Source organism: Streptomyces sp. NPDC043996 (genome assembly GCF_056435225.1).
In genome coordinates this window covers 575330-631704 of sequence record NZ_JBWKEY010000002.1, presented here as the reverse complement: position 1 = coordinate 631704, position 56375 = coordinate 575330, and the positions used below count along the sequence as shown (strand labels likewise).

Here is a 56375-nt window from a genome sequence, read left to right as displayed (position 1 = left end):
CCGGTGCCGGAGGCGCGCTGGGGAAGCGCAGCGTCACCACCCCGGTGTCGGCGCCCCGGGTGACGCTCACCCGCTCGGCGAGCGAGCGGCGGCGGTCGCCCACGCCGCTGTCGAGGACGAGCAGCAGCGCGAACGGCGTGGTCCGCGACGGATCGAGCACGCCGTCGGCGCCGGGCGGCCGCACCCAGCGCGAGACGTCGTCGCAGTTGAGGATCTCGGCGGGCACCGCGGTGGCCGACTCCCCGGTCCCGGCCGCGCACATCAGGGCGAACTCGGGCCCCGGGCGCACGGAGACCCCGTACGAGCCGAGGAACTCCGTCAGTTCGGCCCCGAACGTGCCGCCCGCGGCGGCCTCCGGAAGGCTCCGGTCGCGCCGGGGCCTTCTGATCCTGGAGGCCAGGAAGGTGAGGAGGGGGGTGAGGACCGCCGCCGCCACCGACGTCGCGCCGCCCAGCTCCTCCAGGCGCAGCTCCTCGCTCACCCGGGCCAGGGTCCTGCGCACCGACGCCTCCGGCGCGGACCGCCGCCGAGGGGGTGCCGACGCCCGGTTGCGCGCCAGCGCGGGCGCCACGCCGTCGGGGTGCCCGATGAGCGTGGAGCGCAGGGCCCAGCCCTCCGGCGCGCCCCGGGCGGCCGCCCCCACCAGGCGGTCGGCGGCGAGCAGCGCGGGACCCCCTGGCATGCCGTCCGCGACGGCCCGCAGCACGTGCCGGGTCAGGGCGGCGGGACGCTCGCCGGGCGCGTACTCGTACGTCAGCCACGTCACCCCCGCGCGCGGCCGGTGCGCCTCGGCCAGGCGCACGCCCTGCTTCGCCGGGCAGCCGTCCTCCACCACCACCAGGTGCGCCGTGTCCAGGCCGTCCACCAGCTCGTCGGGGCGCACCGGAGCGCCGTCCATGCCGGGCACCCAGATCCCGGTGGCGGCACGGATCGCGGGCCCGTGGCCCACGTACCAGACAAGGAGCGCCTCGTCCGCCATCGCGGCCGTCTCGCGCAGGGCCGCGCGCACCTCGGCCGCGCCCGCGTCGATCAGGCACACGCACCGCTCGGCGGGCAGGTCCCAGCCGTCGGGCGAGGTCAGCAGGATGGACAGCTCCGCGAGGGCCTGCGCGACCTCGTCGTGGGCCCGCGCGTCCTCGGGCGCGGCCCCGATCAGCAGGGCGGCGCTGTGCAGGGGGTCGGGCAGGAACGGGCGCGGCCCGTCGCCCTCGGCGGGGCTCGCGCCGTCCGGCGGCGTCCGGTCGCGGGGCGCGCCGACGCGCAGCGCCGCCACCAGTTCGTCGGTGGCGTAGGCGAACGGCCGCAGCGCTTCGGGGAGTTCCTCCGCGTCCAGGGCGGCGATCGCGTTCAGGCCCTGGCCGGGAAGGCGTACGCGCTCGGCGATGTGGCGGCTCAGGGCGTCCAGGACCAGCCAGGCGTCGTGCCGCCCCGCGGTCCTGGCGAGCGGGGCGCGGGCCCGCTCCTGGAAGCTGATGACCTGCGGTGCGCCGGGCGCGGCGCTGATGTCGAGGACCTGGCTCATCAGCAGTTCGGCGACGTCGGACGCGGTCGCCTCCGGCACCACCTCCTGCCGGATGAGCTGGATCAGCGGCAGGCTGAGGCGCCGGAAGGCGCTGCACAGACCGGCGAGGCGCACGGCGGGCGGCGCCGCCGTGCGGATGAAGGCCTCGGCGGGGCCCGCGCCCTCGTGGCGCGGCCCGCCCGCGGGCGCCGCGGCCTGCTCGTCCCCGGCTTCCGCGAACGGGTCGTCGGGCGCCCCGAACGGCGTCACCAGGACCGCCTCGTAGCCCTCGGGCGAGCCCCGGACCATGCCGCGCGCCCAGCGGTTGAGCGAGTGCGCGGTCAACGAAAGCGTCGGCACCGGCACATGGGTGCCGCCCTCGCCAAGCACGGACCGCAGGTGCGGGGGCACGGTGACGGCGAGGGCCGTGTTGGGCACCCCGGGCAGCCTGCTGCGCACCCGCACCGCGGGCAGGTCCAGGGCCGTGCGGTGCCACAGGCGCGACGGCAGCGGACTGGCCAGGGAGACCGACAGGTGCCCGGCCCAGTCGCGAAGGAGCTGCCACACCTCGCTGCCGTACCAGGCGGGCGCCGCGCAGTCGGAGACCACCAGGGCGAGCCGCCGCCCGTCGGGCGCCGCCACGCTCCGCGAACTCACCACCCGGCCGCGCGCGTCGGTCACGTCCGGGTGCGGCTCCGTCGACAGCTGCCAGCGGTGCACCTGGCGGAAGGCGCCGCTGTTCTCCAGGAGCGTCGCGAACTCCTGCACCGCGCCCTGCCAGACCTCCATGGTCAGATGGGTGTCGACGACGAGCAGCACGTCGAACCACGGCTCCGGCAGCGGGGCGACCACCGGAAGCAGCTCGCCGCCGCGGGAGTACGACTCGATGGTGGCGGCCAGGTCCAGGCCAAGTCGGCGGCCCCGGAGGAAGCGGCGCATGAACGGGCGCAGGGAACGCCCCAGTTCGACGGCCTGGGGCAGCGCCCGGCCCGCCGCGACGGTGACCGGCTCGGCGAGGGAACTCCCGGCGTCCTCGGTGTCCTCCGGGTCGCCGGGCAGGTTCTCGTAGACGCCGTAGGGGCCGCGGCGGGTGTCGCCGGGCCCCTCGCCCGGGCCCGCGTCGGGGTCCGGATCAGGGTGCGGATCGGGGGCGTCCGGCGGCGTGGGCTCCCGGGCGGTCGGCGGCCGCGCCCCCGACGGCGGCTCCTCGTCGGGCGCACCGGGCTCCGGCGGCGGGCGCGGACCGTCGGGCTCGGCGTCCTCGTCGGCACCCGCCCGCCCCGCGGAGGCCGCCGCGAGCCACAGGACGTCCGCGAGGAGCGCCGCGTCGTGGCAGTCGGGCGGCAGGGTGTCGACGAGGGCGGCGAGCACCCCGGCGAGCGGATCACGCACCGGTCAGGTTCCGCAGCAGATAGCTGATCAGGCGCTCGCGCTGCTCCCCGGTGGGCCCCTGGTCGTCGATGACGAGCTTGACCGCGTTCAGGAGCTGGTCGACCGCCAGCGTCTGCCCGTGCGCGACCCGCTCGACGAACGCCTTGACGAGGTCGGCCGCGTCCGCGGGCAGGGACTGCCCCACGTGCGCCTCCACCGCCGCGCGCAGCAGGTCCACCGAGAGCGGCGGCATGTCGTAGCGGATGCAGCGCCGCAGGAAGGGCGCGGGGAACTCCCGCTCGCCGTTGCTCGTCATCACGATGAACGGGAACCGGCTGCACTGCACCCGCCCGCCGTGGACCTCATACGGCGGCCGTTCGGACGCCTTGTCCTCGCCGTCGCCTCGCCAGCGCCGCACCGGCACCCGGGGCTTGCTGTGGCGCACCAGCTCGGGGATTTCGTACACCCCCCGTTCCAGTACGTCGAGCAGGTCGCTCGGCAGGTCGAGGTCGCTCTTGTCTATCTCGTCGATCAGCAGGGCGCGCGGCCGCGGTGAGTCCGGGAGCAGGGCCGTGCCGAGCGGGCCGAGCTGCAGGAAAGCGGCGATGTCGTCCGTGTGCCCGGCGGCGGTGGCCCCGGACTGGGCCAGGCGCAGGGTGTGGATGTGCCCGAGCGCGTCATAGCGGTACAGCGCGTCGGACAGGGTGGAGCGCGAGGTGATGTGCCAGCGCAGCACGGGCCCGAGGAGCAGCTCGTCCGCCACCTGCTCGATGACGGTCGACTTGCCGCTGCCCGCGGCCCCCGTGATCAGCAGCGGGCGGTGCAGGAACACGGCGGCGTTGACCGCGTCCGTCAGGCCCTCGGGCGGCTGGAACGTCCGCGGCGCGGAGCGGCGCGGGAAGACGCGCCACGGCGGCGGGTCGGGCAGCCGCGTGTCGTGCGGCTCGCCGGTGCCCCGGTAGTAGGTGTCCCAGGCCATCACGTACCTCCAGCTGGCAGCGGGGCCCGCTCCTGGAGGGAGTCGCAGAAGTCGAGCCAGGGCAGGTCGTGCCAGGCCGCCCGCAGCGCGGCCAGTTCCGCCAGGTGGACGCCGTCGCCGGTGGGCGGTCCGGCGCCCGCGCCGCCCACCTGCGCGGCCCAGCGCAGCTGCTGCGCGAGCGCGAAGTCGGCGGGCAGGCGCTCCCAGAACCGGGCGAGGCCCTCGGGCGGTTCGGCGACCACGCCGTCCTCGTCGTCGGGCCACAGGAGCACCGGCGTGTAGGGGAGCAGCACCTGGACGAGCTCGGCGAACACGCCGGACCGGTCGCCGATGCCGGCCGCCAGCTGGCACGAGCCCGTCTTGAACGCCCAGCGCACCTGCTCCACCTCGCCGGCGCTGGCGGCGCGCACCCAGTCGACCGGGGCCTTGCCGGTGGTGAGCACGTGGTGCTGCCACGACTCCAGGCGGCGGCGCGCGATCTCGTTCATGCGGCGCAGATAGCGCGGCACGAAGAGCCGGTCGGCCCAGCGCAGCACCACCGACCGCTCGGCGCCGAGCAGGAAGAGCCCCACCTCGGCCTGCTCCGGGCGCCACTTCGGCAGCAGCTCCGCCCGTACCACCATGTCGACGCTGCCGATCCGGACCTCCGGGGGCAGCCGCTCCTCGGCCCACTCCAGGACGTCCCCGAGGACCTGCTCGACACCCGCCTGCGAGGGCGCGCACGCGAACGTCTGGGCGCCCGAGCACTCCTCGCCCCTGCGCAGCCAGGCGGTCAGCGACTCCGGCCAGTCGCAGCGCGCCGCGTGCAGGCTCACCACGAGGCTCGCCTCGCCCTGCTGCCCAAGGCGCCGCGCCCACTCGCGGGCGTCGTTGAGCTCCAGGGTGAGCCCGTGCGCGTCGGCCCACCGCCGGATCTCGTCGTCGGCGGGGTCCAGGTCGCAGACCTGGGCGAGGGCCACCAGGCACCGGGCCACCGCCGCGGTACAGGTGTGGTGGCCGTCCCTGTCGGTCTCGCGCAGCGCCGCGTGCTCCAGGAAGTGGCGCAGGAGTTCGGCCCCCGAAAGGCGGGGCGCGGCCCGCACGGGCTCGCGGCGGTCGCCGCCGGTGTTGAGTTCGGCCATGGCCCGGCGCACGGTGTAGCTCGTCAGGACGCGTCCGGCCCAGGTGACGAGGAACTGTTCCGCCTCCCGCACAAGCAGCAGCGCGTCGGCCACCTCGCGCACCCGCAGCGCGCCGAGGTCCGTGCTGCGGGCGGCCCGGTCGCGCAGGTCCCGCAGCTCCGTGCCGTACTCGTAGGAGGCGCCGCCCCGCGCCTCGCCCTGGGGCCAGGACCGCAGCGCGAGGGCCAGGTCCTGGGTGCCGATCTCGCCGAGGCCCTCGGCGACGCGCACCGCCGTGCGCTGGACGTTGACGGCGAGCCACAGGTCCTGCTCGGCGGTCGGGTCGCCGTCGTAGGCCAGCGCCACGGGGTCCTGGTCCGGCAGCTCCGCGGCGAGGGCGGCGCGGTAGCGGGCCACGGGCACGTACTCGCCCGCGCCGTCGAACCCGGCCCGCAGGTGCGCGCTGATGCGCCGGCTGAAGTCCAGGTCGTAGGCGGGCTCCCGGGCGGGCGCGGCGGCAAGCAGCGCGAGCCGGGTCTGGCCGTCGCGGAAGCCGCCGACGAGGTCCCCGGCCAGCGGCGCGGCGGCGCCGGAGTGGCACGTGTCCAGGAGCGCGATGACCCCGGCGACGCCCCGTCGGTTGACGGCCTTCGCGAGGAGGCCGTTCACGTCCACCGACGTGGTCTCGTCGTCGCGTTCGCTGTCGTGCGCCATGTAGTGCAGGTGCGGGGTGCCGTGGGGGGACTGCCCGTGGCCGAGGAAGGCGAGGACGAGGACCGCGCGCGCGTCACCGGCGCGCACGATCGCGTCACGGACCGCGTCCTCCACCGCCCGGTGCCCGGCACGGCCGGACCGCACGAGCTCCGCACCGGCCACGCCGCTGTCCTGGCAGGCGCCGAGCGCGGGGTCGGTGAGCGCGTCGTGCAGCGCTCGCGCGACCTTCACGAGGTCGGCCAGCTCGTGGTCGGCCTGGGGGCACTGGGTGGCGACGACCAGGACGTGCCGGGCCTGCGGCAGGGCCGCCGCCGACGTCCCGCTCATGACTCCCCGGCAAGGCGGGCGAGGGTCCGCACCACCGGCGCGGCCACCTCGCGGCGCCGCAGATAGCAGCTCGCCCCGTGGGTCCACAGCACGCGGGAGTCCAGCGGCACCGGCTCCGGGCGCACGCCCGCCGCGTTGGGCTCCACCAGGTCGGCGAGGCGGCGCAGCGGCACCACCGGGTCGTCGCCGTCCCAGCAGTCGACCCAGCGCGCGACGGTGGCGGGCACGGCCGGGGGTCTCGGCCGCAGCCGCTGCCAGATCAGCGCGTTCATGGCGATCGGGGAGCCGATGGTGACGAACAGCGCCACCGGCCCCTCGTACGCGGAGAGCGCCTCCAGGGCGACGACCGAGCCCAGCGAGTGCGCGATGACGATCGCGGGCCGCTGGGGGTCGAGCAGGTCGAGCACGCGGGCGCGGATCCGCTCGTCCAGCGGGGCGGTGCGGCCGTCGGGCAGCGGCCCGGGCTCCGCGCGCCGCAAGTACCGCCCCGGCTGCGACAGGACGCCGAGGCAGTGGGCGGCGCTGGCCCGCCGCAGGGCGCGCTGCGCGCCCGGAGCGCGCGCCAGCTTGGCGCACACGGCACTCGCCCTGCGCCCCAGGGCGCCCACGCCCTCGGGCGACTTGGGCCGCCCCGCCGCGTCCAGGGGCACGGGCCGCGCCTGCTCCCGCAGCCGCAGCAGCGTCGCGTCCCCCGCGTGCTCGGGCGAGGCGAGGAGCGCGTCGATCACCTCGGCGGCCACGGCGAGCGTCAGCTCCGCCGTCTCCTCGTCGAGATCCGCCGTGCCCGGCCCCTGGGCGCCGCCGCGGGCGAAGAGGTCGGCGTAGTGGGCGAAGGCCGTGTCGACCGACCAGTCCATGGTCAGGCCCGACACCGCTGCGGCGTGCCCCGCCGCCCGCGCGCCCTCGGCGAGCGCCAGGCGCCACTCCCGCCGCTCCTGCTCGATGTCGCGCGGACCTCCGATGCCGTGCACCAGGACCAGCCGTGGTTTCACCGTCGTCGTCATGAGCGTCGTCCCCCCTGTACGCCTCGCGGGGGGTTCCCCGGCCACCGCCGCGAGGATGTAGGGAACCGTACCAACTGGCCATGGCGCGCGCGGTGTTATGGATCAGGAAGTGCGCGCGGGAGCGCGCGCCCCGTCAGCCGCGCCAGGGCCGGAGCCGGGGCAGGAAGGCCGGGACGCCCGCGCGGTAGCGCGCGTACGCGGCGCCGTGCGCGCGCAGCAGCGCGGGCTCCTCGTACCACCGGGCGAAGGCACCCATGGCCGCGCCCGCGACGAGGCCGTACCCAAGCAGCACCGGCCGGGCGAGCAGCAGCCCCTGTCCGGCGATGGCGGCCACCACCGCGACGTACATGGGGTTGCGCACGTGCCGGTAGAGGCCGCCCACGACCAGGTGCTCGGTCGGGAGCACCGGGGCGGGGGTGCCGAGTCCCTCGGTCACGAACCGCGCGAAGGCGTGCGCGAGGACCGCGCCCGCGACGGCGAGCAGCACGCCCCCGACCACCCGGACGGCCCCCCACCAGTGCCCGGCCTCCCACCGCGTCAGCCACCACGGCACCACCCCGGCCACCACCCCCGGCGCGAGCGCCAGGAACACGGAACTGCCCACCGCCGCCGTCGACTTGCGCATGTCACCAGCATGTACGCCGAGCGGGTGGTGTGCCAGCCCGTCACGCCGAGCACCCTCGCGTCCGGGACCCGGACGGCTAGCTTGCCCGCATGCCTAGCGCTCCGACGCGGCCGAGGCCGCGTGCCATCCCCGGCTGGGCGGTGGCGCTCAGCCTCTTCGGGCTCACCGCGGGTCTCTGCGCGATGATCTGGTACGGCACCGATCCGCCGTTCCTCGACAGGCCTTCGACGCGCTCGGAACTGCTGCTGCAGTTCGCGGCCACGGCGGGCACGGCACGCGAGGTCGTGCGGGGCGCGGGAGGCGGAGCCGGGCTCTTCCAGGACGGCCTCGTGCTCGACTGGCGCCTGTTCGTTCCCGGGTACGCGGCGGCCCTGGCCGGGGCGTTCGGGCTCGGGCACCTCCTGCTCCACCGCGCGTCCGTGCGCCGGTGGGCCCGGCGTGGCCTCGCCCTCACCGCCGTGGTGGTCCTCGCGGACTGCGCGGAGAACGTCTTCCTGTGGCGGGCCCTGAACCGCCTGGACGGCGACCCGGTCGGGGATCTGACGTGGGCGTCCTGCTGCGCCCAGGTGAAGTGGGCGCTCGTCGTCCCGCTGGCGGCGGCGGCCCTGCTGATGGCGCTCACCGTCGGCTTCCGCGCGCTGTGGCCGCCCTCGGTGGCGCGGCGCCCCCAGGCGGACGGCCCCGACACCCCCGCCGTCGTGGCCCACGCCCACCGGCTCGCCAACGGCACACAGGAGTGGAACGACCCGGACGTGATCCTGCCGCCCACCGCGCCGCACGACGGGGAACCCCGCTCCGAGTGGACCGGCCCCGGGCAACCGGGGGAGACCCATGCCCCCCAGGACCCGGAGACCGGCGCCGCGGCCCGCAGGCGCACGCGCGCCTACCAGCCGCCAGGCCGCCCGCCCGCGGAGATCGGCTTCTGCGTCTCCGGCGGCGGCATCCGGTCGGCCTCGGTCACCCTCGGCGCGCTCCAGGCGCTGCGCGAACAGCTGCTCAAGGCGCGGTACTTGGTGTCGGTGTCCGGCGGCGGCTACCTGGCGGGGGCCCTGCAACTGGCCCTGACCGGTGCCCGCGGCGAGGACCAGGACGAGAGCGCCCCGGCCCCGACCGGTCTCGCGCGCCCGGGAGACGTGTTCGAGCCCGGCAGCCCGGAGGAGGACCACGTCCGCAGGCACGCGAAGTACCTGGCGGACGCCCCCAAGGAGAAGGCCGAGGCGGTGGGGGCGGTGCTGCGGGGCCTGACCGTGTCCCTGGGCATGCTGGCGCTGCTCTTCGCCGTGGCGGGCCAGTTCCTGCACGCGTTCTACTCCCGGCTGCCGCTGACCGACCTCGGCAGGCTGCGCGGGGACGACGCCGTGGGCTTCCAACTGTTCCCGTACGCCTGGTATCCCGTCCTCGCCCTGCTGGCCCTGGCCGGGCTCGTGTCCGTGGGGTACGGAATCGCCCGCGCGGGCACCGCCAGGTCACGCCCGGCGTGGCTGCGCGCCGCGGTCGCCGGGGTCGTGGGCATCGCGCTCGCCGTCGCCGTGCTCTCCCTCGCGCTCCCGGCGGTGATCTGGTTCTTCGCTTCGCTGGCCGCCAAGGCGGACGACTGGGGCCTGTGGCAGGACAGCGGGACGGGCATGACCCTGCTCGGCGCCCTGACCGCGGCGGCGACCACGCTGGGCACCTGGTTCACCGCCGTCCACAAGACGGTGAAGAAGGTCAAGCCGGACGGCGAGGGGGCGGGCCTGTTCGCCAAGGGCGGCACGTCCCTGGTCACCCAGGTCGGCGGCGGCTGGGTGAAGGCCGTGGTGTGCTGGCTCGTGCTGCTCCTGGTCGCGTTCTTCGGGCTCGCCCTGATGTCCTGGGCCGCCGTGTACGCGGGCACCTGGCACCCGGCGTGGCGGTGGGGCGCGCCGATCGCCCTGGTCGTGCTCGCCCTCGCGATCGACCAGACCACGTTGAGCCTGCACCCGTTCTACCGGCAGCGCCTCGCCAGCGCCTTCGCCGTGCGCCGCGCGGTGCTGCGGGACGGCTCCGTCGGCGCCCTGCCGTACGACTACCACGCGGAGGCGACTCCGCTGCACCGCTACGCCCAGCGCGTCGAGGGCTTTCCGCAGGTCATCTTCGCCGCCTCCGCGGCCGTCTCGCTGCGCAACCGCACCGCCCCTGGCCGCCCCGCCGTGCCCTTCACCTTCGCCTCGGACTACTGCGGCGGCCCCGACACGGGCTGGGTCCGCACGGACACCCTGCAGCGGACGGCGCCCGCGCTGATCGAGCGCGACCTGACCGTGCAGTCGGCCGTCGCCGTGTCCGGGGCCGCCTTCGCCTCCGCGATGGGCTCCCAGACGACGTTCATGGAGCGCCTGCTCGCCCTGTCCAACGTCCGCCTCGGCACCTGGGTGCCCAACCCCCTGTACGTCGGCGAGCTGGCGAAGTACGGCCCCGACCGCACCCTGCCGAGGCTGCCCCGGGTGCGGCGCCTTCGCTACCAGCTCCAGGAGTTGGTGGGCCGGTACCCGGACACCACGCCCCTGCTGCTGTGCACCGACGGCGGCCACTTCGACAATCTCGGCCTGGTCGAACTCCTGCGGCTGCGCTGCCGTACCGTCTGCGTCATCGACTCCTCCGGGGACACGCCGCCGCTGGCGACCACGCTCGCGCAGGCGGTGACGCTCGCCTACGAGGACCTCGGGGTGAAGATCACCTTCGAGGACGACGGACAGAGCCTGCTGGGCCTCGTGCCGGGCAGCGCGCCCCCGCTCGCGCCCGAGGAGCCGATGGCCGCGCTGAACGCCCGGTTCTCCGCCACCGGGGTCGTGCGCGGCACGATCACCTACCCGGAGCCGGTCAGGTTCTCGGCCACCACCCCGGCCGACACGAAGGGGACCATCGTCTTCGTGAAGGCGAGCCTGACCCCCGACATGCCGTACGAGCTGCTGAGCTACGCCCTCCACGAGAAGGCATTCCCCCGCCAGGCCACCTTCGACCAGTGGTTCGACCACGCCCAGTTCGACGCCTACCGGGAGCTGGGGCACCACCTCGGGAAGAAGGCCGCGGAGCTGATGTGAGCACCGACACGGGCGCGGCCGGCGGCGGGACGTTCGCCGCCGAACCGCTGACCGCCCGCTGCCGCGCCCTCGTCGACCTGGCCCAGCACGCGTGCGTGGGCGTCAGCCCCTTCAACTCCTACTTCAAGCGCGCCCGCGTCGCCGAGCTCTGCCACTGGGCGCTGCCCCGCTTCGAGCGGGTCCACTTCCACCTCCCCGACGTGCCATCGCGGCACACGCTCACCGCCACCGGGATGCCCGCGGACAAGGCCAGGCGGCGGGCGCACGAGAACGGTCTGAAGATGCGCAACCGCATCCGCGAGGGGCTCCTCCGCGCCACCGGGCGCGAGGACGTGGACCCCTTCCTGCTCGACTGGGAGCACCTGAAGGCGAACGCGGCCTTCCGCCGTCTGCACCGGCAGGCCCTGCACTGGTTCCGCGCCGACCCCGCGTTCCGCGCGATGTGCCTGAGCGCCTCGCGCGACGTCCTCGTCCACCGCATGCGGCGGCCGCCGAGCGAGGAGCAGGTCCACGAGGCGGTGCGGTACTTCCTCGCCGACATCCCGCTGCTCATCGACACCCCGCGGATCGCGGGCGTGGAGACCTCGGTGTACGTCTACCACCGCGCGACCCCGTTCGTCGAAGCCCTCTTCGCCCACCGGCTGCCCTGGTCGCCCAGTGCACACCAGGGCTACCTCGTGCTGCGCCCCGTGGACGGCTCCACGTACTGCTCGGCGTAGGCGCCCGTGGGGGCGATGGGCGTGATGACGTCGATGAGGACGCCGTTCGGGTCGGCGACGATGAAGTGGCGCTGGCCGAAGTCCTCGCTGCGCAGGGTGAGTTCGGGGCGCAGGCCGCCGCGGGTGACGAGGCGCTCCCACTCGGCGTCCACGTCCGGGACCTCGAAGTTCAGCAGGAGCCCCCGCGCGGGCACGCGGTATCCCTCGGGGATCGTCGGGTGGGTGTGGTCGAGCAGCGCCAGCTCGTACGGCGAGTCGCCGGGGCGCTTCAGGCTCACGTACCAGTCGGAGGTGAACGTCGTCTCGAAGCCGAGCAGTTGGGTGTAGAAGGTGTGGGACTCGGCCAGCCGTTCCGTGGCGATCACCGGGTAGAAGCCGTTCAGTTCCATGGGTGCCCCCTCATTCGCATACCATCGGTACGCGAAAGAATGTATTCACATACCGTTGGTATGTCAATGAGGGGTAGGTGCGATGACCAGGCAGTCCGGCACGCGGGCGCGGCAGCGGGAACAGACCCGCGCCCGGCTCGTGGAGGAGAGCGGGCGGCTCTTCGCCGCCCGCGGCTACGCGGCGGTGGGCCTCGCGGAGATCGTGCGGGCGGCCGAGGTCACCAAGGGCGCCCTCTACCACCACTTCACCGACAAGGCCGACCTGTTCCGCACCGTGCTCGAAGAGGTGCAGCGGGACGTGGCCCGGCGCGTGGCCGCGGCCGCCGAGGAGCACGACGACCCCTGGACCCGGTTCACGGCGGGCTGCCAGGCCTTCCTCACCGCGACCCACGACCCGGAGATCCAGCGCGTCATGCTGATCGACGGGCCCGCCGTCCTCGGCTGGAGCGCCTGGCGGGCCATGGACGAGACGGCGTCCGCCCGGCACCTCGACGAGGCCTTGGCCGACCTCGTCGAGGGCGGGATCATCGCCCCCCAGCCGGTCGCCCCGCTGTCCCGGCTGCTTTCGGGGGCGATGAACGAGGCGGCCCTGTGGCTCGCCTCGTCGACGGACCCGGATGACGTCGCCCGTACCAGGGAGGCACTCGACCGGCTGCTCGCGGGGCTGCGCGAGGCGTGAGGGCGACGGCCCGGGCATCCGGTCAGCCGGTCACAGGCGGCACGCGGGCTTGGGGTTGTAGAGCCGGTACCACGTGCTGGGGCCGACCTCGTAGTCGACGCCTCCGTCGGTCCCGTTGCACCGCTGGACGTAGGCGACGCCCCGCTTGGTGGCGGGACCGTAATCGCCGTCCACGTTCAGCCATTCGGAGAACTTGCTGTACGTATTGATCAGACACTGCACCTGCTTGACCTTGTTCCCCGTGTCGCCCGGGCGCACGGTCGGGCGGGACGAGTCGGAGATGTAGTTGCAGTGCGGCTCGGCGGCCCTGGCCGGAGCCGCCGGGGCGGCCCCCGCCGAGGGCGCGGCGGCGAGGGTCGCGCCCGCCGCGAGAGCGGTCGCCGCGATCGCGACGGCGGCCTGCCGCCGCAGCGGGAGACGGAGAGAGACACGCATGTCGTTCACCTTCCTGAGATGCGGCCGATGACGGCGGCGCGCGGCACGCGACGGCCGCCCCGGCACGGTGGGGAGACGGGCCCTGAACGGTGACAACGGCTCTTCGGGCATGGCCCGTTCGGCCGGCCCGGGCCTGCCGGGCGCGGCGCTGGGGCGCCGCGGCCGTCGTCCTCCCGTCCCCGGCGGGAAGTGAGTGGTTCCGCCGCGACGAGTGTGGCCCGGTGCCGACGGCGACGGGTACGTTCGTGCGGCACAGCGCAATGACGCAGGCCACGACGCCGGGCCCGCCCACGCGACGGGGGAGATATCCGCGCGTGCTTCCGTGCGCTCCCCGGGCGGTCTTGAGCCCCGCGCCGGTCCACGGTGAAGTGGCAGCACGTCAGAGGCGAGAGAGACGGGGACCCGCATGGCAGCGGACCGGCAGACCCTTCCGGCCCTTCCGGACGGCACGTGCTGGGCCCGCGCCGTCGTCATCGGCGGCGGATACGCGGGCCTCGTCACCGCCCGCGTCCTCGCCGACCACTTCGCCGACGTACTCCTCCTGGAGCGCGATCCGGTACGGACGGACACCGGCGTGCACCCCCACGTCCCACAGGGCTACCACGCGCACGCGCTGCTCGCCCGCGGCGGCGACGCCCTGGAGCGGCTGTTCCCGGGGCTGCGGGCGGAACTCGCGGACCTGGGCGCGCCCGTCTTCGACTACGGCGAACGCATCAGCTTCCTGCTGCCGACCGGCTACGCGCCGCCCGACCCGGTCGGCATCAGCGTCCAGACCTTCACCCGCGACGAGCTCGAACGACGCCTGCGGCAACGCGTGGTGGCCCTGCCCGCCGTCCGCCTGCTCGCTGGCGTGCGCTGCGAGACGGTGACGGGCAGCGCCCCCGGCCGCCTGGACCGCGTCCGCTACCGCGCCGACGGCGCCGCCGAACCCGTCGAGGTCACCGCCGACCTCGTCGTCGACGCCTCCGGCCGCGCCACGGCCGTCGACCGCTGGCTCACCGACGCGGGCCTGCCGGTGTCCGGCAAGACCGTCGTCCAGGCGAAGATCACCTACACCTCCGCCAGCTATGAACGCCCGCCGGGGGACCGGCAGGACTTCGACCTCGCGTACCAGATGGCCTTCGCCCCCGGCGTGCCGCGCGGCGGAGTGGTCCTCGCCGTGGAGCACCACCGCTGGATGTGCTCGCTGTTCGGCGTCGACGGGCACGTCCCGCCCACCGACGACGACGGCTACCTCGCCTTCGCCGACACCCTCGGCAACCCCCGCCTCGCCGAACAGATCAAGTGCGGCACCCGGCAGGGGGAGATCCACCGCTACACCAACCCCGGCAACGAGTGGCGCCTGCACCACAAGAACGCCCGCTGGCCCGAGCGCCTCATCGCCGTCGGCGACGCGGTCTGCGTCTTCAACCCGGTGTACGGACAGGGGCTCACGGTCGCCGCGCTCGAAGCGGAGGCGCTGGGCGCGCTGCTGGAGAGCCGCCGCGCAGAGGCGTCCGGACTCGACGGCCTCAGCCGCGCCCACCAGCGCGCCGCCGCCCGCGTCATCCAGGTCCCCTGGACCATGGCCACCAGCTCGGACCTCATGTGGGCCCCCGGCCGCAAGCCGCTGCCCGCCCGCTTCGCCCACTGGTACAACCGGCATGTCTTCGCGGTCGCCGCCCACGACGCGGGCGTCTGGGCCCGGTTCGTGCGCGTGCTGAACATGACGGCCCCGCCCTCAGCCCTGTTCCACCCGGCGGTCGTCGCCAAGGTGGCACGCCATGCGCTCGGCGGGCGCCGGGCCCGCTGACGGGCTCACGAAGGCGTCAGCGGCGCGAGCCCCGCGAGGTCCCGCGCCCGCCCCGGCCTCAGGACCGTGCGCACCGGCAGGCTGCGGATGCCCGCGATGAAGTTGGACGCCAGGTGCTCCACGGGCCCCGCGGGCTCGAAGCGCTCGACGCTCGCGCGGACCTCGTCGAAGAACACCTTCAGGGCGAGCCGGGCCATGGGCGCGCCGATGCAGCGGTGCGCGCCGACGCCGAACGCGATGTGCTTGTTGGGCTCGCGGGTCACGTCGAAGCGGTACGGGTCGGGGAAGACGGACTCGTCGCGGTTGGCGGAGCCGAGCCACACCACGACCGCCTCGCCCTCGCGCACGGGCACGCCCCCGATCTCGGTGTCGCGCAGGGCGTGCCGCAGGAAGTGGTTGGCGGGCGACGACCAGCGCAGCACCTCCTCCACCAGGGCGTCGGTGCCGCCGTCGCGCTGCCAGCGCGTGAACTGCGCGGGGTCGTCGAGGAAGGCGAGCACCCCGGCGTTGGCGGCGTGCGACGTCGTCACCGTCGCGCCGAGCAGCACGCTGTAGAGGTTGTACACGCGCTCCTCGCGGCTCAGCGGCCGCTGGTCGACCTCGGCGCGGACCACCGCGCCGGTCAGGTCGTCCCGCTCCGCGAAGGCGCCGCGGCCGATCTCGCCCATGAAGTACGCGAAGATCTCGGCGTGCGCCCGCTCCAGGCGGCGCGCCGCCTCCGCGCCTTCCTCGCCCGCGGTGACGCCGGGGTCCTGGTCGGCGATGGCGACGTACGCGAACCGCTTCAGGCGCGCCCACTGCGCGCGGTCGATGCCCATGAGCAGCGCCGTGAACGCGACCGGGTAGAAGGCCGTCGCCGCGGCGAGGTCGAAGGGCTCGCCCGTGGCGGCCGGGGCGACACAGCGCCGCGCGAGCTCCCTGAGCTGCGGCTCGAACCGCTGGATCGCGGCCGTGGAGAAGTACGCGTTGATCTGCCGCTTGATGGCGGTGTGGCGCGGCGGGTCGGTGACCGCGAGCATCTTGCCGCCCGCCGCGTCCCGGGTGCCGAGCACGGTCAGGAGGTTGCCGTGCTCGGAGGAGAAGTCGCGGAAGTCCCGCAGCACGCGGCACACGTCGTCGTAGCGGGTGACCGACCAGAAGCCGCGCTCCTCGTCGACCTGCTGCCAGTGCACGGGGGCCTTGGCCCGCAGCGCCCGCCAGGCGCCGTGCGGGTCGCCGGTGGCGTAGAACGCGGGCGAGAACAGGTCGACGGCCGCGGGGTCGATGGTCTTGTGCTCGGTGGTCAGGCGCATGCCGCTCCCGGGGTCGGGCCGTGGGGGGTTCGGTCGGGGATCGGGGGATCGCGGTATCAGGGGGAAGGGGGGTGCGAGCGGGCTCGGGTGGGTCAGGGCAGGTCGAGCAGGCGGCCGCGGCGGGCGGTCCTGGCCGGGGGCGGTGGCGCCCCGGGCGCCAGGGCGCGAAGGAGCCCGCGCACGGTCGGCGCGCGGTAGAGGTCGCGCACGGACACCGCGGGCAGGTCGCGCTCGCGCAGGGCCGCGGAGAGGCGCACGGCGAGCAGCGAGTTCCCGCCGAGCTGGAAGAAGTCGTCGTCGAGGCCCACCGGCGTGCCGAAGAGCTCGGCCCACAGTGAGAGGAGCAGCGCGCCTTGTCCGTCCGTGGCCTCGGCGGGCGCGGCCGCGGCGCTCGGCGCCGCCGTGCGCGCCGGGCGGGGAAGCCGGGCCGCGTCCAGCTTGCCGTTGGCGGTCAGCGGCAGCGCGGGCAGCTCGGTGACGGTGCTCGGCACCATGTACGCGGGCAGGAACCGCGCGGCAGCGGCCCGGATCTCGGCGGGGGCCACCGCGCCCGCGCCCGCCGCGAGGACGACGTACGCGTCGAGCCGCGCGTGGTCGGTGCCCGCCTCGGCGACGGTCACGGCGGCGTCCGTGACCAGGGGGTGGCGCAGCAGCGCGGCGCGCGCCTCGCCCGGCTCCACGCGAAAGCCCCGCAGCTGGACCTGCGCGTCGAGCCGCCCCAGGTGCTCCAGGGTGCCGTCGGGAAGGAGCCGCCCCCGGTCGCCGCTGCGGTAGTCGCGGCGGCCGGTGTCCGGGTCGGTGACGAAGCGCTCGGCGGTCAGCTCGGGGCGGCCCAGGTAGGCGAGCGCGAGTCCGGCGCCGCTGACGTGGATCTCGCCCGGCACGCCCACCGGCAGCGGCCCGCCCCGCTCGTCCGCGATGTGCACGTGCCAGCCGGGCAGCGCGCGCCCGACCGAACGGGAGCCCGCGAGCGCGTCGGCGCGGGTGAGGGCGCGGGCCGTGACGTGCACGGTGGTCTCGGTGATGCCGTACATGTTCACCAGCCGGCACGCGCTCGGCGGATACCGGTCGAACCACGGCGGCAGCGCCCGGGTGTCCAGCGGCTCCCCGCCGAACACGACGAGGCGAAGCGCCAGCGGGCCGCCGCCCCGGCGTGCCGCCTCCTCGTCGGCGCGCGCCAGCTGCCCGAACGCCGACGGGGTCTGGCTCAGGACCGTCACGCCCCGCTCGGCGAGCAGCGCGCGGAACTCGTCCGGCGATCGCGACACCCAGTACTCCACGACGACCAGGCAGCCGCCGGTCAGCAGGCACCCCCACATCTCCCACACGGAGAAGTCGAAGGCCGCCGAGTGGAACAGCGTCCACACGTCGCCCGGGCCGAGGCCGAAGTCGTCGGCGGTGGCGTCCAGGAGCGCGGCGACGTTGCGGTGCGGCACGACGACGCCCTTGGGCTCGCCGGTGGACCCCGAGGTGTAGATGACGTACGCGGGGTCGTCCGGCGTCGCGTCGTCCGCCGGGCCGTCGTGGCCCTCGGCACCCGCCAGGAGCCCGGCGATGTCGTACCGGGGCACGTCGATGCCGTCGGGCGCGTGCTCGGCGTCGGCCACCAGGAGCACGGGCGCCGCGTCGCGCAGCAGATGGCGCAGCCGGTCGGGCGGCTGGGATGCATCGAGCGGTACGTACGCCGCCCCGGCGCGCACCACCGCGAGCAGCACCACCGGCAGGTCCGCCGACCGCTCCACGCACACCGCGACGCGCGTCCCGGGACCGGCGCCCGCGGCGCGCAGCGCGGCGGCGACGCGGCGTGCGCGCAGGTCGAGTTCGCCGTAGGTGAGCGCCTCGGAGCCGCTGATGACGGCGGTGCGGTCACGGTGGCGTGCGGCCTGCTCGGCGAACAGCCGGTGCAGGGTGGCGCCTTGGCGGCCGCCGGGAGCGCCCCCGGACGGCGGGGCGGGCAGCAGGCGCGCGCGTTCGTCGGCGTCCAGGAGCTCCAGGTCCCCGAGCGGCGCGGCGGGCCCGGCGCCGGACAGCTGGGCGAGGGCGTGGGCGAGGTGACGGGCGAGGCGCTCGACGGCCGCGGGCGCGAACCAGTCGGTGCGGTACAGGAACCGCAGGGTCAGCCGGCCCGTGCCGGGCTCGCGCCACGGGCAGATCGTCAGCGGGTGGGGCGGGGCCTGGTGGGGGAGGTGGTCCAGGAGCGGGAAGCCGGTGGCGGGCGGCGGCTCCACGGCGGCCAGCACGACGCCGGACGTCGAGCGGACCGTCGCCTCCGCCGCGATGACGCCGTCCAGCGGCCGGCCCTCGTACCGCGAGAGCACGAACTCCAGCGCCGCGCCGATGACATGGTCCGCCTCGGCGGGGGCGGTGACGGTGTGGACGTGTCGGCCGAGGTCCGGCGTGCCGCTGCCGAGGCCCCAGAGGGGAGGGGAGGCGTGCGGGGTGGGAGCGGGCTCGGGGGCCAGGGTCTTCGGGGTGTCCGGCGTGTGGCAGGCGCCCCGCAGCACCTGGGCGAGCGGCACCTCGCGCGGGGCCGTCACCACCGCGTCCGTGACGCCGTCGGCGTACCGCAGGAGCACCAGGCGCGGGCGCGCGGAGCCCAGCGGGCGCCTCAGCTCGCGCTCGCGGCGCCCAAGGGCCCGCGCGCTGCCGGAGTCGGCGGGCACGGGCTCGGGCCAGGCGCGGACGCCGGGCGGGGGAGCGAAGCCGGGCGGTACGCGACAGGCGGCGGAGTGCGTCGTGGTGGCCTCCGGCGCGGGCCCGCTCATCGGGTGGTGAACCCGCCGTCGACCGGCAGGACCGCGCCGGTGACCTGCCGGGAGGCGTCGGACGCCAGCCAGACGGCCGCCGCGGCCACGTCCTCCGGTTCGACGAGCCGGTTCATGGGCTGGCTCTGGGAGAACAAGGCCTCGTGGTCGGCGACCGGGACGTCCAGGCTCCGGGCGATCTCGGCGAGCATGCGGCCCTCCATCCGTTCGTCGTCCCGCACCGACCCCGGGCACAGGGCGTTCACGCGCACCTGGAACGGCGCGTAGTCCAGGGCGCAGGCGCGGGTCAGACCGATCAGTCCGTGTTTGGCGGCGACGTACCCGGCGAAGTGCCGGTAGCCGACCATGCCCGCCGTGGAGGAGACGTTGACGACGCTGCCCGCGCGGCGGGCGATCATCCACGGCACGACGGCGCGGGTCACGCGGAACGCCCCCGACAGGTCGACGTCCAGCATGAATTGCCACTCGTCGTCGGTGATCTCGTGCGCGGCCTTGCCCGAAGGGGCCGCGACCCCGGCGTTGTTGACGAGGACGTCGAGCTGTCCGAAGCGGGCGAGGCCTTCGTCGACGGCACGGTCCACCGCCTCCGTGTCGCGGACGTCGGCCCGCGCGCACAGCACCGAGGCGCCGAGGCCCCGGCACAGTTCGGCGGTGTGCTCCAACTGGCTCGGGGTGCCCAGCGGATAGCCGACGCGCGGCACGTCCGCCGCGATGTCGAGGAGGACCAGATCGGCGCCCTCGGCCGCGAACGCCTCCGCACAGGCTCTGCCGAGCCCCCGAGCGGCCCCCGTGACGACCGCGCACTTCCCGTCGAGCTGCCGCAATCCGCTCCCCCTCCCGCACCGGCCGTCAGCCGCCACTGGCGCACCGATCATGACACGGGCGGCACGGACCGGCCAGAGTGCGAAGGCGAGGGCGGATGCCCTCGCCCGCCTGGCGTGATCTCCCCGTCTTGAGTTCGGAACTTGACAGTTCCCGCACGGTCATTGACGTGACTCATTCACAAAATTTATGGTCCGTGGACCCTCACAGATCACCATGACGGAGAACAATGACGTACTCCCTGGTCTCGCGGCCCCGCGCCGCCCGTCTGTCCGCGGCCCTGGTGGCCGGAACCCTCCTCGCCGCCGTGCCGCCGACGGCCGCCTCGCGCCCCGGCCCGGACGCCACTTCCACCGCTTCCCCCACGTCCGCCACCGGCTGCCGCACCGGCGACGGCTGGACCCTCGACAGCACCCGCGTCGACCCCAAGGACACCCACCACGCCTACGTCGGCAACGGCTACTTGGGCCAGCGGGTCCCGCCGCAGGGCACCGGCTACGCCGACAGCGACGCCAAGACCGGCTGGCCGCTGTACACGCCGCGCTACGACGGCTCCTTCGTCTCCGGCCTGTACGCGCACACTCCGCGCACCGCCGGGAACCGGCAGGTCGTCGCCGCCCTTCCGACCTGGACCCCGCTGACCGTAAGCACCGACGGCACACGCCCGGAGACCTTCAACTCTTCGACGCCACGGGGCCGGATCTCCGCCTACCGCCAGAGCCTCATGATGCACTGCGGCCTCGTGCGCACCGCCCTGACCTGGACGGCGGCCGACGGCCGCCGCACCGATCTGATCTACGAGGTCGTCGCCGACCGCACCGATCCGCACGTGGGCGCCGTCCGGCTGCGGATGCGCCCGCACTGGAGCGGCGACGCCACCGTCACCGACCTCATCGACGGCCGCGGCGCCCGGCGCGTTGAGCAGACCGGCGGCGGCGCCCGCACCGACGCCGCCCGCACCGGCCGCCCCGGCCCCACCATGGACGTCGCCTTCCGCACCGAAGGCACCAAGGTCCACGGAGCCGTCGCCTCCACGCTGCGCCCCGGACCCGGCACGCGCGACGCCCGCGAGCGACGGGCCGACCGCGCCCGGAAGCTGACGGCACGCCAGCACCTGACGCTGCCGGTGCGCGCCGGGCGGACGTACGAGCTCACCAAGTACGTGGGCGTCGACACCCGCCTCACCTCCCGCTCCCCGCGCGCCGCCGCCACCGCCGCCGCGCTGCGCGCCGCCGACCGCGGCTGGGACGCCCTGCTGCGCGCCCACACCGCGGCCTGGGCCCGCCTGTGGCGCTCCGAGATCGAGGTGGCGCGCCGCCCCGAGCTCCAGACCTGGGTGCGCTCCGCCCAGTACGGGCTGTACGCGAGCACCCGCGAAGGCGCCGCCAACAGCATCGCCCCGACCGGCCTGACCAGCGACAACTACGCGGGCCTCGTCTTCTGGGACGCCGAGACGTGGATGTACCCGGGGCTGCTCGCCACCCGGCCCGAGCTGGCGCGGACGGTCGTCGACTACCGCTACCGCACCCGCGCGGCCGCCCGCGCCAACGCCCGCGCGTTCGGCTACCAGGGGCTCTTCTATCCCTGGAACAGCGGTGGTTCGGGCGATCTCGCCAAGGAGTGCCACAGCGTCGACCCGCCGCACTGCCGCACCCAGATCCACCTCCAGTCCGACATCTCCCTGGCCACCTGGCAGTACTACCTGGCCACCAAGGACACCGCCTGGCTGCGCGACCGCGGCTGGCCGGTCCTGAAGGGCATCGCCGAGTTCTGGGCGGGCCGCGTCAGCCGCAACGCCGACGGCGGCTACTCCATCAAGGACACCGCGGGCCCCGACGAGTACAGCAACGGCGTCGACGACGCCGTGTTCACCAACGCGGGCGCGGTCACCTCGCTGCGCCACGCCACCCGCGCCGCGCAGCTCCTCGGCGAACGGGCCCCCGCCGCGTGGACGCAGATCGCCGACAAGATCCGCATCCCGTACGACGCCCGGCGCAAGGTCTTCGAGCAGTACGACGGCTACCAGGGCGGCAGGATCAAGCAGGCCGACACGGTGCTCCTGATGTACCCGCTCGAATGGCCGATGCCCGAGGGCGCCGCGGCCGCGACGCTCGACTACTACGCCCAGCGCACCGACCCCGACGGCCCCGCGATGACCGACTCGGTGCACGCCGTCGACGCCGCCGCGATCGGCGAGCCGGGCTGTTCCACCTACACCTTCCTGGAGCGCTCCATCAAGCCGTTCGTACGAGGTCCCTTCGCGCAGTTCTCCGAGGCGCGCGGCGACAAGGCGGGCGCCGACGACCCGCTGTCGGGCTCGCCCGCGCACGACTTCCTCACCGGCAAGGGCGGCTTCCTGCAGACCTTCACGCACGGCCTGACGGGTCTGCGCCCGCGCGAGGACCGCCTTCGCCTGGACCCGATGCTGCCGCCGCAGCTCGACGACGGCGTCACCCTGCGGGCACTGACCTGGCAGGGCCGTACGTACGACGTCGAGATCGGCGCCCACCGCACCACGGTGCGGCTCACCGAGGGCGCGCCCATGACGCTCGACACGCCGCAGGGCGAGGTGGTCGTCAGCCAGGACGCGCCGGCCGTCCTCAAGACCCGCCGCCCCGACCTGGCGCCCACCAGCAACGCGGCCCGCTGCGTTCCCGCGTCGGCGTCCTCGGAGGAGCCCGGCCTGTACGCGGGCGCCGCCGTCGACGGCAACACGGCCACGGCCTGGGTCCCGAACGAGGCGACGGGCACCCTGACGGCGGACCTCGGCGAGCCGGTCCGCGTCAAGGAGGTCACCCCGACGTGGACCGCCACCGAGCCCGCGTCGTACGACATCCAGCTGTCCCTCGACGGTCGGCACTGGCGTGCCGCGGACGGCGTCGGCCCCCGGCTCGCCCAGTACGTGCGCGTGACCGTGCGCGCCGCGGCGGGAGCCAAGAAGCGCCCGGGCATCGCGGAGCTGACGGTGCGCTAGCCACCGCCGGCGACCGTGCCGTACAGCGCCCCGCTGAGCTGTTCGGTACCCGGTGCTCACCCGTTCGCATCCCTTGATCGTCGCAAACCGGGAAAGTCGGATAAAAAGATCTTGATTCCGGCTGGAACGGGACGGTGCGGGCCGCCGCGCCCGACGCGAAGGGGTGCTCGATGCGACACAACCTCAGACGGCGTGCGCGTGGCCGTCGTTGGCCGCGTGGCGCGGTGACGCTCGCGGCCGGTGCGGCGGCCCTGGTGGCCCCGCCCGCGGCGGCGGTCGCGGCGACCGCGCTGGGGGCCGGGGCGACGGCGGGGCCGCCCGGCGCGGCGGCCGCGGAGGCCGTGCCGTCGGTGCCCTCGGTGTCGTCGGTGTCGTCGCCCGCGGAGGCCTCGGCGTCGCCGTCGCCACTGGCGTCCCCGTCGTCATCCGGGTCGGCCTCGCCGTCCGGTGACGCCGGGTCAGCCCGTGCCGCGTCTGAGGCGCCCGCCGCACCGTCCGGCTCCCCATCGGGGTCCCCGTCCGCCTCACCCGCCCTGAACGCGGCGCCGCCCTCAGGCACCCCGTCGCCCTCGGGCGCGGGCACGGCCCCCCGGCAGGGCCAGCAGGCTCCCTCCCGCGCGGCCACGGCCCCCTCGCGGCAGCCCTCGGCGGCACGCCCGGCCGCGCCACCGGACGCCGCGCCGCCGTCGGCCGCGCCCGGACGGACGCCGCGCGCCCCGGCACCGGCCGCGCCCGCGCCCCGGGCCTCCGCCCCGTCCGCGCCGCCGCCGTCGTCCCCGGGGGCGCGCGAGAAGAGGGGCCGGGCGGGGGCCGCCAAGGCCGACCTCGCGGTCCGTACGCGCACCGCGGCGAGCGCGCACCGCTCCGCCGCCGGGGCGCCCCGGCCCGACGGCGTGTACGACTACCGCATCACGGCCACGAACCACGGCCCCTCACAGGCCGTCGGGGTCATGGTCCAGGACCGGCTCCCGGACTCCCTCGTCTTCCTCTCGTCGCCCGACGGCTGCACGGCCAGCGGACGGACCGTCACCTGCGGCCCTCTGCCCGAGCTCGCCGTCGGCGCGTCCCACACCTGGGTCGTGACCGTGCGCCTCGCCGACGACTACGAGGGCGACGGCCGCGACATCGTCAACCTGGCGTCGGTGTCCTCGAACACCCGCGACCCCGACCCGGACAACAACACGACGTCGGTGACCGGGCTTCCCGTCCCGCCGGACTGGGGCCGCGCCGACCTGTCCCTGGCCAAGACGGCCGTCCTGCCCGGCGGCCGGTCCTGGGTCAGGCCAGGGGAGACCTTCGCCTACCGGCTCACCGTGCACAACAAGGGGCCGGGCGCGGCACGCGGCGTACGCGTCACCGACCCGCTGCCCGCCGGTCTGCGCTTCGTCGGGTCCCCGGACGGCTGCGGCCCCGAGGACGGCGGGCGGCGCGTCGTCTGCCCGCCCCTCGACCGGCTCGCGCCGGGCGCGTCCGCCACGTACGAGATCAGCGTCCGCGTGGCCCTGGCGCAGCCCCGCCACTTCGCCAGGATCGAGAACGTCGCCACGGTGACCTCCACGACGAGGGACCCCAACCCGGGGGACAACCAGAACCCGCCGCACACCGTGTACGTCAAGACCGGCGACGACGGCCAGCTGCCCGACACCGGTGGCGAGGTGCCCGCCTGGCTCGGCTGGGTCGCGGGCGCGGCCGTGGCGTGCGGCGGCCTCATGGTGGCCTCGGTGCGGCGGCGCGGCACGCGGGAGGAGTCATGACGCGGGCTTCCCACAACCGGGCGGGCGCCCGGCGCCCGGTGGCGCTGCTGCTGGCGCTCGGCGCCCTGTGCGCGCTCGTCGGCGCGGCGCTCGCCCCGGCGGCCGCCTCCCTCGCCCGAGCCGAGCTGGCCTTCCCCGTGCACGAGGGCTTCGACAACGGCAACGACCTCGGCACCGCCACGGGCAGCGCCACCTACGAGCAGGGCGGCTGGCTGCGCCTCACGCCCGCGCAGGCGTCCAAGGCCGGGTCGTGGCAGATGAAGGACTCGTTCCCCACGAGCCTCGGCATCGTCGCGGAGTTCACGTACGCCACCTACGGCGGCGCGAGCTACGACGGCAAGCGCGGTGACGGCCTGGCGTTCTTCCTCGCCGACGGCTCCGCGGCGACCGGCACCGGCGCCCTCGGCGGCGCCCTCGGCTACGCCTGCGCGGGGAGCGCGAGCCGCTGCACCAGCAACGGCGTGCCCGGCGCGTTCCTCGGCATCGGCATCGACGAGTTCGGCAACTTCTCGTCCACCGGGACGGGTACGAGCGGCCCCGGAACCCAGGCCAACAAGATCGTGCTGCGCGGCGGCGGCAACGGCACGACCGGCTACAAGTACGGCACGTCGGCCGACGGCCCCGGCAGCACCGTCGAGACGGGCAGCCGCGCCAACTACCGCACCGTGCGCGTCACCGTGCAGCCCAAGGGCAGCCAGCTGCTGGTGTCGGTCTGGTCGGACTCCGGGCCCGGCACCACCTTCACCAAGCTCATCAGCGACTACGACGTGTCGGCCGTCACCAGCCAGCCGGCGCTGCCGTCCACGCTGCGCGTCGGCTTCTCCGCGGGCACCGGGGGCGCCACCAACAACCACGAGATCGGCGACCTGAAGATCAACGTTCCGGCGAACCTGACCATCGCCAAGTCCGGCAAGCCCGCCACCGTCGCGGCCGGGACCCGACCGGTCACCTACACCGTGAGGGTCACCAACAGCGACGCCAACGCGGTGACGGGCGCGGCGGTGAAGGACGCGGCGCCCGGGCTCACCGACGTGACCTGGACGTGCGTGGCCAGCAGCGGCAGCGCCTGCGGCAAGGCCTCGGGCAGCGGCCCCCTCGACACCACCGCTGACCTCGCCCGCAGCGGCACCGTGACCTACACCGTCACCGGCACCGCCCCCGCCCAGCCGACGACCCTCACCAACACGGCGACCGTCATCGCCCCGGGCAACCGCAGCGACACCGACCCCGCCGACAACACGGCGACCGCCTCGACGACCGTCACCGCGCGGGCCGACGCCGCCATCACCAAGGAGGGCGTCGGCACGGGCCCGGTGCGGCCCGGCGAGGAGTTCGCGTACAAGATCACCGTCCGTGACAACGGGCCCTCCGACACCGCCAACGTCAAGGTCACGGACACCCTTCCAGCCGGTCTGACCTTCGTGTCGTCGGCCGACGGCTGTACGGCGTCCGGGCAGACCCTCACCTGCCCCACCACGAGCAAGCTGGCCGCGAGCGCCTCGGTGTCCTGGACGTTCCGCGTCAAGCTCGACGCCGCGTACACGGGCGACGGCTCCGACCTCGGCAACACCGCGAAGGTCACGCACGACGTGACCGACCCCGACACCACGAACAACACCAGCACCGCGGCCCTGCCGCCCGGCGGCGTCCGGGCGCCCGCGGCCGACCTCGCGACCGTCAAGAAGACGACGACCACCGCGCAGGTCGCCCCGGGCGAGGAGTTCGCGTACACGGTGACGGTCACCAACAAGGGCCCGTCGGTGGCGCGCGCCGTCAAGGTCACGGACCCCCTGCCGACCTCGCTCACCTATGTCTCCTCCGCCGACACCTGCGGCCTGTCGGCCCGCACGGTCACCTGCGGCCCTGTCACGTCCATGGCGCCGGGCGCCTCCGTCACCTGGACGTTCCGGGTGCGGCTCAACGCGGACTACAGCGGCGACGGCACGGACGTACTCAACGTCGCGACGGCCGACGCCGACACCGCCGACCCCGACACCGGCAACAACAGCGGCAGCGCCACCGTGCCCGGCGGCCGCGTCAAGCCGCCGACCGCCGACCTCGAATTCGGCAAGACGGCCGAGAACACCCCCGCCTGACGGGTCCCCGCCGCGGTGGCGGGACACCCCCTCGCACGTCCGTACAGCGGTGTACGTGACCGGAGCACGAACGGAACCGATGTGAGATGAGTACGACACGACATCGCCGCCGCGCCCTCGTGGGCGCCGCGGTCGCCGCGCTGGTCTGCGTGCTGCCGCAGTGGTCAGGACAGGACCTGGCCCGGGCGGCGGAGCGGTCCGGCGCCGCGCCGCGGGTGACCACGCAGCTCAGCCGCGCCCTGCCCGCCGCGGACACCCCGCCCGGCGGACTGATCACGTACACGCTGACGGCGAAGAACAACGGGCCGTCGGTCGCCCGCAACGTGACCGCGACGGACACGCTGCCCGAGGGCATGGCGTTCGTGTCGTCGGCCGACGGCTGTTCGGCCAGCGGCCGCACGGTCACCTGCGGCCCGGAGCACCAACTGGGCGTCGGCCAGACCAAGAAGTGGACGTTCCTCGCCCGGCTGAGCCCCTCCTACCAGGGCGACGGCTCGGACCTCGGCAACAGCGCGTCGGGCACGTCCGACTCCGACGATCCCGACCCCGAGAACAACAAGCCGGACCCGGTCAAGCCGCCGGGACCCTTCACGCCCGAGTCGGACATCTCGACCGTGAAGACGGCCCTCGGCAGCGGGCCGATCGTGCCCGGCGAGGAGTACGAGTACGAGATCGAGGCCTACAACGCCGGGCTCTCGGACGCCCGCAACGTGAAGGCCACCGACACGCTGCCCGACGGCGTGACGTTCGTGTCGTCGGCCGACCCCTGCACGGCGACCGGGCAGGGGGTGACCTGCGGCCCGCACGCGAAGCTCGCCCCCGGCGCCTACGTGAAGTGGACGTTCCGGGTGAAGCTGAGCGCCGCGTACACGGGTGACGGCTCCGATCTGCGCAACACCGCCACGTCGACGTCCGACTCCAAGGACCCCGACATGTCGAACAACACCAGCAAGGCGGTGCTGCCGCCGGGCGGCGTCACCGAGCCGCAGGCCGACCTGTGGGCGGGCAAGGCGCCCACGACCACCACGCCGATCGCGCCGGGCGAGACCTTCGAGTACGCGGTCACCGTCACCAACGACGGCCCGTCGCGGGCTGTCAACGCCAGGGCGACCGACACGCTGCCCGCGCGCCTGGCCTTCGTGGGCTCGGCGGACGGCTGCACCGCCACCGGCCAGGACGTCAGCTGCGGGCCGCAGGCCATCCTGGAACCGGGCGCGTCGAAGACCTGGAAGTTCACCGTCCGGCTCGACTCCGAGTACACCGGTGACGGCAGCGACATCCGCAACACCGCGACCGTCTCCTCGGACACCACGGACCCCGCGCTCCCCAACAACACCAGCGCGGAGGCCGGTCTTCCGGGCAGCAAGGTCAACAAGCCCACGGCCGACCTCGCCGTGACCAAGACCGCGGTCGGCGACACCGCGCCGCGCCCCGGTGAGACCTTCGACTACAAGATCACGGTCACCAACAAGGGCCCGTCGGCCGACGCCTACAACGTCAAGCTCACCGACGACCTGCCCGTGGGCCTGTCGTACGTCTCCTCCTCGCCCACGGGCTGCACGGTCTCCGGGCAGGTCGTGAACTGCCGGCGCACGACCCCGCTCAAGGTGGGCGAGACGGTGGAGTACACGCTGACGGTGAAGGTGGATCCGGCCTATCAGGGCGACGGCAGCGACATCAAGAACACCGCCCACGTCACCGCCGACAACATCGACCCGAGCAGTGACAACGACACCGACACCGCGGGACCGCCCGACGGCACGATCGCGGCGGCCGCCGCCGACCTGGCCATCGTGAAGAAGCCCGCCACCGACAAGCCCGTCGCCCCCGGCGAGACCTTCGACTACACGCTGACCGTCACCAACAAGGGGCCCTCCCAGGCCGAACAGGTCCAGGTGTCCGACGTCCTGCCCACGGCCCTGAGCTTCGTCTCCTCGGACGACCCGTGCACCGCGGGCCGCACGGTCACCTGCGGACCGCTGGCCACCCTGGCCCCCGGCGCCTCGGTGAGCTGGGTGTTCAAGGTGAAGCTCGCCGCCACCTACACCGGTGACGGCGCCGACCTCGACAACACGGCCACGGTGTCGTCGGCGACCAAGGACCCGGTCACCGACAACAACTCCAGCACCACGGGCCCGCCCGGAGGCAAGGTCAACAAGCCCACGGCCGACCTGGAGGTGTCCAAGCAGATTCCCTGACGTCCCCCGGACGTCCAGGTGAAGCCCCGTGGGGGCGGGCCGGTTCCGGCCCGCCCCCACGCGCACGTCTAGGCGGTGCCGCTGACCTGCCGGTCGCGGGCGGCTCCGAGGCCCGCCACCACCTGCGGGACGAGCAGCACCAGGAGCACGGCCAGCGGGACGGTCCAGTCGTGGGACAGGTCGTGGACGGCGCCCAGGACGGCGGGGCCCGTCGCGGCGAGGATGTAGCCGAAGCACTGCGCCATGCTGGACAGCTGCGCCACGTGCCGCAGGTCCGGCGCCCGCTGCACGAGGAAAAGCAGCGCCAGGCTGATCGCCGCGCCCTGGCCGAGCCCGAGCAGGCTCATCCACACATAGGCGCCGCCGACGGGCGCGGTGAGCAGCCCGGTGTACGCGGCCGCGCACAGCACCGCCCCCAGCGTCGCTAGGCTCCCGGAGCCGAGGCGCCTGCCGACGATCACCGGGGCCAGGAACGAGCCCGCGATGCCGAGCAGCGAGGAGAACGACAGCATCCACCCGGCGTCGCCCGCGCTCATGCCGGAGTCCTGCAGGAGCGTCGGCAGCCAGGCCGCGGCGGCGTAGTAGTTCAGCGACTGCAGTCCCATGTACGCGGTGACCTGCCAGGCCAGCGGCGAGCGCCACAGGCCGCGCACGGGGTGCGCCGCCTGCCGGGCCGCGGCGGCGCCGACCCGGGTGCGCGAGCGCACCTGCGGCAGCCACACCACGAGGGCCACCACGGCGAGCGCGCCCCAACAGGCCAGCGTGGTGCGCCAGTCCATGCCGGAGGCCTCCCGCACCGGCAGCGTCACGCCCGCCGCGAGCGCGGCCCCGCCGAACAGCGACATCGAGTACAGGCCGGTCATCAGCCCGGCCCGGGCGGGGAAGTCCCGCTTGATCAGGCCGGGAAGCAGCACGTTGGCCACGGCGATGCCCGCGCCGATCACGACCGTGCCCAGGAACAGGGCGGCCACCGAGTCCAGCATCCGCAGGGCGGTGCCCGCGCAGATCAGGGCCATCGTGGCGAACAGCGAGCGCTCCACGCCGAAGCGGCGGCCGAGGCGCGGCGCCACCGGGGCAAGCAGGCCGAAGCAGAGCAGGGGCAGCGCGGTCAGAAGGCTGGTGGCCGCGGCCGACATGCCGCTGTCATGGCGGATGGTGTCAGCCAGCGGCGAGACCGCGACCAGCGCGGGGCGCAGGTTGAGGGCCAGCAGGACGACGCCCAGGCCGAGGTACAGTGCGCGGCGCCCGGTGACTCCGGGCGGGGCCTGGGGGACCGGGGCGGCGGCCGCGGCGTTGTCCGCCCGCCCCGCGATGACGGTGGCGGCGGGCCCTTCCGTGCGCATGACGTACTCCTGGCTTCTCGTGAGGTGGGGTGGGGGTGTCAGGGCGTGTCAGGCGTGTCCGTCGGCTGCTCCCGCAGCGCGGCCATGCCCTCCGCGAGGTGGGCGAGCACCACGGCCTCGGCGCGCCCGGGGTCGCGGGCCTCGATGGCGTCGACGATGGCGCGGTGGGCGTCGATCTGGTGGCGCACGGCATCGGGCACCGGGGCGCCGATGACGGAGCGCACGGTCGAGCGCGTCGCGTCGCTGAGGTGGCTGTAGAGGTCGGCGAGGACGCTGTTGTGGGCGGCGGCGGCGACCGCGCGGTGGAAGGCCATGTCCGCGTCGATGAACGCCTCGACGTTCCCTTCGGCCCAGGCCCGGTCCCGCTCGACGAGCGCGGCGCGCAGCGCGGCGAGGTCCTCCGGGGTGCGGCGCTCGGCCGCGTACCGGGCGGCGTCGCGCTCCAGCGAGGCCCGCACCTCGTACGCCTCCAGCACGCCCGCCTTGCGCACCCGCCGCTGCACGGCGGCGCCGAAGTCACTGCTGGCGCGCACATAGGTGCCGTCGCCCTGACGCGGCTCAAGAAGACCGGTGTGCACCAGCGCCCGCACGGCCTCCCGCACCGTATTGCGCCCAACGGACAGCTGCTCCACGAGCTGCGGCTCCGCCGGGATCTTCGCCCCCACCGGCCACTCGCCGTCAGCGATGAGGCTCTCCATCTGCGCGATGACGAGATCGACGAGATTGGTCCGTGCGGTGCTGCGCAGCGGCATCGGGGGTGAGCCCTCTCAGCGGAGTAGGTACAGGCGAACGATAGACATGGGAACATCCCATGTTTAGCGATGTCAATCCATCCCGACACCCGAGCACCAGGCATGCAGCGTGACGATCCAGCCGCCCGGCGCCTGCGGATGAGACGCGAAGCTCCCCTCGCGACGCGGCACGCTGCACACGGCTCCGGAGTCCAGATGGGCCCTGCCGCCCCTGTCCTAGGGTGAGGCTGGCCCGTATGGTCGAAAGCATGATCTCGGGCAGCGGCGACGACGCGCGCGACAGAGACGTGGAGTTCACGGCGGAGGGCGTGGAGGCCGTTCTGCGCGAGGCGTGCGAGGCGGCCGGCCTGGACCCTGCGGGGGCGGAACTGCTCCGCCTGGGTTCGAACGCGGTGTACCGGCTGGCGTCCGTACCGGTCATAGTCCGCATCGCCCGCGACCCGGCCGTCCTCGCCGAGATGGAACGGGCCGTGGGCGTGGCCCGATGGCTGGAGACGGTCGGCTTCCCGGCCACGCGCGTACTGACTGGAGCGGATCAACCCGTCGTCGTACGCGGTCGGGTGGTGACCTTCTGGGAGAGCGTCCAGGAGCAGGAGGAGTTCGCGACGGTCGGGGAACTGGCCGATCTCCTCCGCCGGTTCCACTGGCTGGAGGAACCCGAGTCGCTGTGCCTCCCGTACTTCGATCCTCGGGCCAAGCTGTCTGCAGCGCTGACCACCCTGACGGCCGTCTCGGAGAACGACAGGTCGTTCTTGGAGGAGCGAGCGGCCAGGCTCTCCAAGGACTACGACCGCTTGGACTTTGTCCTCCCCTTCGGCTTGATCCACGGTGACGCGAACATCGGGAACGTCCTTCGCCACCGGGACGGTCACGCCGTCTTCATCGACCTCGACGGCCTCGCTTTGGCCCCGCGTGAGTGGGACCTGATCCTGACCGCCCTCTACTACGACCGGTACGGCTGGCACAGCAAGGCGGAGTACGCCGAGTTCGTCCACCGCTACGGCTTCGACCTCATGAACTGGCCCGGGTACGAGACCTTGGCCGACTTGCGGGAACTGATGATGGTCGTGTGGATCGGTCACCAGGTGGGCGCGAGCGAGCGCTCCGCGGAGGAGTTCGCGCGCCGGATGGCTTCGCTGCGAACAGGCGAAGGGCGAAAGTCCTGGGGCGCGTTCTGAGGGCTGTCGCTCTGATCAGTGAATGGCTCGCCCCTGACCGTACGTCCCGGCCGCGATCCACAACCTGTGGTCCCGAGCCTCTTCGGCAAGGTCGTGTACCGCAGCGGTGGGCCCGAGCTCACTGAGATCCCGACGGAACTCGGCGAGGTAGCTGACGCACCGCGCGGACTTGAGTTGCTCGCCAAGATCCAGAGCATCGAGAGTCACGCTGCACGCCTCCTCGGCATCTCCCGCTCGCAAGTGGGCGTCTGCAAGCACCATGGTCGCGAAGAAGTCGCTGCGTACGTGGCTGCCGCTCATGGCGTTCTCGGCGTGAGCCATCGCCCGACGAGCGCTGTTGACGTCTCGGAAGCAGTGCGCGGCCTCGGCGGCCAGCTCGGCTGCGTCGAAGTAGCTGATCCACTCCGGCTCGTCGTCGCTGTTCCGGCTTTCCAGGGCTTTGGTCGCCGCGCTCAGGGCGGCCTCGCAAGCGGCAATATCCCCCGTACGGGCAAGGGCGCGCGCCTCCATGGCGTGGAACTGAGCCCGGAGCGTGGGCGTGGCCACCGGCGAGATGCCCATGAGCGCCGCACGGGCGAGGGTGGCGGCCTGGGTGTACTTCCCCAGGAAGGTCGCCTGATGGCTCATGGCGGACAGGATGCTGCCCGCGAGCCGCCGGTCGTTCGCGTCCTGGGCGAGCCGGAGCGCCTGCAGGAAGTACCGCTGGGCGAGCCCGTGACGGCAGGCGTCGTACGACATCCACCCGGCCAGGAGCGTGGCTTCCGCGACGGTGGAGAACAGAGCCCGACCGACCCGCTCGGTGTAGTGACCGCGCAGAAGCGGGGCTACGTCATTGTTGAGGTACTGGATGACTGAGTGCCGCGCGTGGTCGCCGCCGAACTGGTCGTCGAGCCGGGCGAACATGTCCGCCGTGGTCTTGATGGCTGCGACATCGCCGAGACCGACGTGAACCCCATCGGCTCGCGGGCTATGCGTGCCGGGCTCCGGCGCGACCAACCACCGCAGCGAAGCCTCGCTCCACGCTGGTTCGGACGGCTCTGCGGTGAGCAGCGGGTCGTACTGATTGAGATCCGCGCGCCACAACTGGCTGACCGTCTGAATGGCATCGTCCGGACTGGTGGGATACGCGGTGTCGAGTACGGCAGGGTCTTTGAGCTCGCTGCCGTTCCGTCCGAGTTCCGTAGCGCTCACGGCGTACACATCACACAGCAATGGACCGTAGAAATCATCAGGCGAGCTGTGGCCGTTCTCCCAACTGGCAATACGGCGCTTCACACTGCTGTCCGACGGAAGCTGATGCCCGCGCTGGCTGGCGACCCTGCGCAACTCCCGCACCAGCCGCGGCTGGCTCCAGCCCCGACTGACGCGAGCCTCCCGCAAGCGGTCACTGGTCGGCTTCATGGAGACGCAGCTCCTTTACTCCCGTACGCGTACGCCGGTGGCAACTCGACCTGCCTGGTCGAATGTACGCACTGATCACCACCTCTCGCAGGCAGTAACCAGAGATCGTCCGCCAACGGCGGCTGACGGGGGATGACACGACCTGCGTGCACGCGTCATCCCCCGTCACCTCTCGTCATCTGCCCTGGCCGGGAGCCGGGCCACGAGTCTGGACCCACTGCGGCACAGAAGCCGGACGGAACTCCGACTGAGGGTGGGACGACGTGCACAGAATGACCAAGCGGGGTGTGGAATGGCTGGCCGCGGCGGCGGACAACCCAGGTGAGTGCCGACAGGTGTGGGCGGACGACCCCCGCACGCCCGTCCTGGTTCCGACCGGACGCCTCTTCGACGTCGTGAGCGTGGAACAACGCCTCGGCACGGAGATGTTCGACCGCCTCCGGCTGAGCGGAATGCCCTTCGGTCCGTCGGTCATCGACCGACGAGCACAGCGGGTGGGCTTCTTCCTCGGCTCCGGGAGCCACGAGCCCTTCACGCTCCAGCTCGCACGCGAAACGGCATCGCCGCCGCCGTTCCGCTACCTCGGCCAGGGAAGCGCGGTGGTCGTGCCCGGCCCCATCCCTCTGTCCGACGACCGCTACCAATGGCTCCGCGCACCGACACGCCGCCCGGAAGCCAACCCCCTGCGCCCGGTAGCCCTGGCAACCGCACTGGTCGCCTCCGCGGAACTCCTCGCCAGGATCGAACGCTTCGACGAGGAGTACCCGACGCCCTACGCGGCAGCCATCGACCTTCCAGACGAGAACGACCACCGCTGATGCCAACCGAGCCGACCGACGGGCGTGACGCCGCCGCGTGGTCGCCTCTCGACAGCGACGGTTGGTATGCGGCTCGGAACGCGACGACGGCCCTGCGGGACGCCCTCGTGAACGCGGGTCTCGAAATGGACTTCCCCTATCTCCGAGCCGAGTTGAACGCCTTCGGCCACGGCCTCGTCGAACTGGGCCGGATCTCCCCCGGCGCGGCCGAGCGCCTCGCGCAGCTCCTGCGCCTGGTCTTGGAGCACAGCTTCGCCCGCGACCACGTCGTACCCCCGTCACCCACCACCAACGAAGAACACCAGGGGAGGACTTGATCTCATGTCCGACCGGCGAGGAGTGGTGGCCAGGCGGGCGGAGGACCTGATACCCGGAGTCCCCTACGTCCGCGGCTGGAACCGGGCTCGGCGTAGCGATGGCGCCCTGGCAGAACAACTCGTGCTGCTCGGGCTGGACTCTGCCTTCCCGGGCTTGACGGCCGACGTGAACATCTTTGGGGACAGATTGGTCGAGCTGGGAACCGTGCGCCCGGATGCGGCCGAGCGGCTGGCGGAGCTGATCACGGCAGGACTCCAAGCGGAGCTGTGCGACACGAGTGCCGAAGCGCCCGCGCCCGCACAGCTGCAGGTACCGGCGGCCTGACCCCGCCCCTCGAACGCCGGTTGACCGCGCCCAGACCCCGCTTCTGCGATCACCGGCTCGGCCCCGTACGGCACCGCTCCGCAGCGCTGTCGTACGGGGCCTCTTGCTCCCCCCAGTGCGTGAACTGGCCTGCCGCCCGGCCGGGACCGGCGCCCCAGCGCCGCAGCCCGGACGAACGGCAGGCCCGCGCGCAACATCAGCTTGGGGAGATCGGAAACTCCAGACGCAGGAACGCTGCTGACCTGCGGCGGATCAGTGCTGGCACACGGTGGGCCACCGAGTCCCCCTGCCGTTCTACTTGGTTCCCCGCAACATCTGGCACGAGGCAGAAGCGACTTCGCGGTTGATGGGGCCGGTGCACTCGATCACAGACGGAGCAACCCAACAGTGGATTCTGCTGCGCTATAGGCGAGTAACCCTTACAATGACATTCCTTTGCGAGATGCATCACTTTGACGCTCAGGGAGAGTTATGTCGCGACGTGACCGTAAAAGTAGGCGCAGGGAAGCATCTCCACTGCCAAGCCCCCCAAGTGGTACGCCAGTCAGCCAGGTGCAAGCCCCTCGAATCCCTAGAGGTGGCATCAGGAAGCTCAACCTGGGGCAATCCTTTGCCGAGTACGATAATTCTCTCGATGACCCAACCGTGTTTGTTCACACGCCTGCCTTCAATTCGGCCTTGGATCCGCAGAGCGGTAAGTACTTCTTTGTAGGGCGTCGCGGTACAGGGAAAACCACCATTCGCAGGTATTGCGACTTGAATGGCCAGCATACACGGGTGATCGTGCCTGAGATCTTTAGTCCTACTTCTACCACTATTAATTTGGACCTATTTGGGGAGTCGAGTAGGCGCCCATTCCGATCCCTCGTATCAGCTTTCAGGAGGAGCCTCCAGGACGAAATTCTTACCACTTGGCTTGAAGATCACGGGGGAAGGTACGCTAACCTGCCCGCTACAATTTCCAGCGAGCTAGAATCCTTCGACGGCCTCGATTTTGACAGCAGGACGCTGCAATGCATCAGTAGAATAAGCCGTCCACTAGTTGCCGACGATGAGCAGGGATGGTTGGCCGAAAATAAGATCGCTAAGCGTGTAGCAGACGAGATGAAAGGCATGAGAAGTCAGACTACGTACACGCTTCTGATCGACAGCATTGATGACTTCTGGGAAGGTTCAGAAGCTGGCCTTGTGTACTTGACTGCTTTTATGCATGCCTGCTTGGAGATGTCGACTCAAGTACCGTGGGCTCGCGCTATCCTTTTTCTGCGAGAGAATATCTTTGAAAGGGTACGTTCTCGCGACCCTGAGTCCTCGCGACTAGAGACCGCCGTCGTTGGGATTGAATGGACAGATGAGCAATTGGTGGACTTGATCGAACGGCGCCTCAATAGGCCTTTCACTGCGAAATTGCCACTAGGTGGAAAGACATGGGAGGCCTGGTTTGAGAACTCTAACGACGCGAAGGAGCACATCCTGGGATTTTGCCAGAAGCGACCTCGTGACGTACTAATCTACGTCACTCACGCTATCGAATCTGCGCAGTCGCGCCAGCACGGGAGGATCCTTCTGGAAGATGTTGCGCAGGCGCGTAGGCGGTTCTCTGATAACAGGCTGAAAGACCTGGGGGACGAATACGCTGAAAACTATCCTCAAGTCGGAGTAGTACTTTCTCGCTTCTACGGGCTTGGCCGCAGGTTCACCCTCAGTGGTATCGAATCAATTCTTCAGAGGCTATTGCACGATGCCACTGTCAAAGAACTCTGTTCGGCTTGGATTTACACTGTCACACAGCCTGAGCGATTCGTCAGGCTACTGTATGATATTGGATTCTTCGGTATCGGACCAGCAGGTGAATCCGCGCGCTATAGGAAGCTAGGGCCACAGGACACAAGCCCTCCTCCGGTTTCGGACAGTGTTGACGTCACCATCCATCCGTGCTATTGGGATGCCCTTGATTTGCAGGACACGCTCGTTCGAACACTTCCTGAATCTCGCGAGTTTGGCCGCATCGGATACCTGGTGGATCTGCCGGGCGACCTGGACGCCACTGGATATATTGACGAACTTTCGAACACTCTTAAGCGTCTTCAGGCGTGTCCGAGGGGAACTGCTGGAGCATCCGAATTTGAGGATATCGTAGGGCAAGTAATCAAGCTTTGCTTTTTTCGGGCTCTGGAAAATGTGCAACCTCACGAGCGTGACGTGGATGGGAAAGTGATTAGAGACTGGATTGCCTCTAATAGGGCACAGTCGGGATTCTGGGAACTTGTGCGTCAGCGCTACGATGCAACTCAAGTAGTCTGGGAATGTAAGAATTACGAAGAGTTGAAGGCTGCCGACTTTCAGCAAGCTGATTACTATATGAACGAAGCTATCGGGAGATTCGTGGTTCTCGTTTTCCGCGGTGATATCCTTCCTGCGCACTATCTGCATGTTCGTAGAATTTCGGAGAAGTCGAGGGGGTTCGTTCTTCCGCTGACCGATCGCGATTTGAGGACGTTCCTCCGCCAAGCCAGGAATGGAAAAGTTAAGGAAGACCACATTCAGGACAGATTTGACACCGTCGTGCGTAGGATCTCATGAGGTCGGCGGAGTGGCTTTGGGCTGGATCTGCTTTGGCGCGAGTGATCATGGCCCCGTAAGCTGCCGGCGCGTCGGGCAGTCTGTGGACCTGCCCGTTAGAGCACGACGTTGGGGCCATGATCTTCGAGGCTCGCGTCAAAGTGGCTGCCTAAAGCCGTGGAGCCGACCGCCCCAGCCGCGACGTACCCTTTCTCGAACCCCAAGGGGCTGATCGTCTAGCGCGCGGTCCGGGCGGCGGCTGGGCTGGAGCGAGGCGGAGACGGGAGCGCAGGCCTGGCCGGAGGCTGGGCCTGCGCGCGTGGGGGCGGGCGGAGCGAGCCGTCTTGATGACGTAGAGAAGGTCTGAGTCAAGCCACAGGAGTTACAGCCGGAACATGAGCTCCAGCTTGCCACCCGGGAGGTGGAACTTCCCCGAGGCGAGAGGCTTCTCCGACTACGCGAGGTCACGCGGATGATGTGTAGCACCGGGACCCCGTCAGGCAGTCGGAGTGCTTGCGCCTGGTCCGGCAGGGGGATTCGCGTGCGGAGGTATTCCGTGAAGTGGAGTTCGTGGCCCAGGTCGGGGAGTGCGCCGTAGAGCTCGAGTGCTGTCGGTGGGGCCTCCCCCTCGTACTTGGTGTTGATGAGGACCGAGAACGGGACGTACGTCCTGTGGAGTTGGCGCAGGCGGCCGTGGTCCGCGGTCCGCCATGACCGGGGATTGAATCGGACCCCTGACGGCCGCCCCGCGCGGAGGGTTTCGGGGATGTCGCGGGGTCGGACCCAGAAGCGGTGGGGGCAGACACACGGTGCGGCGCCTGGTGTGCTGCCAGCGGGGGCACCTTGCCGCGTGTGCGCCAAGTGCCTCGTCAAGTACATCCGCACGATTGATGTGAACTCTTCTTGAGCCGCGTCAGGAGCTGTCCAACGCGCTGACGAGGCAAGACGGGTCAACGGATCGGCATGTGGGAAGTGAGCCAAGATCCAAGCCGTGAACTCGGGTGCATCATGGGGGCCGTAGTGGTGTGCCGGGGGTGTCTGTAGTCGTCGGGCGATCCACGGGGGTTCCGGCTTGATCCGTAACGAAGCAACGAAGCGAGGACGTCCTCGCTCACGGACGACGCATGCGGGATTCGTGCCAGGCGCCACCGCTCCGTACCAACTACCGCTTGAGCAGCCGGTGGTGATGCAGGATGAAGGGGGAATTCATGTCTTTGGGCCAGCAGTCTCCTGATCTGGACATCCGCGTTCGCGGATTCCGCATGACCGTGCAGCGGGTTCCGGTGCGGCTGCTCGCGTTCCTCGCGACGTGTGGCGGGTCCGCGCTCACGGCGTGGATGACGACTAGGTGAGCGGGGTGGGCGCGGGACTGGGGGCCCCGCGAGGGGGGTAGGGGTCAGCGGCGGCGTTTCACCTCGTACGCGCCGAGCACGACGCCCACCGTCACCAGGCTCAGCCAGAACTGGGCCCGGCTGTCCGGCAGGAACGCCATCGCGACGATGACCGTCGCCATGGCGACGGCGGTCGCCCGGCTCAGCCAGGGGAAGCCCCACATCCGCAGGGTGAGGCGCTCGGGGGACTCGCGTTCCAGGGCGCGGCGCATGCGGAGCTGGGCGACGGCGATGGCGAGGTAGACGAACAGGGCGATGGCGCCGTAGGAGTCGATGAGGAACTGGAAGACGACGTCCGGGGAGATCCACGCCGCGATGACGGAGGCGTAGCCGACGGAGGTGCCCGCGAGGATCGCGCGGCGCGGGACGCCGCCCCGGCTGAGGCGGGTGAAGCCGCGCGGGGCGTCCCCGCCGCGCGTCAGCGCGAAGAGCATCCTGGACGAGGTGTAGAGCGCGGAGTTGAGGCAGGACAGGACCGCGACGAGGACCACGGCGTTCATGACGGTCGCGGCCGCGGGCACGTCGAGGCGCTCCAGGACGGCCGCGTACGGGCTGACCTCGACGGCGTCGTCGGTCCAGGGCGCCACCGCGACGACGACGAGGATGGACAGGACGTAGAAGGCGACGACGCGCAGCACGATCGAGCGGATCGCGGCCGCGACGGCCCGCTCGGGCTCGGTGGACTCGGCGGCCGCGATCGTCACGATCTCCGCCCCGGTGAAGAACCCGACGCACGGTACTACCGCCGCGAGCACCGCGCCCACCCCCTCCGGCGCGAAGCCGCCGTGCGCGGTGAGGTGGCCGAGCCCGCCGGAGGTGTCCGGCCACAGCCCGCACACGTACAGCGCTCCCAGGAAGAGGAAGACGACGATGGCGAGCACCTTCACGGAGGAGAACCAGTACTCGAACTCGCCGAACGAGCGGGCGGAGACCAGGTTCGTCGCCGTGAGCAGGGCCATCAGGACGAGGCTGACGGCCCACAGCGGCGCGTTCGGCAGCCAGAGCTGGACGATCCGGCCGCCGGCCACCGCCTCCACGGCGACGACGATCACGAAGAAGTACCAGTAGAGCCAGCCGACGGCGAAGCCCGCTCGCGGGCCGAGCGTCTCGCGTACATGGGCGTAGAACGAGCCGAGCGCGGGCCGGGCCACCGTCATCTCGGCGAGCATCCGCATGACGAGCACCGTCAGGACGCCCGCCACCAGGAACGAGAGGACGGCCGCGGGCCCGGTGGAGCGCACGACCACGCCGCTGCCCACGAAGAGGCCCGCCCCGATGACCCCGCCGAGGGCGATCAGGTTCATGTGCCGCCGCTTCAGCCCCTTGCCCAGGCCGGGGGCGCCGTCGGCCGCGCCCGGCGCTGGTGGGGGCGCGGAAGTCGCCGTGCCGTGCGTGCTCGTGGGGATCTTCGTGCTCTTCGTGCTCACGACAGGCGACGCTAGGCGGCGAACCCTGCGGGGGTGTTGCCGCGGTGTTGCGGGTGCGTGGAGCCGGTCGAGACGGTCGGCGGGGTGCCGCGGGCCCGGTCAGACGCGTACGGGCGAAAGCCGCGCGGCGATCTCCTCCGCGTCCGCGACGAGCGCGAAGCCCTTGCGCAGGACGGCGAGTTCCGGCTCCTGGCGGGACTCGTCGTCGGTGGCGGTCACGTCCGCGCCGAACACCACGTGGTAGCCGCGCTCGTACGCCTGCCGGGCCGTGGTGCCGCAGCAGTAGTTGGTGAGCGTGCCGGTGACGATGACCGTGTCGCGGCCCAGGTTGCGCAGGACGGTGTCGAGTGGGGTGTCGTAGAACGCGCCGTAGGACGGCTTGCGGATCAGGACCTCGTCCTCGCGGCGGCCCATCTCGTCCCACACCCGCGCGGGCCCGGGCCTGCGCCAGTCGCTGTCGCCGTGCGGCAGGTGGCGCAGCCCGTGCGGGCGGTCGAGGCCGAGGTGCGTGTCGTCGAAGATCGTCCAGAGGACGGGCACGTCCGCCGCGCGGCAGTGCTCCACCAGGCGCCGCAGCCGGGGCGCCATGCGGGTGGCGGCGGGCACCCAGTACGGGCTCCATCCGGGCCGGACGAACTCGTCCTGCATGTCGATGACCAGCAGCGCCGTCCGCTCCGGCCGGATCGGGAAGGACGCGCGGCCGCGCTCGTAGCCGTCCCGCGCCCGGCGTGCCACCCACTCCTCGGTGTACCTCACGGAACCTCCAGGATCTCCAGGTCAGGTACCTCGATTCGAGATACCTCGATTCGATGTGCGACGATAGCAGCATGCTGGAACTGGCGATCCTGGGTTTCCTGGCCGAAGGGCCCCTGCACGGCTACGAACTGCGGCGGCGCGTGGCGAGCCTGTCCGGCCACACCCGTCCCGTCAGCGACGGCAGCCTCTATCCGGCGATCAACCGCCTGGTGAAGGCGGGCCTGTTGGACCGGCGCAGCGAGCCCGGCGCCGCGGCCGCCCAGCGCCACGTCCTGAGCCTGACCGCTGACGGCCGGGTCGACCTCCTGCGCCGCCTGCGGGAACCGGCCGAGCACGACATCACCGACGGCGCCAGGTTCGCGACCGTCCTCGCCTTCCTCTCCCAACTCCCGGACGCCGCCGACCAACACGCGGTGCTGCGCCGCCGCCTGGACTTCCTGGAGCGGCCCGCCAGCTTCTTCCACGACGGCGACCGGCCCCTGCGCGCGGAAGAGGTCACCGACCCCTACCGCCGCGGCCTGCTGACCGTGGCCCGCGCCACCAGCCGCGCCGAATGTGCCTGGCTGCGCGAGGTCTTGGACTGACACCATGGCTCCTGGCGCACGACAGGGGAGGACACGCATGCTGACCGAGGACGAGGTGGGTGACCTGCTCGCCGCGCGGCTCGTGGGTCGACGGAAGCAGGGGTACGACGTCCTGGAGGTCGTCGACCTGCAGATCGTCGTGGAGGGGCGGAAGTTCACGGCGTACGTGGAGGTCATCGCGCCCGACGGCCGGTGGAGCGTGCGCCTGGAGCGCGGCGGCGACGAGATCAACATCTTCAACGGCCGCCCACCAGAGGAACTGGTGGCCTCTGTCGCGTGGATGATGGAGGTCGAGCTGTTCGAGTGGTGGGCGACGAAGAGGTCGTCACCGTACGCGCGCAAGCAGGGCGTGCGCATCGGCGACTGACGCCCGCCGCCCTGGCCCCCTTCAGCGCAGGTCGAGCCGCATCAGCACCCGGGGATGCCCGGCCAGGACCGACGTGGTGTCGGCGGCGTGCGTGAAACCGGCCCGCTCGAAGTTCTTCCGCAGGCCGGGGTACGCCATCGTCGTATCGACCCTGGCGTCGCCGTTGTCGCCGGTATCAAGAGGGTAGGCCTCGATCGCCGGGGCGCCCTGCGCGCGGGCGAACGCGACCGCTCCGGCGATGAGGGCGTGCGAGATGCCCCGCTTCCGGTGGCCCGGGCGCACGCGGACGCACCACAGGGACCAGACCGGCAGGTCGTCGACGTGCGGGATGGTGCGGCTGCGCGCGAAGGAGGTGTCCGCGCGCGGCGCCACCGCGGCCCAGCCCACCGGCTCGTCCCCGTCGTAGGCGAGCACGCCCGGGGCGGGGTCGGCGCGGCACAGACCGGCAACGTACTCACCCCGGGCGGGCCCGCGCAGCGCGTTGTTGAGCTTCGCCGGAATCCGGTAGCTGAGGCACCAGCACACGTTCGCCCCGGGCGACTTCGGCCCGACGAGCGCCTTCACGTCCTCGAAGACCGCGGCGGGCCGCACGTCGATCACCATGGCACCACGCTCTCACAGGGTCCGTGCGGCCGCAGAGCCGTGCGGGAGGGCGCCTTCCGGGGCGCCCGGAGCGTCGACGTCAGCTCGTGAAGTGATCTACGGGGCACCGTTACATGATCTTCGTAAAGCCGTAATGACGGGTGAACTACGTTGAATCCGTACTCACCGGACGCCGCGGACAGCACGGACAGTGCGGGCGGCACGGACGGTGAGGACGCAGCGGACCGCATCGCATGTGCACAGGTCCATGACCGTGAAGGGGAACACCGTCGTTATGCGCACCACCACTCACCGCCGCAGCGCCCTGCGCACCGCCACCGTCTCGATCCTCGCCGGTGCCGCCCTCCTGGCCCCGGCCGCCGCCGCCCTCGCGAGCGCGCCCGCCGCCGAACGGCCCACCGCCGTGCGGAGCGTCGCCGCCGCCAAGCCCGTGAAGATCGACATCGGTGCCGGTGTCACCCTCACCGTCAAGGGCGGCAAGCCGTACTACGACGGGAAGGCCCTCAAGCCGGGCCAGACCGTCGACAACGGTATCTACCTGCACCTGAGCGCCGACGGCAAGCGGCTGTACAGCAAGACGCAGGGCGGCGGCACGCCGTACGCCATCTGGGACGCCAAGACCGGCAAGAGCCTCGGCACGCAGAAGACGAGCCCCACCGCCAAGGTGAAGGCCGCGCTGACCGCCAAGCCGTCCGCGACCTCCGTGAAGGCCTGGCAGAAGCTGCACGTCAGCGGCAAGGCGACCGGCATCAAGGCGGGCAGCAAGGTCGGCCTGCAGCAGAAGCAGCACGGCACGTGGAAGGCGCTGCCCGCGTCCACCACCGTCAACAAGTCCGGCACGTACACCCTGTGGGTCAAGCTCGGCCTCAAGGGCAAGAACGAACTGCGCATGAAGAGCGGCGCCACCCTCTCGCCCGTCTTCACGGTGACGGTGCGCTGACCTGGCATCGGCCGGTCCCTGACACGGGCTCCCGGAGCGTCCCGAGGCGGACGCTGCGGGAGCCCGCGCGCGTGGGTAGGCGGCTCTTTATTCGCGTGCCGTCGGCGAGTTGAGGGGTGATCCTGGGCAGGCGGCCGGAGTGTCCCGAGGGCCGCGAGCACGTCCGTCCCGTCCCGGAAAGGCGCCCCCGCATGCCGTACGTTCCCGCCGACCCCACCGTGCTGCACCCGATTCCCGGGCAGCCCCGCGTGGTGCTCCTCAAGCCCCTGATCACCTCGCCGCTGATCGAGGCGGGCGAGTTCTCGTACTACGACGACCCGGACGACGCCACGGCGTTCGAGACCCGCAACGTGCTCTACCACTACGGGCCCGAGAAGCTGGTCATCGGCAAGTACTGCGCGTTCGGCACGGGCGTGCGCTTCCTCATGAACGGCGCCAACCACCGCATGGACGGCCCGTCGACGTTTCCCTTCCCGATCATGGGCGGCTCCTGGGCCGAGCACGTCGACCTCATCACCGGCCTGCCCGGCCGGGGCGACACCGTCATCGGCCACGACGTGTGGCTCGGCTACGGGGTCCTGGTGATGCCCGGCGTCCGCATCGGCCACGGCGCGGTCGTCGCGTCCGGGTCCGTGGTCGTGGACGACGTCCCGGACTACGGCGTCGTCGGCGGCAACCCCGCCCGGCTCCTGCGCCGCCGCTACAGCGACGAGGACGTCGCCCGGCTGCTCGAAGCGGCCTGGTGGGACTGGCCCCTTGAGCACCTCACCCGGAACGTTCGGGCCGTGATGTCGGGAAGCGTCGACGACCTGGAGGCGGCGGCGCCCACGGCGTAGCCCGGAACGCGGCGTAGTCCTGGATGGGGGTCTGGGCAGAGGGTCTGGACAGGAGGTCTGGACTTTCTGTCTAGGGCGTGTACGTTTGGTCCAAGGTCGCCGTGAGGCGGCCGGGGACGGAGGCGACACCCATGCACACCGAGGACGCGCGCGACACCGAGCGCGACGCGATCATCGCGGCGGTCACGCCGGTCGCCGAGGGCATCGCCGCCACCTTCGGCTCCCTCTGCGAAGTCGTCGTGCACGACTACCGGCGGCCGGAGCGGTCCGTCGTGGCCATCGCCGGAGCGGTCACCGGCCGCAACGTCGGCGGCGCCATGAGCGAGATCGGCATGGGCATGCTCGCGCGCGGCGACGCGGCGGCCGACGAGCTGAACTACCTCACCCGCACCCAGGACGGGAAGCTGGTCAAATCGTCCACGGTGCTGCTGCGCGACAGCGGCGGCGCGGTGTTCGGCGCGCTGTGCGTCAACCTGGACATCACCGCCGTGCGCCAGGCCAGCGCCCTCATCGGCGAACTCGCCGGTGTGGCGGGCCCGTCGGAGGTGCCCACCACCACGTTCGGCGACGACGTGGAGTCGGTCGTCAGCGCGATCGTCGACACCCACCAGCTGCACCAGCGGCGCCCGTGGAGCGAACTCGAGCGCGCCCAGCGCCTGGAGCTGTTCCGCTCCCTCGACGAGCGCGGCGTCTTCGCGGTCCGGCACGCCGTGCCGCAGGTCGCCGCCCGGCTCGGCATCTCCCGCGCCTCCGCCTACAGCTACCTCGCCAAATCCCGCGCCCAGGACGCGTCGCGGCCCGGGCCCGACCACCCACCAGGAGCATCCGCATGACGAGCAGCACCCCCCTGGTCACCCTGGACGACATCCGCGACGCCGCCGCCCGGCTCAAGGGCGTCGCGCACCGCACGCCCGTGCTGCGCTCGCGCACCCTGGACGCCCGCGTCGGCGCCGAGACCTTCCTCAAGTGCGAGAACTTCCAGCGGGTCGGCGCCTTCAAGTTCCGCGGCGCCTACAACGCCGTCTCCCGGCTCACCCCCGAGCAGCTCGCGCGGGGCATCGCCTCCTATTCCTCCGGCAACCACGCCCAGGCCCTCGCCCTCGCCGCCCGCGAGCGGGGCGCCAGCGCGGTGATCCTCATGCCCGAGGACACCCCGCCGTCCAAGCGCGCGGCCGCCGAGGGCTACGGCGCCGAGATCGTCACGTACGACCGCTACGGCGGCGACCGTGCGGCGATCGGCGAGCGCCTCGCCGCCGACCGGGGCCTGACCCTGATCCCGCCGTACGACCACCCGGACGTCATCGCGGGCCAGGGCACCGCGGCCCTCGAACTCCTCGAAGAGGTCGGCACGTTGGACGCGCTGGTCGTCCCGGTCGGCGGGGGCGGTCTCATCGCGGGCAGTGCCACCGCGGCGAAGGGCCTGTCCGGTGACATCCGGGTCTACGGCGTCGAGCCGGAGCAGGGCGACGACACCAAGCGCTCCCTCGCCGCCGGGCACCGCGTCTCCATCCCCGTACCCCGCACCATCGCCGACGGCCAGGCCATCGAGACGCCCGGCGAGCTCACCTTCGCCATCAACCGGCGCCTCGTCGACGGCGTGGTGCTCGTCTCCGACGACGAGATCCGCGACGCCATGCGCTTCGCCTTCGAACGCCTCAAGATCGTCATCGAGCCCAGCGGCGCGACCCCCCTGGCGGCCCTGCTCGCCGGTCGTCTGGACAGCCTGCCCCCGCGCGTCGGCGTCGTCGTCTCCGGCGGCAACGTCAACGCGGAGCGCTTCGCGGAGCTGTGCGCGCGGTGACGGGCGCGTGGTGACGGGCGCGCCCCGCCGGGGGAGGCGCGTCAGCTGAGGGTGAACCGCAGCTCCGGGCGCTCCCACGGCACCTTCGGCGGGGACGGGGCGACCGTCCCCACGCGCTCCCCGCCCAGACGGCGGTAGAACGCCTCCGCCGGGGGGTGGGACACCACGCGCACGCTCGCCAGACCGGCCGCGCGGGCCTCGCCGAACATGTGCTCCAGCAGCAGGCGGCCGATGCCCGTGCCCTGCGCCTCGTCCGCGACGAACGCCAGGTCCAGCTCGGGGGGCTGCACGACCAGGGAGTAGAAGCCGAGCGGCCGGTCATCGGCGTCGACGGCGACGAAGACCCGGTGCCGGGCCAGGTAGTCGGCGGTGACCTGGTAGTCGGAGACCATCGAGGCGTACGCCCCCTGGTAGGCGCTCGACCGCCGCATCAGCGCCGTGAGGTGCTCCGCGTCCGGTGCGGCGGCCCGTCTGATCATGGCGGATCGCATGCGCTGGAGTATAGGGGTGAAATGCGGCTGCGGTCATTACCTGCCGGGCCTCGCCTCGCCCCGCCCTGCCTGGCCCCGCCCCGCCGGGCCCCTCCCCGCCTCGCCCCTCAGTGCACGGCCCACCCGAGCAGCGCCGCCCCCACGCCGAGGGCCCCGGCTCCGAGCAGCGCGCCGACCACGCCCCGGTGCGCGGCGAACAGCCACAGCGCGGCGAGGCCGAGGACCGCGTACTGCCAGCCGTGCTGGAGCGCGCGGGCCAAGGGGATCGCGGAACCCGCGATCGCGCCGATCACCGCGGGTCCGGCGCCGCCGAAGAAGGCCTGGACGCGGGCGTCGGCGCGCAGCCGGTCGAAGTGCCGGGCCCCGCCGATCACCATCAGGAACGACGGACAGAACGCGGCGAACGCGGCGAGGAGGCCGCCCCCGACCCCGGCGGCCGCGTAGCCGACGACCGCCACGGTCTGCACCACGGGCCCCGGCGTGATCTGCCCGAGGGCGACGGCGTTGAGGAATTCGCCGTCGGTCATCCAGTGGTAGCGGTCGACGGCGTCGCTCTGCATCAGCGGGATGATGACGAAGCCGCCGCCGTACGACAGCGCCCCCACCTTGAAGGCCACCCAGGCCAGCGCCCCCAGGCCACCGGCGGCCGGGGCGGCCACCGCGAGCGGCACCGGCCAGCTTCCCCTCCGGGTTCCTCCGCCGTCGCGGCCCTCCCCGCGCTCGTCGCCCGCGTCGCCTGCCTCGCCCGGCCCTTGCTGGCGGTCCTGGCGCGGCCCCGCCGCCCCGGCCCGCACCGCCACCTCCACGAGCCCCGCGGCCACGAGCACAAGCACCAGCCACGGCCCGACAAGCACGGCCGCCGCCGCGCCCGCCCCGGCGTAGCCGAGCCACCGCGCCCGCCCCGCGCGCCGCGCGCTCCCCTGTGGCTCGCCCGCCCGCCGCTCGCCCGCGCGCAGCCAACTCGGCGGTGCCAGACCGGCGGCGGCGTGCACGGCCACCGCCGCCACCGCCGCGCCCGCCCCGGCCGCGGCCCCGCGCACCCACAGCGGCGGATCCCCCGCGAGGAACAGCGCGGCAAGCGCCAGGATCAGCGCGAGGCCCGGCACGATGAAGCAGACGCCGCCCACCAGCGCGCCGGGCGCGCCGCGCAGCCGCCAGGCAGTCAGGATCGCCAACTGGGTGGAGGCGGGGCCCGGAAGCAGGTTCGTCGCCGCGACACCGTGCTCGAACTCGCTCGCCGCGATCCACTTCCTGCGCTCCACGCACAGCTGCCGCAGCAGCGCGATGTGGGTGGGCGGTCCGCCGAAGCCGACGCAGCCGATGCGGCCCCACTCCCGGGCGATCGTGCCGAGGCCCACCACCGGCGGCGCCGGCTCCCCGCCGCCGGTCGCCCCGGCCCCCGCCTCTTCCGGCATCCTCCGCACTCCCTGTTCCCTGCCCGGCCGCGCCCGCGCCGCTGACGTCTTCCGGTGTCGCATCTTGCACCACGCGGCCGGGAGCGGGATTCACGGCACCTGGACGACAGCTGAACTCCGCCCCGCGGCCACCGGAGCCCGCGCGGCGGGCGGGAGGCCGGGAGGGCGACGCGGTCAGTCCGAAAGACGGGCCTCGATGAGGGCCTTGAAGGCCTCGTAGGACGCGGGGGTGGGGATCCGCGCGCCGTCCACGACGAACGTCGGGGTGCCGCGGGCGCCGAGCCCGAGGCCGTCGCGCTGGTCGGCCTGCACGCGTCCGGCGGTCTCGGGGTCGGCGAGCGCGGCGTCGAAGGCGGCCATGTCCAGGCCCATGCGCCGCGCGTACCCGCGGAAGACGTCCTCCTTCCACTCCTGGGACTCGCCCCACTCCTTCTGCGTGGTGAAGAGCTTGGTGTACATCTCCTCGAACTTGCCCTGCCGGGCGGCCGCCTCGGCGGCACGGGCCGCGAGTTCGCCGTTGCGGTGGCCCGGCATCGGGAAGTAACGGGCGACGAACGTGACCCGGTCGCCGTACTCCTCGCGGAGCCGCTCCACGACCGGGTACATCGCGCCGCACGCCTCGCACTCGAAGTCGAGGAACTCGACGACGGTCAGCTCGCTCTTCTTCGGGTCGGTGAGGCGGTGGCTGTCGGCCCGCACGGGCAGGGCCTTGGCGGCGGCCTCCACGTCGAGGCCGCCGCCCTTCTTGTCGTCCGGCGAAAGCAGCAGGGCGGCGCCGAACGCCGCGGCGAGGGTCGCCAGGATCACGGCGGCGACGATGAGGGTGCGCTTGAGCTTGTTCATGGTTCCTTGCTCGGGTGTGCTGAGGGGTGCGACGGCCGGGGCCGCCGCCGGACCGCCCCCGGAGCGGCCGGGGGCGGCGGCGCTCACGCCGCCTTGCCTCCGGTGCAGGCGGCGCCGGGCTCCGGCGTCTGCGCGCCCTGCACGTACGACGTGAAGAACCTCTCCACCCGCGGATCAGACGCGGAGGCCACGCTCAGCTGCTTGCCCCAGGCGGACAGCGTGATGGCGGCGGACTGACCGGCGTACGGGCTCATGAGCGAGTACGGCGTCTTCGCCACCCGCGCCTTGAGCGCGCGGACGTCGGCGGCCGGGGCCTTGTCGCCGTACGTGACCCAGACCGCGCCGTGCTCCAGGGAGTGCACCGCGTTGGTCTGCTCGATCTCCTTGTCGTACACGTCCCCGTCGCAGTTCATCCAGACGGGGTGGTGGTTCCCGCCCGCCGCCGGGGACATCTTGTAGTCGACCGGTGTGGTGACGTGGTCGCGGCCGAGGTCGGCGAAGGACTTCTCGCCCTTGATCGGCGCGGCGGCGGCGCGCCGCTGCCGCTCGTCCCGCTCGTTGGCCTGGTCGACCAGGTACCAGCTGCCGACGGTCACGCCGATGACGACGGCCCCGCTGCAGGTCCAGGTGATGAGGCGGTTGCGGCGCTGGCGCGCCTGTTCGGCGCGGCGCAGCTCGGCCACCTTCTCGCGGCGGTCGGCGCGCTTCTGCTTGGCTCCTGCGGAACCCATGGCATGTCCTTGTCCCCGCCGCGCGAGAGGGCGCGGCGGTGTGTTCGCGGTCGTCGACGGCCTGCGCGCCGACACGCGCGGCGGCAGGGGGAAACGGCGGGCACGGCCATACGGTGAGGGGCGCTGGGCGCCGGGCCGTGCGGGGTGCCGCTCCTAGGTCCGCTGGACCTGCAACTGGTGGATGCCGGGGGTATGTGAGAGGTCCGCCGGTGCTCCGCGCGCGGACGGCGGGGCCGGCGCCCAGGGCGCGGCCGTCGCGTCCGCAGCCAAGGGGGACGCGACCGGTGCGGGCGATGCGGTGGCGACGGGGGCGCCGGTCGCGGGGCGGCAGTGCGCCTCGCCCGGGCCGTGCCGCATGTCGGGGCAGTCATGGGCGGAGTGCGACGCGGAGTCGGCCGTCGCGGCCCTGTGCGACGAGGCCTCCGCCCGGCCCGCGTACGGTTCGGCGTCCGTCGTGCCCGCGCGCGGATCGACGCTCGCCGGTGAGCCCGGTGAGCCCGGTGAGCCCGGTGAGCCCGGTGAGCCCGGTGAGCCCGGTGAGCCCGGTGAGTCGCCGGAGACAGCCGTCGGCCGGGCCGCGTCCGCGTCCGCGGAGTGGGCGCACACCGGGAGCACCCACACCAGCACGGCGAACAGAGCGGCGCAGCGCAGCACGAGCAGCGGGGCGGTGCCCGCCGCCGCGCTCCGGTACCTCCGCCGTCGCTCGCTCATCGCGGAGATCGTAGCCAAGCCACCCCCGCGCCGGGGAGCGGGCCGTCGCGGCGGACGCGGCCGGGCCCCTGCTTGATCGTCGGACCGGGCCGACGGGCTACGGTCGGGGGATGAGCACGCAGCACGTCCGGTCCGGTCTGCCCGACGCCATGGAGCGGCACCAGGTCGCCGTCTACGTCGGTGCCCTCGCGGCCGGGGGCCTGCTGGGCTGGGCCGCCCCCGACGCCGGGCCCGGCCTCGAACACGCCATCAACCCGGTACTCGGCGCGCTGCTCTACGTCACGTTCTTGCAGGTCCCGGCCGCCGAGCTGGTCCGGTCGCTGCGCGCGGGGCGGTTCCTCGCCGCCGCGCTCGTGGTGAACTTCGTGGTGGTGCCGCTGGTGGTGGCCGCGATGTTCGCCTTCCTGCCCGACGACCAGGCCGTCCGCCTCGGCGTGCTCCTCGTGCTGCTGTGCCCCTGCGTGGACTACGTGATCGTGTTCAGCGGCCTCGCGGGCGGCGCGAGCCAGCGCCTCCTCGCCGCGACCCCGCTGCTGCTCCTGGCCCAGATGGTGCTGCTGCCGGGCTACTTGTTCCTGTTCCTCGGCCCGGGCCTCGCCGACGTGGTGGACGCGGGGCCGTTCGTGGAGGCGTTCGTCGTCCTCATCGTCGTCCCGCTGGCCCTCGCCTGGCTCACTCAGGCCGTGGCCGCCCGCCACCGCGCGGGCCGCCTCTTCGCCGACGCGATGGGCACGACGATGGTGCCCCTGATGGCGGCCACCCTCCTGACGGTGGTCGCCTCCCAGGTGCCGGGGCTCGGCGGCAGCCTGGGGGACGTGGCCCGCGTCGTACCGTTCTACGCGCTCTTCCTGGTCGTCATGGCGTTCGCCGGGCTCGGCGTGGCCCGCGCCTTCCGCCTCGACGTGCCCGAGGGCCGCGCCGTCGTCTTCACCGGCGCGACCCGCAACTCCCTGGTCGTCCTGCCGCTGGCCCTCGCCCTGCCCGAGCCGCTGGCCGTCGCCTCGGTGGTCGTGGTCGCGCAGACGCTGGTCGAGGTGGTCGGCATGGTGGTGTGCGTGCGGGCCGTGCCACGGCTGCTCCCGGCCGCCCCTCAGTCCGCCACGGGGACCAGCGTCAGATAGGCCAGGCCCATGACGCCGCGGTACCCGCGCAGCCACCTGGCGCGGTGGCGGTCGACGCGGTCGCGGGTCTCCCGCGCGAGGGGATGGCCGGGGTGCTCGGCGAGCCACTCCTCGACGTCGCACTGGTACGCCGACTCGAAGGCGTCCCACTCGTCCGGGCTCGCCGCCTCGATCCAGGCGGGCCTGAACCCGGCGTCGACGGCGAGGCCGACGAGGCCCGCGAGATCGTGGAACTCGGCGGCCGACGCGTCCGGCCACATGGCGGAGAGCTCCGCCGCGGTGGGCGGGCGCTCCCAGAAGGTCTCGCCGAACAGGACACGGCCGCCCGGGGCGACCAGGCCGCGCAGGGCCCGCAGCGCGGCGGCGGTGTGCTCGGGCGCATCGGCGTCGCTCAGGGCGTGGCTGGCGCCGAGACAGAGCACGAGGTCGGCGGGGCCGTGCGCGGTGCCGGTCGCGGACTCCTCCAGGAAGCGGACGCGCTCGGCGAGGCCGCGCTCCTTCGCCAGGGCGCGCCCGCGGGCGAGGTCGTCCGCGTTGACGTCGACGCCGGTGCCCCGCGCGCCGGGCGCCGCCGCCAGGACGCGCAGCATGAACTCGCCCTACCCGCAGCCGACGTCGAGCACGCTCGCCGGGGCGGCCCGGCCGGTGAGCCGACGGACCAGGGCGGCCGCCCGGCTCTCGGACAGCGGGCCGTGGAAGTCGAGCCGGGTGAGCCGGGGCGGAGCGGTGAGATCGTCCATGAGCCGGAACCGTAGGAAGGCGCGAGCCGCGGATTAAACGGGTTTTCGCCCCAGACCCGCCCCTTTCCCGAAACCAGGGGGCTCCGCCCCCTGGCACCCCCGAAGGTCGCCGCGTGCTCCACCGCGATCCGTAGCGCGGGAACCGGGACCGGTCCCGGGGATCACGGCTAGCGTGCGGTGCGGGGCACGCTTCGGCGTCCCCGCACCCGTAACCCGTAGGACTGTGACGGTCGCCCATGGTGAATGGCTCGGACGCGCACGCCGCGCTGCTCCGGCAGCGCGCCCTCTATCTCGACGGGGAGGTGGACGACGACCTCGCCCACCGCGTCACCGCCCACCTGCTCCTGCTGGCGGGCGAGGGGCCCGCGGACATCACGCTGTACATCAACTCGCCGGGCGGCTCGGTGGCCGCGGGGATGGCCGTCTACGACGCCATGCGGTACGTCCCCTGCGCCGTGTCGACGGTCGCGATCGGACTCGCCGCGGGCATGGGGCAGTTCCTGCTCAGCGCGGGAACGAAGGGTAAGCGGTACGCCATGGCGCGGGCCCGGGTCCTGATGCTCGCGCCATCGGCTCCGGGGGCGGGACACCCGGAGGCGGTGGCGCGGACGCGGCTGCGGATCGCCGCCCTGCTGGCCGCGGACACGGGGCAGAGCGCGGAGCGGATCCGCGCCGACTGGGGGCCGGGGGCGTGGTTCACCGCCGAAGAGGCCCGCGCGTACGGGATCGTCGACCACGTCGTGGAGCGGCCGCCCGGGCACGGGGGACGTCCGCCGCTGGCGCCTTGAGCGGCGGGCCCGCGACGCGGTGTGACCCCCGGGTCCACGGAGCGCGCCGCCGCACCGAGACGATCGCCGGGCATCCCCGGCCGACCGTCACGACCATGAAGACCGTAGGCTCCAAGGGCTACGACGGCTTCATCCCCGCCGTCGTCACGGCCTAGAGAGGGAGCCGCGGCATGGCCAGCGTCGTCGAGTTGACGTACTACCCCATCAAGGGCTGCGCCGGGACGTCGACCGGCGCGGCCCTTTTGACGCCCGCCGGTCTCGCGCACGACCGCAGCTTCATGGTCGTCAGCGAGGAGGGCGTGTACCGGACCCAGCGCAAGGACCCCCGGCTCGCCCTCATCCGCCCCGCCGTCAGCGCCGACGGCGAACGGCTCACTCTGAGCGCCCCGGACGCCGAGGCGCTCGGCGTCCCCGTGGACACCACCGGCGCCCGGCGGCCCGTGGACCTGTTCGGCGCCCCCTACCAGGGCATTGACCAGGGCGACTTGGCGGCCGCGTGGATCTCGGACGTGCTGCGCGTGCCCAGCCGTCTCGTGCGCGTACCGCCGGAGCACCGGCGCGTGACCGACGGCAGGACGCCGGGATCCGCCGGATACGCCGACAGCGGCGCCCTGCACGTCCTGTCCCGCGCCACCGTCGACCTGCTCAACCGCAAGCTGGCCGAACGCGGCGCCGAGCCCATGGCGATGAACCGCTTCCGCCCGAACGTCGTGATCGACGGCTGGGACGAGCCGCACACCGAGGACCGCGCCCACCACCTCCACATCGGCGACGCCGAACTCGCCTACGCCAAGCTCGCCCTGCGCTGCGCCGTCACCCTGGTTCAGCAGGAGTCCGGTACCAAGGCGGGACCCGAGCCCCTGCGCACCCTCGCCGCCTACCGCCGCGCGGCCCAGGGCGGCGTCGCCCTCGGCACCAAGTTCTCCGTCCTGCGGCCCGGCAAGATGTCCGTCGGGGACGACGTCGAGGTCAGCGAGTGGGGCGCGTCCGAGCTGTAGGCGCCGCGGCGCCGGGCGCCTGGGTGCCCTCGGCCCACAGGGAACGCACGTGCCCCAAGTGGCGGGTCATGCACGTCTCGGCGCCCTGGGCGTCGCCCGCCACCATCAGGTCGAGGAGCTCGACGTGCTCCTCGGCGGAGGGCAGCAGCTGGTCGTTCTCGTCCAGCGTGGTCAGGCCGTACAGACGCGAGCGCTTGCGCAGGTCGCCGACGGTCTCCACGAGGCGTTCGTTGCCGCCGAGGGCCAGCAGGGACAGATGGAACCGGCGGTCGGCCTCCAGATAGCCGATGAGGTCGTGCTCGCGGGCGGCGCGCACGATGTCCTCGGCCACCGGGCGCAGCGCCTCAAGGTCCTCGCGGGCGGCGGTGCGGGTGATCCGGCCGACCATGGGGACCTCGATGAGCAGCCGGATCTCCGTGTACTGGTCCAGGTCGCGCTCGTTGACCTCGGTGATCCGGAAGCCCTTGTTGCGGACGGGCTCGACCAGGCCCTCGCGGGCCAGGTCGAGCATCGCCTCGCGCACGGGCGTCGCGGAGATCCCGAAGTCCCCGGCGAGGCCGGGCGCCGAGTACACCTCGCCGGGGCGGAGTTCACCGGAGATGAGCGCCGCGCGCAGGGCGTGGGCGACCTGGTCGCGCAGCCGCTCCCTGGTGGTGATGAGGTTGCGCTCCTTGAGGTGGCCCATGGTCGTGGTGTCCCTTCGTGACCCGATGCCGCGGCGTGCTCCGCCGACCTGGGCCGAGCGGATCACCAGCGTACAATGTCACGTTGTTCTCGCAGGTGCCGATGGGTGGGCGGCGCCTGGGGACGGTCACGAGGGGAGTGGGACGCCCGCTGGGGCCAGGGTGTAGGTGCGGCTCGACGTGTAGAACTCCAGGGCGGCGCGGCCCTGTTCGCGCGGTCCGTGGCTGGAGGCCTTGGTGCCGCCGAACGGCAGGTGGAAGTCGACGCCGGTGGACGGGGCGTTGACGCGGATCATGCCGGTGTCGAGCCGGTCGAGGCCGTGCAGGGCGGTGTCGAGCGACGCGGTGTGGACGGAGGTCACCAGGCCGTAGGGCACGGAGTTGGTGATCCGCACCGCCTGGTCGAGGTCGTCGGCGTACAGGAGCACGGCCAGCGGGCCGAAGACCTCCTCGCGCAGCAGCGGGTGGCCGGGCGGCACGTCCGTGACCAGGGCGGGGGCCGCGTACCAGCCGTCGCCGCGCGGCGGCGCGGCGCCGGTGAGCTCGGGCAGCGACCGCCGGGCCTCGGTCACCCGGTCCCTGGCCCGCTCGTCGATGAGGGGGCCGCAGACGGTGGCCGGTTCTGCCGGGTCGCCCGTCGGCACCGCCCGCAGCCGCTCGGTCAGCGCCTCGCGCAGCGGCCCCGCGGCCGCGCCCACCGCGATCACCCGGCTGGTCGCGGTGCACTTCTGCCCCGCGTACCCGGCGATCGCGGCGGCCAGGTGCGCGGCGGCCGTGCCGATGTCCGCGTCCGGCAGGACGACGGCCGCGTTCAGGCCGCCCATCTCCGCCTGGACGGGGATGCCGCGCGCGGTGGCGCGCGCGGCGACCGCCTGGCCGACGGCGGTGGAGCCGGTGAAGGAGACGACGTCGGCGGCCGAGACGACCGCGTTGCCCTCGCTTGACCCGCCCGGCAGGACGGTGAACACCCCGGCGGGCACGGCCCGCGCCACGATCTCGGCCAGGCGCAGCGCGCAGGCCGTGGCCTGCGGGGCGGGCTTGAGGACGACGGTGTTGCCCGCCGCGAGGGCCGGGGCCGCCTTCCAACTGGGGATCGCGAAGGGGAAGTTCCACGGCGTGACGAGGCCCGCGACACCGTGCGGGCGGCGGCGCGAGAGCAACAGGCCCGCGCCCGCGGCGGGTTCGTGCACGGCGCCCGTCGGCTCGTAGGGCGCCTGGGCGTAGTGGCGCCAGATCGCGGCGGTGCGCGCCACCTCGGCGCGGGCCTCGGTGAGCGGCTTGCCGACCTCGCGCACGGCGAGCGCGGCCAGTTCGGCGGCGGCCGCTTCGACGGCGGCGGCGATCGAGGCGAGCGCGTCCGCGCGGGCCGCCGCGCCGCCTTCGAGCCAGCCGGTCCCCGCCGCGCGGGCCCGCTCGACGGCGTCCACGGCGGCGAAGGCCCCGGGCGCCGCGGTGCGGACGACGACGTCGGCGGGGTCGGCGGGGTTGCGGGAGACAACCGGTGCCAGGGCGGTGATCATAGGAGGAACCCTCCGGGGAAGGGGTCGTCGGGGTCGAGGAAGTACTGGGCGGTGCCGGTGATCCAGGCCCGCCCGGTGACGCGCGGGACGACGGCGGGCACCCCGGCGACGTCCGTCTCGGCGACCAGACGGCCCGTGAACCGGGTGCCGATGAAGGACTCGTTGACGAAGTCGCGCTCCAGGGGCAGCACGCCCCGCGCGTGCAGCTGCGCCATCCGCGCGGAGGTCCCGGTGCCGCACGGCGAGCGGTCGAACCAGCCCGGGTGGATGGCCATGGCGTGCCGCGAGTGGTGCGCGTCGGAGCCGGGAGCGGCCAGGTAGACGTGTTTGACGCCGCCGAT

47 protein-coding genes and 1 pseudogene (2 of these 48 running past the window's edge) are annotated in these 56375 nt (G+C 73.1%); 23 read left to right on the top strand and 25 right to left on the bottom strand.

Features of this window, described 5'->3' with window-relative positions; all coding sequences use genetic code 11:
* From AC07A4_RS06845 to AC07A4_RS06825, 5 genes are all read right to left on the bottom strand, one after another.
* Positions 1-2893, bottom strand: the 5' portion of a protein-coding gene (locus AC07A4_RS06845; protein WP_478593957.1) for an SAV_2336 N-terminal domain-related protein. 425 nt of this gene lie to the left of the window's left edge; only the first 2893 of its 3318 coding nucleotides appear in the window; its start codon is at positions 2891-2893; its stop codon lies beyond the left edge, outside the window.
* On the bottom strand, positions 2886-3851 hold the full coding sequence (locus AC07A4_RS06840; RefSeq protein ID WP_478593954.1) for an AAA family ATPase: 966 nt from the start codon (positions 3849-3851) through the stop codon (positions 2886-2888). The genes AC07A4_RS06845 and AC07A4_RS06840 overlap by 8 nt, the downstream gene beginning before the upstream one ends.
* A complete protein-coding gene (locus tag AC07A4_RS06835; RefSeq protein ID WP_478593951.1) occupies positions 3851-5992 on the bottom strand; it encodes a vWA-MoxR associated conflict system protein in 2142 nt (713 codons plus the stop codon). Before AC07A4_RS06835 ends, AC07A4_RS06840 begins: the two co-directional genes overlap by 1 nt.
* Positions 5989-6996 (bottom strand): alpha/beta fold hydrolase, encoded by a 1008-nt coding sequence (locus AC07A4_RS06830; RefSeq protein ID WP_478593949.1) that lies wholly within the window; start codon positions 6994-6996, stop codon positions 5989-5991. Before AC07A4_RS06830 ends, AC07A4_RS06835 begins: the two co-directional genes overlap by 4 nt.
* A gap of 133 nt (positions 6997-7129) precedes the next feature.
* Positions 7130-7621, bottom strand: coding sequence for a methyltransferase family protein (locus tag AC07A4_RS06825; RefSeq protein WP_478593947.1), 492 nt, complete (start codon positions 7619-7621; stop codon positions 7130-7132).
* A gap of 89 nt (positions 7622-7710) precedes the next feature.
* Here AC07A4_RS06825 and AC07A4_RS06820 point away from each other — a divergent pair, with 89 nt between their 5' ends.
* Both AC07A4_RS06820 and AC07A4_RS06815 read left to right on the top strand, forming a co-directional pair.
* A complete protein-coding gene (locus AC07A4_RS06820; RefSeq protein WP_478593945.1) occupies positions 7711-10677 on the top strand; it encodes a patatin-like phospholipase family protein in 2967 nt (988 codons plus the stop codon).
* Positions 10674-11396: a tRNA-dependent cyclodipeptide synthase gene (locus AC07A4_RS06815; protein ID WP_478593942.1), complete on the top strand. Its 723-nt coding sequence runs from the start codon at positions 10674-10676 to the stop codon at positions 11394-11396. Before AC07A4_RS06820 ends, AC07A4_RS06815 begins: the two co-directional genes overlap by 4 nt.
* Here AC07A4_RS06815 and AC07A4_RS06810 read toward each other — a convergent pair.
* On the bottom strand, positions 11348-11785 hold the full coding sequence (locus AC07A4_RS06810; RefSeq protein WP_478593940.1) for a VOC family protein: 438 nt from the start codon (positions 11783-11785) through the stop codon (positions 11348-11350). The genes AC07A4_RS06815 and AC07A4_RS06810 overlap by 49 nt on opposite strands.
* Positions 11786-11867: 82 nt before the next feature.
* Here AC07A4_RS06810 and AC07A4_RS06805 point away from each other — a divergent pair, with 82 nt between their 5' ends.
* On the top strand, positions 11868-12464 hold the full coding sequence (locus tag AC07A4_RS06805) for a TetR/AcrR family transcriptional regulator (RefSeq protein WP_478593938.1): 597 nt from the start codon (positions 11868-11870) through the stop codon (positions 12462-12464).
* A 30-nt stretch (positions 12465-12494) separates the two neighbouring features.
* On the opposite strand, the gene AC07A4_RS06800 is transcribed toward AC07A4_RS06805, so the two are convergent.
* Positions 12495-12899, bottom strand: a complete 405-nt coding sequence (locus tag AC07A4_RS06800; protein ID WP_478593935.1) for a peptidoglycan-binding domain-containing protein — start codon at positions 12897-12899, stop codon at positions 12495-12497.
* Between the two features lie 406 nt (positions 12900-13305).
* On the opposite strand from AC07A4_RS06800, the gene AC07A4_RS06795 reads away from it, so the two are divergent.
* The gene (locus AC07A4_RS06795) at positions 13306-14691 is read left to right on the top strand and encodes an FAD-dependent oxidoreductase (protein ID WP_478593932.1); all 1386 of its coding nucleotides are present in this window, start codon (positions 13306-13308) and stop codon (positions 14689-14691) included.
* A 5-nt stretch (positions 14692-14696) separates the two neighbouring features.
* Here AC07A4_RS06795 and AC07A4_RS06790 read toward each other — a convergent pair whose 3' ends face one another.
* The 3 genes from AC07A4_RS06790 to AC07A4_RS06780 form a co-directional block, all read right to left on the bottom strand.
* The gene (locus AC07A4_RS06790) at positions 14697-15983 is read right to left on the bottom strand and encodes a cytochrome P450 (protein WP_478593930.1); all 1287 of its coding nucleotides are present in this window, start codon (positions 15981-15983) and stop codon (positions 14697-14699) included.
* A gap of 92 nt (positions 15984-16075) precedes the next feature.
* A complete protein-coding gene (locus AC07A4_RS06785; RefSeq protein ID WP_478593928.1) occupies positions 16076-18748 on the bottom strand; it encodes a non-ribosomal peptide synthetase in 2673 nt (890 codons plus the stop codon).
* A complete protein-coding gene (locus AC07A4_RS06780; RefSeq protein WP_478593925.1) occupies positions 18745-19623 on the bottom strand; it encodes a mycofactocin-coupled SDR family oxidoreductase in 879 nt (292 codons plus the stop codon). The genes AC07A4_RS06785 and AC07A4_RS06780 overlap by 4 nt, the downstream gene beginning before the upstream one ends.
* Positions 19624-19799: 176 nt before the next feature.
* On the opposite strand from AC07A4_RS06780, the gene AC07A4_RS06775 reads away from it, so the two are divergent.
* The 4 genes from AC07A4_RS06775 (at position 19800) to AC07A4_RS06760 (ending at position 28592) form a co-directional block, all read left to right on the top strand.
* Complete coding sequence (locus tag AC07A4_RS06775; protein ID WP_478593923.1) at positions 19800-22544, top strand: glycosyl hydrolase family 65 domain-containing protein; 2745 nt, start codon at positions 19800-19802, stop codon at positions 22542-22544.
* 170 nt (positions 22545-22714) lie between these two features.
* The gene (locus AC07A4_RS06770; RefSeq protein ID WP_478593921.1) at positions 22715-24298 is read left to right on the top strand and encodes a DUF11 domain-containing protein; all 1584 of its coding nucleotides are present in this window, start codon (positions 22715-22717) and stop codon (positions 24296-24298) included.
* Positions 24295-26394 carry an isopeptide-forming domain-containing fimbrial protein gene (locus AC07A4_RS06765; protein WP_478593920.1) on the top strand — a complete coding sequence of 700 codons (2100 nt, stop codon included), beginning with the start codon at positions 24295-24297 and terminating at the stop codon, positions 26392-26394. The genes AC07A4_RS06770 and AC07A4_RS06765 overlap by 4 nt, the downstream gene beginning before the upstream one ends.
* Positions 26395-26480: 86 nt before the next feature.
* Positions 26481-28592 (top strand): isopeptide-forming domain-containing fimbrial protein, encoded by a 2112-nt coding sequence (locus AC07A4_RS06760; protein ID WP_478593917.1) that lies wholly within the window; start codon positions 26481-26483, stop codon positions 28590-28592.
* Between the two features lie 68 nt (positions 28593-28660).
* Here AC07A4_RS06760 and AC07A4_RS06755 read toward each other — a convergent pair whose 3' ends face one another.
* The gene (locus AC07A4_RS06755) at positions 28661-29935 is read right to left on the bottom strand and encodes a CynX/NimT family MFS transporter (RefSeq protein WP_478593914.1); all 1275 of its coding nucleotides are present in this window, start codon (positions 29933-29935) and stop codon (positions 28661-28663) included.
* A 38-nt stretch (positions 29936-29973) separates the two neighbouring features.
* Positions 29974-30687, bottom strand: a complete 714-nt coding sequence (locus tag AC07A4_RS06750; RefSeq protein WP_478593912.1) for a FadR/GntR family transcriptional regulator — start codon at positions 30685-30687, stop codon at positions 29974-29976.
* 248 nt (positions 30688-30935) lie between these two features.
* Between AC07A4_RS06750 and AC07A4_RS06745 the strand changes: the two genes are divergently transcribed.
* Positions 30936-31865: a phosphotransferase enzyme family protein gene (locus AC07A4_RS06745; RefSeq protein WP_478593909.1), complete on the top strand. Its 930-nt coding sequence runs from the start codon at positions 30936-30938 to the stop codon at positions 31863-31865.
* Between the two features lie 15 nt (positions 31866-31880).
* Here the strand turns inward: AC07A4_RS06745 and AC07A4_RS06740 are convergent, their stop codons facing one another.
* Positions 31881-33266 carry a hypothetical protein gene (locus tag AC07A4_RS06740; RefSeq protein ID WP_478593906.1) on the bottom strand — a complete coding sequence of 462 codons (1386 nt, stop codon included), beginning with the start codon at positions 33264-33266 and terminating at the stop codon, positions 31881-31883.
* A gap of 272 nt (positions 33267-33538) precedes the next feature.
* Between AC07A4_RS06740 and AC07A4_RS06735 the strand changes: the two genes are divergently transcribed.
* The 4 genes from AC07A4_RS06735 (at position 33539) to AC07A4_RS06720 (ending at position 37309) form a co-directional block, all read left to right on the top strand.
* On the top strand, positions 33539-34084 hold the full coding sequence (locus AC07A4_RS06735; RefSeq protein ID WP_478594389.1) for a bifunctional DNA primase/polymerase: 546 nt from the start codon (positions 33539-33541) through the stop codon (positions 34082-34084).
* Positions 34084-34401, top strand: a complete 318-nt coding sequence (locus AC07A4_RS06730) for a hypothetical protein (protein ID WP_478593903.1) — start codon at positions 34084-34086, stop codon at positions 34399-34401. The genes AC07A4_RS06735 and AC07A4_RS06730 overlap by 1 nt, the downstream gene beginning before the upstream one ends.
* Before the next feature lie 4 nt (positions 34402-34405).
* Positions 34406-34726 carry a hypothetical protein gene (locus AC07A4_RS06725; protein ID WP_478593901.1) on the top strand — a complete coding sequence of 107 codons (321 nt, stop codon included), beginning with the start codon at positions 34406-34408 and terminating at the stop codon, positions 34724-34726.
* 471 nt (positions 34727-35197) lie between these two features.
* On the top strand, positions 35198-37309 hold the full coding sequence (locus AC07A4_RS06720) for a P-loop ATPase, Sll1717 family (protein WP_478593898.1): 2112 nt from the start codon (positions 35198-35200) through the stop codon (positions 37307-37309).
* A 1375-nt stretch (positions 37310-38684) separates the two neighbouring features.
* Here AC07A4_RS06720 and AC07A4_RS06715 read toward each other — a convergent pair.
* Both AC07A4_RS06715 and AC07A4_RS06710 read right to left on the bottom strand, forming a co-directional pair.
* On the bottom strand, positions 38685-40106 hold the full coding sequence (locus tag AC07A4_RS06715; protein ID WP_478593896.1) for an amino acid permease: 1422 nt from the start codon (positions 40104-40106) through the stop codon (positions 38685-38687).
* A gap of 99 nt (positions 40107-40205) precedes the next feature.
* The gene (locus tag AC07A4_RS06710) at positions 40206-40862 is read right to left on the bottom strand and encodes a cysteine hydrolase family protein (protein ID WP_478593893.1); all 657 of its coding nucleotides are present in this window, start codon (positions 40860-40862) and stop codon (positions 40206-40208) included.
* 71 nt (positions 40863-40933) lie between these two features.
* Here AC07A4_RS06710 and AC07A4_RS06705 point away from each other — a divergent pair, with 71 nt between their 5' ends.
* Positions 40934-41446: a PadR family transcriptional regulator gene (locus AC07A4_RS06705; protein WP_478593890.1), complete on the top strand. Its 513-nt coding sequence runs from the start codon at positions 40934-40936 to the stop codon at positions 41444-41446.
* Between the two features lie 37 nt (positions 41447-41483).
* Entirely contained in the window at positions 41484-41813 is a 330-nt protein-coding gene (locus AC07A4_RS06700) for a hypothetical protein (RefSeq protein ID WP_478593888.1), read from the top strand.
* A gap of 21 nt (positions 41814-41834) precedes the next feature.
* Here the strand turns inward: AC07A4_RS06700 and AC07A4_RS06695 are convergent, their stop codons facing one another.
* Positions 41835-42416: a GNAT family N-acetyltransferase gene (locus AC07A4_RS06695; protein ID WP_478593885.1), complete on the bottom strand. Its 582-nt coding sequence runs from the start codon at positions 42414-42416 to the stop codon at positions 41835-41837.
* Positions 42417-42690: 274 nt separating this feature from the next.
* On the opposite strand from AC07A4_RS06695, the gene AC07A4_RS06690 reads away from it, so the two are divergent.
* The 4 genes from AC07A4_RS06690 (at position 42691) to AC07A4_RS06675 (ending at position 45993) form a co-directional block, all read left to right on the top strand.
* Complete coding sequence (locus tag AC07A4_RS06690; protein ID WP_478593884.1) at positions 42691-43356, top strand: hypothetical protein; 666 nt, start codon at positions 42691-42693, stop codon at positions 43354-43356.
* A 191-nt stretch (positions 43357-43547) separates the two neighbouring features.
* On the top strand, positions 43548-44192 hold the full coding sequence (locus tag AC07A4_RS06685) for a CatB-related O-acetyltransferase (RefSeq protein WP_478593882.1): 645 nt from the start codon (positions 43548-43550) through the stop codon (positions 44190-44192).
* 131 nt (positions 44193-44323) lie between these two features.
* Positions 44324-45025, top strand: coding sequence for a helix-turn-helix transcriptional regulator (locus AC07A4_RS06680; RefSeq protein WP_478593880.1), 702 nt, complete (start codon positions 44324-44326; stop codon positions 45023-45025).
* Entirely contained in the window at positions 45022-45993 is a 972-nt protein-coding gene (locus AC07A4_RS06675; protein WP_478593878.1) for a threo-3-hydroxy-L-aspartate ammonia-lyase, read from the top strand. The genes AC07A4_RS06680 and AC07A4_RS06675 overlap by 4 nt, the downstream gene beginning before the upstream one ends.
* A 41-nt stretch (positions 45994-46034) precedes the next feature.
* Here AC07A4_RS06675 and AC07A4_RS06670 read toward each other — a convergent pair whose 3' ends face one another.
* From AC07A4_RS06670 to AC07A4_RS06650, 5 genes are all read right to left on the bottom strand, one after another.
* Positions 46035-46484, bottom strand: a complete 450-nt coding sequence (locus tag AC07A4_RS06670) for a GNAT family N-acetyltransferase (RefSeq protein ID WP_478593876.1) — start codon at positions 46482-46484, stop codon at positions 46035-46037.
* A 107-nt stretch (positions 46485-46591) separates the two neighbouring features.
* Complete coding sequence (locus AC07A4_RS06665; RefSeq protein ID WP_478593874.1) at positions 46592-47899, bottom strand: chromate transporter; 1308 nt, start codon at positions 47897-47899, stop codon at positions 46592-46594.
* Positions 47900-48073: 174 nt separating this feature from the next.
* Positions 48074-48742 carry a DsbA family protein gene (locus AC07A4_RS06660; protein WP_478593872.1) on the bottom strand — a complete coding sequence of 223 codons (669 nt, stop codon included), beginning with the start codon at positions 48740-48742 and terminating at the stop codon, positions 48074-48076.
* A gap of 83 nt (positions 48743-48825) precedes the next feature.
* Positions 48826-49473, bottom strand: coding sequence for a DUF3105 domain-containing protein (locus AC07A4_RS06655; protein WP_478593870.1), 648 nt, complete (start codon positions 49471-49473; stop codon positions 48826-48828).
* Between the two features lie 153 nt (positions 49474-49626).
* The gene (locus AC07A4_RS06650) at positions 49627-50184 is read right to left on the bottom strand and encodes a hypothetical protein (protein WP_478593868.1); all 558 of its coding nucleotides are present in this window, start codon (positions 50182-50184) and stop codon (positions 49627-49629) included.
* A gap of 110 nt (positions 50185-50294) precedes the next feature.
* Here AC07A4_RS06650 and AC07A4_RS06645 point away from each other — a divergent pair, with 110 nt between their 5' ends.
* Positions 50295-51305 carry a bile acid:sodium symporter gene (locus AC07A4_RS06645; RefSeq protein WP_478593865.1) on the top strand — a complete coding sequence of 337 codons (1011 nt, stop codon included), beginning with the start codon at positions 50295-50297 and terminating at the stop codon, positions 51303-51305.
* Here AC07A4_RS06645 and AC07A4_RS06640 read toward each other — a convergent pair.
* Positions 51275-52045 (bottom strand): annotated as a pseudogene (locus AC07A4_RS06640) (SAM-dependent methyltransferase). The gene AC07A4_RS06645 and the pseudogene AC07A4_RS06640 sit on opposite strands and share 31 nt — an antisense overlap.
* Positions 52046-52281: 236 nt before the next feature.
* Here AC07A4_RS06640 and AC07A4_RS06635 point away from each other — a divergent pair.
* Genes AC07A4_RS06635 through AC07A4_RS06625 form a run of 3 tightly spaced genes read left to right on the top strand, consistent with a single transcriptional unit; the run spans position 52282 to position 53831 of the window.
* A complete protein-coding gene (locus AC07A4_RS06635) occupies positions 52282-52833 on the top strand; it encodes a ClpP family protease (protein ID WP_478593863.1) in 552 nt (183 codons plus the stop codon).
* Positions 52830-52988: a hypothetical protein gene (locus tag AC07A4_RS06630; protein ID WP_478593860.1), complete on the top strand. Its 159-nt coding sequence runs from the start codon at positions 52830-52832 to the stop codon at positions 52986-52988. Before AC07A4_RS06635 ends, AC07A4_RS06630 begins: the two co-directional genes overlap by 4 nt.
* A 15-nt stretch (positions 52989-53003) precedes the next feature.
* Positions 53004-53831: an MOSC domain-containing protein gene (locus AC07A4_RS06625; RefSeq protein ID WP_478593858.1), complete on the top strand. Its 828-nt coding sequence runs from the start codon at positions 53004-53006 to the stop codon at positions 53829-53831.
* Here AC07A4_RS06625 and AC07A4_RS06620 read toward each other — a convergent pair.
* The 3 genes from AC07A4_RS06620 to AC07A4_RS06610 form a co-directional block, all read right to left on the bottom strand.
* Positions 53803-54516 (bottom strand): GntR family transcriptional regulator, encoded by a 714-nt coding sequence (locus AC07A4_RS06620; RefSeq protein ID WP_478594386.1) that lies wholly within the window; start codon positions 54514-54516, stop codon positions 53803-53805. The genes AC07A4_RS06625 and AC07A4_RS06620 overlap by 29 nt on opposite strands.
* Before the next feature lie 126 nt (positions 54517-54642).
* On the bottom strand, positions 54643-56034 hold the full coding sequence (locus AC07A4_RS06615; RefSeq protein ID WP_478593855.1) for an aldehyde dehydrogenase family protein: 1392 nt from the start codon (positions 56032-56034) through the stop codon (positions 54643-54645).
* On the bottom strand, positions 56031-56375 hold the final stretch of the coding sequence (locus AC07A4_RS06610) for a proline racemase family protein (RefSeq protein WP_478593853.1). The gene runs 660 nt beyond the window's last position; the window shows 345 of its 1005 coding nt (coding positions 661-1005); its start codon lies beyond the right edge, outside the window; it ends in the stop codon at positions 56031-56033. The genes AC07A4_RS06615 and AC07A4_RS06610 overlap by 4 nt, the downstream gene beginning before the upstream one ends.

Bases quoted from the DNA above. Each gene is read 5' to 3' on its own strand.
- AC07A4_RS06840 (WP_478593954.1), bottom strand. From the start codon at position 3,851: ATGGCCTGGGACACCTACTACCGGGGCACCGGCGAGCCGCACGACACG.
- AC07A4_RS06835 (WP_478593951.1), bottom strand. From the start codon at position 5,992: ATGAGCGGGACGTCGGCGGCGGCCCTGCCGCAGGCCCGGCACGTCCTG.
- AC07A4_RS06830 (WP_478593949.1), bottom strand. From the start codon at position 6,996: ATGACGACGACGGTGAAACCACGGCTGGTCCTGGTGCACGGCATCGGA.
- AC07A4_RS06825 (WP_478593947.1), bottom strand. From the start codon at position 7,621: ATGCGCAAGTCGACGGCGGCGGTGGGCAGTTCCGTGTTCCTGGCGCTC.
- AC07A4_RS06820 (WP_478593945.1), top strand. From the start codon at position 7,711: ATGCCTAGCGCTCCGACGCGGCCGAGGCCGCGTGCCATCCCCGGCTGG.
- AC07A4_RS06810 (WP_478593940.1), bottom strand. From the start codon at position 11,785: ATGGAACTGAACGGCTTCTACCCGGTGATCGCCACGGAACGGCTGGCC.
- AC07A4_RS06805 (WP_478593938.1), top strand. From the start codon at position 11,868: ATGACCAGGCAGTCCGGCACGCGGGCGCGGCAGCGGGAACAGACCCGC.
- AC07A4_RS06800 (WP_478593935.1), bottom strand. From the start codon at position 12,899: ATGCGTGTCTCTCTCCGTCTCCCGCTGCGGCGGCAGGCCGCCGTCGCG.
- AC07A4_RS06795 (WP_478593932.1), top strand. From the start codon at position 13,306: ATGGCAGCGGACCGGCAGACCCTTCCGGCCCTTCCGGACGGCACGTGC.
- AC07A4_RS06790 (WP_478593930.1), bottom strand. From the start codon at position 15,983: ATGCGCCTGACCACCGAGCACAAGACCATCGACCCCGCGGCCGTCGAC.
- AC07A4_RS06785 (WP_478593928.1), bottom strand. From the start codon at position 18,748: ATGAGCGGGCCCGCGCCGGAGGCCACCACGACGCACTCCGCCGCCTGT.
- AC07A4_RS06780 (WP_478593925.1), bottom strand. From the start codon at position 19,623: ATGATCGGTGCGCCAGTGGCGGCTGACGGCCGGTGCGGGAGGGGGAGC.
- AC07A4_RS06775 (WP_478593923.1), top strand. From the start codon at position 19,800: ATGACGTACTCCCTGGTCTCGCGGCCCCGCGCCGCCCGTCTGTCCGCG.
- AC07A4_RS06770 (WP_478593921.1), top strand. From the start codon at position 22,715: ATGCGACACAACCTCAGACGGCGTGCGCGTGGCCGTCGTTGGCCGCGT.
- AC07A4_RS06765 (WP_478593920.1), top strand. From the start codon at position 24,295: ATGACGCGGGCTTCCCACAACCGGGCGGGCGCCCGGCGCCCGGTGGCG.
- AC07A4_RS06760 (WP_478593917.1), top strand. From the start codon at position 26,481: ATGAGTACGACACGACATCGCCGCCGCGCCCTCGTGGGCGCCGCGGTC.
- AC07A4_RS06755 (WP_478593914.1), bottom strand. From the start codon at position 29,935: ATGCGCACGGAAGGGCCCGCCGCCACCGTCATCGCGGGGCGGGCGGAC.
- AC07A4_RS06750 (WP_478593912.1), bottom strand. From the start codon at position 30,687: ATGCCGCTGCGCAGCACCGCACGGACCAATCTCGTCGATCTCGTCATC.
- AC07A4_RS06745 (WP_478593909.1), top strand. From the start codon at position 30,936: ATGATCTCGGGCAGCGGCGACGACGCGCGCGACAGAGACGTGGAGTTC.
- AC07A4_RS06740 (WP_478593906.1), bottom strand. From the start codon at position 33,266: ATGAAGCCGACCAGTGACCGCTTGCGGGAGGCTCGCGTCAGTCGGGGC.
- AC07A4_RS06735 (WP_478594389.1), top strand. From the start codon at position 33,539: ATGACCAAGCGGGGTGTGGAATGGCTGGCCGCGGCGGCGGACAACCCA.
- AC07A4_RS06730 (WP_478593903.1), top strand. From the start codon at position 34,084: ATGCCAACCGAGCCGACCGACGGGCGTGACGCCGCCGCGTGGTCGCCT.
- AC07A4_RS06725 (WP_478593901.1), top strand. From the start codon at position 34,406: ATGTCCGACCGGCGAGGAGTGGTGGCCAGGCGGGCGGAGGACCTGATA.
- AC07A4_RS06720 (WP_478593898.1), top strand. From the start codon at position 35,198: ATGTCGCGACGTGACCGTAAAAGTAGGCGCAGGGAAGCATCTCCACTG.
- AC07A4_RS06705 (WP_478593890.1), top strand. From the start codon at position 40,934: ATGCTGGAACTGGCGATCCTGGGTTTCCTGGCCGAAGGGCCCCTGCAC.
- AC07A4_RS06700 (WP_478593888.1), top strand. From the start codon at position 41,484: ATGCTGACCGAGGACGAGGTGGGTGACCTGCTCGCCGCGCGGCTCGTG.
- AC07A4_RS06695 (WP_478593885.1), bottom strand. From the start codon at position 42,416: ATGGTGATCGACGTGCGGCCCGCCGCGGTCTTCGAGGACGTGAAGGCG.
- AC07A4_RS06690 (WP_478593884.1), top strand. From the start codon at position 42,691: ATGCGCACCACCACTCACCGCCGCAGCGCCCTGCGCACCGCCACCGTC.
- AC07A4_RS06685 (WP_478593882.1), top strand. From the start codon at position 43,548: ATGCCGTACGTTCCCGCCGACCCCACCGTGCTGCACCCGATTCCCGGG.
- AC07A4_RS06680 (WP_478593880.1), top strand. From the start codon at position 44,324: ATGCACACCGAGGACGCGCGCGACACCGAGCGCGACGCGATCATCGCG.
- AC07A4_RS06675 (WP_478593878.1), top strand. From the start codon at position 45,022: ATGACGAGCAGCACCCCCCTGGTCACCCTGGACGACATCCGCGACGCC.
- AC07A4_RS06670 (WP_478593876.1), bottom strand. From the start codon at position 46,484: ATGCGATCCGCCATGATCAGACGGGCCGCCGCACCGGACGCGGAGCAC.
- AC07A4_RS06665 (WP_478593874.1), bottom strand. From the start codon at position 47,899: ATGCCGGAAGAGGCGGGGGCCGGGGCGACCGGCGGCGGGGAGCCGGCG.
- AC07A4_RS06660 (WP_478593872.1), bottom strand. From the start codon at position 48,742: ATGAACAAGCTCAAGCGCACCCTCATCGTCGCCGCCGTGATCCTGGCG.
- AC07A4_RS06655 (WP_478593870.1), bottom strand. From the start codon at position 49,473: ATGGGTTCCGCAGGAGCCAAGCAGAAGCGCGCCGACCGCCGCGAGAAG.
- AC07A4_RS06650 (WP_478593868.1), bottom strand. From the start codon at position 50,184: ATGAGCGAGCGACGGCGGAGGTACCGGAGCGCGGCGGCGGGCACCGCC.
- AC07A4_RS06645 (WP_478593865.1), top strand. From the start codon at position 50,295: ATGAGCACGCAGCACGTCCGGTCCGGTCTGCCCGACGCCATGGAGCGG.
- AC07A4_RS06635 (WP_478593863.1), top strand. From the start codon at position 52,282: ATGGTGAATGGCTCGGACGCGCACGCCGCGCTGCTCCGGCAGCGCGCC.
- AC07A4_RS06625 (WP_478593858.1), top strand. From the start codon at position 53,004: ATGGCCAGCGTCGTCGAGTTGACGTACTACCCCATCAAGGGCTGCGCC.
- AC07A4_RS06620 (WP_478594386.1), bottom strand. From the start codon at position 54,516: ATGGGCCACCTCAAGGAGCGCAACCTCATCACCACCAGGGAGCGGCTG.
- AC07A4_RS06615 (WP_478593855.1), bottom strand. From the start codon at position 56,034: ATGATCACCGCCCTGGCACCGGTTGTCTCCCGCAACCCCGCCGACCCC.